We start from the raw sequence: 56771 nt of genomic DNA on the forward strand, positions 1-56771 counted from the left end.
CTGGCCGCTCGCCCTGCGGGTGCTCACCGGCGGCGCGTCCGTCGCGCTCAACGTCGGCAACTCCGTCCTCGACGGCGACTGGGTCGCTTGGCCGCGGTGCGCACCGGCCCGTTTCCGCTACGGGATCGTCAGTACGATCTTGCCGAACAGGTCCCCGCGCTCCATCCTCTCGAAGGCACGGCGAATGTCGCCGAGCGGGAAGACCGAGTCGACGACCGGCCGCACGTTCTTGGCGACACAGAAGTCCAGCAGGGCAGCGAGTTCCTTCCTGCTGCCCATCGTCGAGCCGATGACCCGCAGTTCGCGGTAGAAGATGTGCTGGAGTTCCCCCACCGGCGGATTGGGTCCGCTGGTGGCGCCCGAGATGACGAGGCGTCCGCCGTCCTTCAGGGAGCGGATCGAGTGCGACCAGGTGGCCGCGCCCACCGTCTCCAGGACCGCGTCCACCCGGTGCGGCAGCCGGGCACCCACCTCGAAGGCGGCCTCCGCGCCCAGGCCGAGGGCCCGCTTGCGCTTGACGTCGTCGCGGCTGGTGACGAACACCCGGAACCCGGCCGCCGAGCCGAGCACCACCGCCGCGGTCGCCACGCCACCGCCGGCCCCCTGCACCAGGACGCTGTCGCCGGGGCTGAGCCCGGCATTGGTGAACAACATCCGGTACGCGGTCAGCCACGCGCCGGGCAGGCACGCGGCCTCCTCGAAGGTGAGCGCGGCGGGCTTGGGCAGCAGGTTCCAGCGCGGTACGGCGATCCGCTCGGCGAACGTGCCGGGGTACTTCTCGGACAGCATCGAGCGCGGTTCGTCGGGCCCGACGCCGTGACCACTCTCACCGATGACGGAGTGGATGACCACCTCGTTGCCCTGCTCGTCCAGGCCGGCGCCGTCGCATCCGAGGATCAGTGGCAGGTCTTCCGCAGTGACGCCCACTCCGCGCAGCGACCACAGGTCGTGGTGGTTGAGTGTGGCGGCGCGCAGCCGCACCGTGGTCCAGCCGTGTGGCACCCCGGGCTCCGGCATCTCGCTCAACTCCAGTCCGTTCAATGGCTGTTGAGCGTCGATACGAGTGACATAGGCAGCGATCATGCGGCGAGGCTAGCCGCCGGGAACGCGAGAGCGGCTGCCCGGCGGGGGTCCCCCTTCGGCTGCGACGAAAGGGCACCGCCAACGGGTCTGTGCGCCGCCCGGACAGCGGGGGGAGTCTGGCACGGCAGTTCGGGGCACGGCACACACCCCGTGCAGAACAGGGACGAGCGGCCGATCCAGCGCCGCCGCCGGGCGGGATCCGCGCCACGGCGGCGCCGGGCGGAACCGGGCCCGAGTTGTCGGGCCACTCGTCCGCCCGCACTGGCCGCCGGCGCGGCGGACTCCTTCCGACCGCCGCCGGCGGCATACAGCCACCCGTTAGGCGCCGCACCGGCGGCGCCCGCCAGAGGAGAGTCCGACCTATGACGAAGGCTGCCAGTCCCACCGCCCACGGCGTGGGCATCCGGGCCATCGGGGGTTACGTGCCCGATCGCGTGGTGACCAACGCGGATCTCGAACAGCGCCTGGAGACGACGGACGCCTGGATCACCGAGCACATCGGCATCACCACCCGGCACTGGTCGGCCCCCGAGGAGCGCACCTCCGACCTCGGTGCCGCCGCGCTGCTCGACGCCTGCGAGCGGGCGGGCGTCAGTCCCGACTCCATCGACCTGATCATCTGCGGCACCTTCACCCCCGACCACATGCTGCCGGCCACGGCGGTGGCCATCGCCCGCAGGCTGGGCCTGTCCGACACCCCCGGCTTCGACGTCAACAGCGGCGGCTGCCCGGGCGGTACGTTCGCCCTGGACGTCGGCGCCAAGTACCTGATGTCGGGCCAGTACCGCCGTATCGCCGTCGTGCTCGCCGACACGACCAGCAAGACCCTCGACCCGGAAGACCGCACGGTCGGCGTGATCTTCGGGGACGCCGCCGCCTGCTACCTCCTCGAGCCATGCGCTCCGGGCACCGGCATGACGCCGGCCCTGCTGCGCAGCGACCCCAGCGCGTACGAGACCGCGTTCATCAAGCGGGAGCAGCGCACCTGGTCCACGGACGGCTCGGAGAAGCTCTCCGGCTTCGGCACCAACTTCATGCACATGCACGGCCGTTCGGTGCGCAACTTCGCTCTCGACACCATGCCGAACTTCGTCCTGGAGCTGCTGGAGCACCACGAGATGCAGGTCGACGACATCGACCTGATCATCTTCCACCAGGCCAACTACCACCTGATCCACCTCCTGATGGAGAAGATCGGGCTGCCTGCCGACCGCACACTCACCAATGTCCAGCGGCTGGGCAACACCTCCGGCGCGGGCGTCCCGCTGGTCCTGCGGGAGGCCGTCGACACCGGTCGAGTCAAGGCCGGGGACACCGTCGTACTGGCGTCGTTCGGCGCGGGCATGAGTCACGGCGGCACTGTCATCAAGTGGAATGCCGTCGAAGACTTCCTGGTGCCGGTCGGCTAGATGAACACCGAAGGAAAGGTCGCCCTCGTCGCCGGCGGCACCTCCGGTCTCGGCCTCGCCGTGGCCGGACGTCTGCTGGCGGCGGGCGCGGGTGTGGTGGTCATGGGCCGCGACGCGGAGCGCGGGCGGGCGGCGTTGGCGGAGCTCGGCGCCGGCGCCTCGTTCACCCCGGGTGACATCACCGACCACACCGACGTGGCCGCCGCGGTCGCCGAGGCCGTCCGCCGGGGCGGCCCGCACATCGTCGTCAACTGCGCGGGGGTCACGGGCGCGGGCCGGGTCGTGGGCCGCTCGGGTCCGTTGCCACTCGCCGAGTTCCGCCGCCAGGTCGAGGTGAACCTGATCGGCGCCTTCGACCTGGTGCGCACGGCGGCGGCACAGATGCTGCGCCGGCCCGAGGGCACCGGTCCCGACCCGGAGGAGCGGGGCGTCATCGTCTGCACCTCTTCCATCGCCGCGTACGACGGCCGGCGAGGCCAGGCCGCCTACGCGGCATCCAAGGCGGGTGTCGTCGGCATGACCCTGCCGCTCGCCCGCGACCTGGCCGAACACGCGGTTCGGGTGGTGACGGTCGCGCCCGGTCTGTTCGACACACCGATGTTCGCCGCGCTGCCCGACCCGGTGCGTGGCGCGCTGGCGGACAGCACCCCGTATCCGCGGCGGCTCGGCCGGCCCGAGGAGTTCGCGGCCCTGGTGCAGCACATCGTGGAGAACCCCATGATCAACGGCGAGGTGGTCCGGCTCGACGGGGCCTCCCGCCTGGCCACTACCTGAGGAACGGATGACATGGCCGACAGCACACAGTTCAGGACCTGGCTCGAGACCCGGCTCACGGAGGGCGGCGATGACGTATGGGCCGTCGGGAAGGCCACCGTCACCCGGCGCGAGCTGCGCGAACGCGTCTCCTTCGAGCGGGCGGCGCTGGCTTCGCGCAACATCACCGAGGGCAGCGCGGTGGCCGTGCAGATGATGCCGAGCTTCACCCTGATCTCGATTCTGTTCGCCCTCTGGTCGACCGGCGCCCAGGTGCAGCTGCTCGACCCGCGCCTGACGAAGCCGGAGACCACGCGGCTGCTGGAGCTGTGCGGGCCACAGTTCCACATCACCTCCGGCGACAACGGAGGTGTGTTCAGTTCGTTCCGTGACGAGACGCCGGTGGAGGTGCTCCGCCTCCCCTCGGGCCGGCCCGCCGAGTCGGACCATCCGCTGGTGCAGTTCAGCTCCGGCTCCACGGGCCTGGCGAAAGTGATCGGCCGTACCAGCCCCTCGCTCTGCGCGGAGATCGAGCGCTTCGCCCGGCTGCCCGAGATGCCACGGACCGGCGAACCGGTGCTGCTGCTCAGCTCGATCATGCACTCCTTCGGCCTTGTCGGCGGCATCCTGCACAGCCTCGACGTGGGTTCCCCGCTGCACTTCAGCAGCCGACCGCACGCCCGCGACCTGGTGCGGTTGCTGGCCGAGCGCGAGATCGCGGCCGTCTTCGGCGTACCGCTGCACTTCGGGCTGCTGGCCCGCGCACGGGACGTGCCCGAACTTCCGGCGCTGCGGCTCGCGGTGAGCGGCGGCGAGTTGCTCGACCCCGCGGTGTACCAGGACTTCAAGACCGGCTTCGGTGTCGCCGTCGGGCAGGCCTACGGCATGACCGAGACGGGGATCATCGCCACCGACCTGGACGGCCGCTACGGTCCGCCGACCGTCGGCGAGGTGGTGCCCGGGCTGCGGACCGAGGTCCGCGAGGACACCCTTCGGGTCCAGCTGCCGCAGACGCCGTACCTGTACGCGGACCGCGCCGACCGCTTCCGCGACGGCTGGCTCGACACCAAGGACCGCTGCACGGTGCGGGCGGGCAGCGGCGCACTGGAGATCTCCGGACGCGCGGACTCGCTGGTCGCGGTAGGCGGGCTCAAGGTCGACCTCACCGAGGTGGAGAAGGTTCTCGGTGAGCACCCGGGCGTCGAGGAGGCCGTGGTGGTATTCGGCGACGCCATCGAGGCCCATGTGGTCACCGTCGGCAAGGTGTCGCGCGGTGAACTCCTCGGCTGGTGCCGTGAACGGCTGGCGTCGTACAAGCTGCCGCGGTCCTTCCACTACGCGTCCCGGCTGCCGCGCACCTCGAACGGGAAGGTCGTGCGCAATCGTGAGCAACTGCACATCGCGCACGGCCGCCGTCCGACAACGCCCAGCCCCTGAGCCTGCAGCGACCAAGCGGAACATAAGCTTTTTACAAGGAGATCATTAAGTATCCCCTCGAACACCTTAAGTTAGGTGGACGTCTCAACTGTCTGCCCGCAGGCGGCGGATGTCATACGGGGGGAATCGGGTCATGAGATCGGCACGAAGTGATCAGGGGCGCGCCCACGGCGATGTTCCAGGGGAGCCGGGCGGCAACGCGGTGTTGGACGAACTCGCGCTCGAAGCCGAATCGGCGATCGCCCGGCTGCGGCGGTCCCTGGCCGCCCTACCGCACCCAGCCGTGACGGCCGAGGCCGAGGAGCAGCTGGACAGCGAGGAGCTGCGGGCACTGTTAGCCCAGGTGGCCGACACCAGCCCCGGGCCGGCGCTGGAGATGCGCCCGGGCGCGGGAACGCGTCCCGAGGCATTGCGGCGGATGCCCGCCCTGGAGTCGGAACTCTTCGCGCGGGGTGTCGAGCTGCAGGTGCTCTGCCAGCACGTCACACGCTTCGACCCCGATCTGCGCGAGGAGCTGCGACTGCTGGAGGAGCAGGGCGCCCTGGTCAGAACCATGGAGACGCTGCCGGACTGGTTCCTCGTGTTCGGCGACACGCTCGCCCTGGTGCCCGCCGGCGAAGGAGGCGTCCGTGCCGTCCGGGGTCCCGCGATGGTCTCGGTGCTGAGGGCCGTGTTCACGGACTACTGGCTCAGGGCCCGGCCGTTCTCCCAGGGCGGCTGGCGCGGGCCGCACATGGAGGAGGTCTCGCAGGAGGTCGACGCCGTCATCGTCCGCATGCTGTGTACGGGCGCCAAGGACGAGTTGGTGGCCCGGCGGCTGGGCATGTCCGTACGGACGCTGCGCCGCCGTATCGCCGACATGCTGACCGGGCTCGGTGCGGAGAGCCGCTTCCAGGCGGGGTTCGAGATCGGCCGATCCCTCGGGGACGATGCGATCTGCGATGCCGAGCGTCGCCTGGAGAACAGGTTCGGATCCTCGGCCTGAGCCGGGGTCTCGATGCATCACCTTGCTGCCAGGCAGCAACCTGAGGTTCCCAGAAGTGGATTGATCAGATTCCGTCGATCAGGATGGTCTCCGGAGCGTCCGAGTCCCGGCCGATGAAGTCCAGGTGTCATACCCGCGATAATCCGCAGCTCCGCAAAGCGCGAGTTGCGGATTATCTCGTGCAGCGCTCCGTCTCGTTTGATTCGATGAAGTGCTACAGGGGGTTGGCATGTCGAGTACGGTGCTGCTTGAAGAAACTCCGCTGCAGGACGAGAACAGGATGGCGAAAGGAGTACTCGTCGCCCTGTCCGGCGAAGTAATACGCTGGGGAATCTGCAACATGCTGGAGCGTCTCGATCCACCGCGGCACATCCAGCCGCACAGCGATGTGGTCACCGCTTCCCAGGTGCTGCGCGACGGGCAGTACTCCTTGGTGATCGTCGATGCCACCGACGGCGAGGACGACCTGCTGCGGCTCGCCGAGGAGGCCGCGGAGCTCGGGGTGAAGGTCCTGGTGCTGCTGGACCGTGCCGACGCCGGCACGGTGGAGCGGATCGCTTCCCTGCCCGCCGACGGCTTCCTGGTCCAGTCCGACCTCACTCTCGAGTGCATGAACGAGACTCTGGAACGCCTCGACCGCGGTGACCTGCCGATTCCGGCGACCATGGTGCGCCAGCTCATGGCCCGGGCCCGCAGCGGCGCCGCCCGCTCCTACCGGACGCAGGTGCGGCTGACCCCGCGTGAGCAGGACGTGCTGCGGCTGATGGGCGAGGGGATGAGCAACAAGCAGATCGCCCGGCGCTTCGGCATCTCGGTGCACGGGGTGAAGAGACACGTCACCAACGTCCTGGCCAAGCTGAACTGCCCCAACCGCACCCAGGCCGTGTCGATCGCGATCAAGCAGGGTTTGCTCGGCAATGCCTGATGCACCCGTCCTGCCGGCGGCGCCCGGCCCCACCGGCACCGTGGCCGTTCACCTCAGCCGCTTGGACGAGCCCGGTACCGACACCGCGGCCGAGGCGTACTCGGCCCTGCTCACGCCGGACGAGCGGGCGCGTGCCGGGCGGATGCCGCCCGCCGAGCAGGCGGTGTGGAGCCGGTCCCGGGTGCTGCTGAGGACCGTGGTGGCCCGGCAGCTGGGCTGTGCCGCCCGTGAGGTGCGGCTCGGCCGTGACCCGTACGGTCGGCCCGTGCTGCCGGACGCACCCACGCTGCACATCAGCCTGTCCCACACCACCGGCTGCTGTGCGGTGGCGGTCAGTACGCAGGGGCCGGTCGGCGTGGACGTGGAGTGGGTTCGGCCGGTGAGCGTGCCGGACGGACTGGCCCGGCGCATCCTCGGCTCAGCCGAGCTCCGCGACTGGGAACGGGTACCGGGACCGCACCGCACCCGGTGGCTGCTGCGCCGCTGGACCTGGAAGGAAGCGCTGCTCAAGGCCGAGGGCCTCGGCCTGCGCGGCGGGTTGCGCTCCTTCGCGGTCCGGCCGACGCCGGCCGGGCTGCGGGTGAGCGGCACCCGGCACCGGCCGGACGGCTGGCGCCTGTACGAGATCCCGGCCGGCTCGCGCCACGTCGCGGCGGTCGCACACGACCGGCGCGCCGCGGCGACGCACTGACGGCGGTCCCGCACCGCCGCCCGAAATCCACCGAACGCACGGAGTGCTGATTCGGCCTGGCCGAATTCCGTCCGTACGTCCGGAGAACAGAAGAGGTCCCCGTGGGAAATCCCGCCCACAACCGGAAAGGAAGATCCTGATGACGAGAGACGCCAAGGGGCGCGTTGCGCGGCCCGTGCAGGCGGTGCTGATAACTCGCCGTCGGGACGACGGAATTCAGGCGTCTCCCGTGTCGGCTCTGGCAATAGGCGAGGAGACGTTCCTCGTCACCTCCAGTGAGGTGACCGCCAAGACACGGAATATCAGACGAGATCCCCGAGTGGCGCTCTGTGTGGTTTCCGAAAGTTGGTACGGGCCCTGGAAGACAGTCGAGGGAAGGGCGGAAATCCGGTCCCTCCCCGAGGCGTTCGAGGACCTCAAGGAATTCCATCGCGTGCGCGACGGCGGACGCCTGTCCGTGACGCCGGAGACCGAGCGGCGGCTCCTTCACGCCTGGGAGGCCGAAGCGAAGGTGCTGATCGCCGTGCAGGCCGAGCGCATCGCGCGCGCCCCCTCGCTCGACGAGCTCGCCGCGGCCATCGCAGCCCGCCGCTAGACCCCAGATCCCTTCCCGCTCTCCCCAGGAGAAGAAATGAAACGCATCGCCCCGCTGGCGCTGGGTATGTTCGCCATCGGACTGGACGCCTTCGTGCTGTCCGGACTGCTGCCGGGCATGGCCGACTCCTTCGACGTGTCGCTGGCCGCCGTCGCCCAGGTCGTCACCGGCTTCACCTTCGCCTTCGCGCTCAGCGCACCTCTGCTGGCCGTGGCCACGGCCAAGATCGGCCGCAAGAAGCTGGCCCTTTACTCCCTCGCCATCTTCGCCGTGGCCAACGCGGCCAGCGCGCTCGCGCCCTCGCTGTGGATGATGGTGGTCGTGCGCGTCCTGGCCGGCGCCATCGGCGGCGTGTACTCGCCCGCGGCGATCGGCACGGCCGTCCAGCTCGTGCCTCCGGAGCAGCAGGGCCGGGCCCTGGGCACCGTGATGAGCGGTCTTTCCGTGTCCACGATCCTCGGCGTGCCGGTGGGTGTGCTCGTCGGCACGCAGGTCGGCTGGCGCGCCGCCCTGTGGGTCGTGGTCGGTGTCATCGTCGTCGCGATCGTCGCCATCGCTTCTCTGGTGCCCTCGGTCGGCGCCCTGCCCGCGCCCGGCCTCAGGGAGCGTTTCTCCGTGCTGGGCGACGGCCGCGTCCTGGTGCGGATGTTCGTCATGTTCCTGTACGGCGTGGCCCAGATGGGCCTCGTCTACACGTTCCTGCCCGCGATCCTGAAGGACAGCGCCGGCGTCTCCGAGAAGAGCCTGCCCGTCTATCTGCTGATCGCCGGTGTGGCCTCGTTCGTCGGCAACGCGCTGGCGGGGTCCCGGCTCGACAAGGGTGCCTCACCCAAGACGATGCTGGGCGCCGCTCTCGCGGCGGTGGCCGTCATCATCGCCGTGTTCCCCTACGGGGCGTTCAACGCCGTGGCCGCCGGACTCGTCATCCTCTTCTACGGATTCGCCGTGGCCCACGTGCAGTTGCCCCTCCAGTACCAGCTGATGCGGATCGTTCCGGAGCACACCAGCATCGTCATCTCGCTGCTCAACTCCGCCCTGTACCTGGGCACCGCGGCCGGTGCCGCCGTGGGCGGCGCCGTGCTGGCGGGCGCCTCGACGACGGCCCTCACCTGGACCGGTGCCGCCGTGGTGGCCCTGGCCCTGGCGATCAGCGCCGCCCTCAGGACGCAGGACGTCCCGCGGTCCGCCGCACCGGCACAGCCGACGTCCGCCAACACCCCGGCGGATGCCACCTCCTGACCCACCGCCACCAGGAGTCGCCCGACAAGAGCCCCGGGCCCGTCGCACACCTCGCGACGGGCCCGGGGCCCTCCTGCGTTCCGGGGCTCGGTGGACTACCTGGTCGGCTACCTCCGATGGCGTGTTCGCACGCCCCGCAGGACCTGTCCTTTCGAGGATTCCGCGCAGGCCGGAGCGCCGAAAGAATTCCCTCAGTGTTCCCGCCACTTGGGGGTAGATCGAAGATGGACACCTTGACCACCGGCCTGGACGTGAGGCTCGCCAGGCTCTCCCGGCATCGCGCCGGACGCTTCCTGTTCGTGCCCATGGACCACTCCGTGGCCGACGGCCCGATCACCACCGCCGCCGGGTTCAACGAACTGGTGCGCACCGTCGCGGACAACGGAGCCGACGCGATCGTCGTGCACAAGGGCCGCGCCCGCGCGGTCGATCCGCGGCTGCTGGCCGGCTGCGGGCTGATCGTGCACCTCAGCGCCAGCACCCCGCACGCACCCGACGGCGATGCCAAGATCCTCGTAGGGGACGTGGCGGAGGCGGTCCGGGCCGGGGCCGACGCGGTGAGCGTGCACGTGAACATCGGCTCCGACACCGAGGCCGCGCAACTCGCCGACCTCGGCACGGTGGCCCGCGCCTGCCAGGAGTGGAATCTGCCGCTGCTGGCCATGATCTACCCGCGCGGCCCGCGCATCTCCGACCCGCACGTGCCCGCGCTGCTCTCGCACGTCGTCAACATCGCCGCCGACCTGGGCGCGACGCTGGTCAAGACCACCTGGGCGACTCCGGCCGAGCGCATGGCGGAGGTCACCGAGAGCTGCCCCATCCCGGTGCTCGTGGCCGGCGGCCCGAGCGAGGCGGGTGGTCTCGCCGACTACGCGGCCACCGCCCTCGACGCCGGCTGCCGGGGCCTCGCCGTGGGCCGCCGTGTCTTCCACAGCGCCGACCCGGGCGCCGCCGTCCGCGAGGTCGCCGCCGTCGTACACGGCCGCCGCCCGGCGCTGACCACCGCGCTGCCGGCCTTCGCCGCTGTGTCCGGCCGGGCGACCGTGCCCGCCCAGCTCTGAGCCATCCCCACGTTCGTCAATCCCACGACCCGCCAAGGAAGCCGAAACCATGCAGGAAGAGATCCAGGACTTCGTCCTCGCCGTCATGCGCGATGTCATCAACATCCCCGTCCCCGAGGGTGCCGACGCCGACACCCCGCTCGGCCCCGATGGCCTGGAACTGGAGTCCCTGCCCATGATCGAGCTGCTGTTGCAGCTGGAGGGCGAGTACGGCATCGAGCTGCCCGAGGAGGACGTCGACCCCGAGACGGTCCGCACCCTCGGCCAGCTCGTCCAGGTGGTGGTCGACCGACGCTCGACGGTGGCAGGGGCCGCTCGGTGATCACCCGCAGCGACATTCAGCGGCTTCTGATCGACAGCGGAATCACACCCGAACCCGGCCCCGGTGAGCACGCCGAGTTCGTCGTCGACTCCCTCACTCTCGTCTGGATGCTGCACCTGCTCGACGAGCGGTACGACATCAGCTGGGAGCCCGAGGAGGACGAACTCGTCGAGTTCACCTCGGTGGGCGGCGCCCAGACGGTGCTGGCCCGCCGCTTCCCCGGCCTGGTGGAACAGGGAGAGGTAACCCATGGCAACTGACGTGGCCATCACCGGATACGGAGTCTTCACCGCGTACGGATTCGGCGCCCAGGCCCTGCGCGAAGGACTCTTCGCCGGCCGCGACGCCTTCACCCCCGTCACCCGGTTCGACTCGACGCCGTACTACGCCGACCGTGCGGCGACCTACGAGGGCGAGGGGCCGGAGATCCCCGGCACCCCGGTCAAGCCGGGCGTCACCCCCGGGCAGGCGGAGGTGCTGCGTGCCTGCGCGCTGGCCGCCCTCGCCATGGCAAGGCACGACGGAGCCGACGCGCCGGTCCTGCTCGGCACCGCCGGCGACCACTCCGCCAACCGCGGCTTCTGGGAGGACATCGCCGCCGGACGCACCCCGGTCGACCCCCGGGTGCTCGACAGCCTGCCCGCCCGGCTCGCCGAGCGGCTCGGTGAGGAGCTTGGCCTCGGACGGCAGAGGCTGGCGTTCGTCAACGCCTGCGTCGCCTCCACCAACGCCATCGCGCACGGCGCCGAACTCATCAGCCGAGGTGCCGCCGACATGGTCCTGGCCGGCGGCTCCTACCTCGTCACCGAGGACGTGTTCGCCAAGTTCGACTCCGGCAAGGCCCTGAGCCGTGAGGGTGTCGTGCGGCCGTTCGCCAAGGGCCGCGCGGGTCTGCTCCAGGGCGACGGCGCCGCCGTCCTCGTACTGGAGTCCGCGGCGCACGCACGGAAGCGGGGCGCCGACATCCTCGGCAAGGTGGCCGGCTGGGGCATGGCCGCCGACGCCCACCACGTCATCCAGCCGCACCCGCGCGGCGAGGGCATGGCCGCCGCGGCCGCCGCCGCCATCCGCCGGGCCGGCATCGCCCCCGAGCAGATCGGCTACGTCAACGCGCACGGCACCGGCACCCCGCTCAACGACGTCGCCGAGACGGCGGCCCTGCATCGCATCTTCGGCTCGCACGCACCCCGCGTCCCGGTCAGTTCCACCAAGAGCGGCACCGGCCACATGCTGGAGGCCACCGGTGCCGTCGAGGCGGTGATCACCCTGCTGGCGCTGCGCGACGGACTGCTGCCGCCCACGCTCAACCACCACGAGCCCGACCCGGCATGCGATCTGGACTACGTGCCGAACACCGCACGGGCCGCCGACATCACCCACGCGCTGTCGCTCAACGCCGCCTTCGGCGGCGTGAACGCCGCGCTGGTCCTGGAGCGCGCAATGGAGGACGCGACATGACCGCAACCGTGATCCCGGACTTCGTACGCCCCCGCGCTGTCGCGGGCGCCGCCTGTCTCGCGCCGTGGGGCGAGCGCGCCGCCGGCGTGCCGGGCGCCGCGGGCGAGGAACTGCCCAAGCTCGTCGGCTTCGTGCTGTCCCGGTTCAGCCCGATCGTCAACGCGGCCGTCGTCGAGTGCCTCGGCGACCCCAACTCCGACTTCAACCGCGTCGGCACCGCCGGCCCGCGCACCGCGATGGTGCTCACCACCATGTACGGCGACACCGTCACCGGCGACACCGCGACCGCCAGGATGGTCGAGGGCCAGGTGCACAGCCCGCTGCTGTTCTTCCAGTCGGTGACCACGTCGATCCTCGGAAACCTCACCAAGCGGTACGGCATCACGGGCCCGCTCACCTCCCTGTCCCACCTGACCGACCCGGCCGGCCAGGCGCTGCTGCTGGCCGACTCGCTGCTGGAGTCGGATGCCGTCGACCAGGTGGTGGTCGTGGGCGTGGAGACCGCCGCCAACGAACGGGCCCGTTCCGTACAGGACCGTATGACGGCCGCCGGTGAGTCTCCGGGCGCGCTGCCCGTCTCCGACGCCGCCGCCGTCGTCCTCCTGCGCAAGACCGGTCCCGGCACCGAGGAACTGTCGCTGCTCGAATCCTCCATCACCGAACCGGACGGGCCGGTGGCACCGGAGTACGGCTGGCTCAGCGGCCTGGTCGCCGCGGGCCGGGCTCGGACGGAGGACGCCGCATGAGCGCACCCGTGGACCTGTCGGCCACCGAACTCCCCGAGGAGCAGGCCGTCTTCGAGCCGCCCTTCGACCTGGAGACGCTGACCCGACCTGACCTGCTGACCACCAGCCTCGGCATCGTCGTGACGGACTGGAACCCGCAACGACTGACCGGCAGCCTGCCGCTGGACCGCAACCGCCAGTACTACGGCTTCCTGCACGGCGGCGCCAGCGCGGCCCTCGTCGAGACCCTCGGCTCCCTGGCCGCCGTCCTGGAGGCGGGCGTCGGCGGCATGGTCCTCGGCCAGGAACTGAACGTCACGCACCACCGGGCCGCCCGCGGCTCCGGCTCGGTCACCGGCATCTGCACCCCGCTGTTCGTGGGCACCTCGGTGGCGACGTACGAGGTCACGGTGCACGACCAGCGCGACCGGCGCATCGCCACCGGCCGCATCACCTGCCAATTGCGCCGCCGTCGCACCGTACGCGGCACCGAACTCGGGAACAAGGGGTAGCCAGCCATGGCCGACCAGTCAGCGGCGACGGGCCGCACGATCACGACGGACGTCTGCGTGGTGGGCGCGGGACCGGTGGGCCTGCTCGCCGCGCTCGCCCTGGGCCGCCAGGGCTGGCAGGTCACCCTGCTGGAGCGCCGTCCGCAGCCCGCACCCGACGCGAACCCCAAGGGCCCGGCCGTAGTGAACATCGTGCAGCCGGTCACCCTGCACCTTCTGGACCGGCTCGGTCTGCTCGAACAGCTCTCCGAACGTGCCGGGGTCATCCCGGGTGCGGAGATCTACTTCGGCGGCCACCTCGCCGCCCAGTACAGCTATGCCGAGCTGGCCGACTGCCCCGTACCGCACGCGTTGTCCATCCGCCCCTTCGACCTCGTACGGCTGCTTCTCTCCGAGGTCACCGACCTGCCGAACGTGACCGTGCTCTGGGAGGCGGACACCGAGGCACTGGTGTCCGGCCCGGACGGCGGCGAAACCCTCACCGTGCGCACCGGCGAGGAGAGCCTGACCGTGCGGGCGCGATTCGTGCTCGCCGCCGACGGTCGCGAGTCCACCGTCCGCGAACTGGCCGGCATCCCCACCGAGGTGATGCCCGCCGGCGGCTCCTACCTCGACGTCGTGGTGCCCAGCCCGCCCGACTGGGACGGCGCGGCCCGCGCCCACTTCGGTGCGCACGGCTACCTCCTGGAGACCCGGCGCGCCGAGGAGGGCCTGGTCCTGGTGTGGATCACCGACGCGGACACCGCCGGGAAGGTCGTCGAAGGCCCCGTCGAGGGCCTGGTCGAGATGCTGTCCGGGGTCGTCCCCCGGCTCGCCGACTGGATCGCCGAGCATGTCACCGACTGGGCGCAGGTCCGCCGCGTCCAGCACCACTTCGTCCGCACCAAGACCTGGAGCCAGGGCAACGTCGTCCTCATCGGCGACAGCGCCCACGGCATGCACGCCTTCGGCGGCCAGGGCCTCAACACCTCGCTCCAGGACGCCGCCTGCCTCGCCGAGGCCGTGGACAGCGCGCTGCGCGGCGACGCCGCGGCGGGCATCGAGAGCTACGAGGCCGTGCGCCGCCCGTTCATCGAGGCCTTCCAGTCCCTCCAGGTCAGCAACACCCAGCAGCCGCCGGCGCCCGCCGCCGGCGAGGAGGAACGCGCCCCCGAGTTCGAGGTACTCGCCCTCGGACAGCCCCGGATCCGCCCCCTGATCGCCGACGCCGCGCGCTTCCTCGCCGCGGACCTCGACCAACACCGGAGGTAGCCCCGTGTTCGACCTGAAGACGTACAGCCGGCGCATCGGCTACACCGGTCCCCTCACCCCCACCCCGGACGTGCTCCGCGAGCTGTGCCGGGCGCACGCCCTGAGCGTGCCGTTCGAGTCGCTGGACGCCATGGAGAGCCGACTGCTCCTCCAGGACGGCCCGCTCTACGACAAGATCGTCACCGACCGGCGCGGCGGCGCCTGCTTCGAGAACCACACGCTCTTCGCCCGCGTGCTGCGCGAGATCGGCTACGACGTCTCGATCCTCGGCGCCTACATGTGGCGCCCGCAGCACGGCGAGTACTCACGGATCTTCGCCCACATGCTGCTCAAGGTCCGCCTGGACGGCACCGACCGGCTCGTCGACGTGAGCTTCTCCCACGACACCTTCATCGAGCCCGTCCCCTATGTGCACGGCGAGTTCGAGCAGCGCGGCTGGACCTTCCACATCGCGCCCGCACCCGGCCTGCCCGGCGGCGAAGGCGTGGAGGGCGACTGCGACGTCGTCGAGCGGCGCGGCGCCGACGGGCAGTGGGTGCCGCTCTACAAGTTCGCCGACGAGCCGCAGGAGGTCGACCGGTTCCAGGAGTGCCTGGACTGGCTGTCCGGCCCTGACTCCCGCTCCCAGATCATGAACACGCTGATCTGCGCACGCACGCTGCCCGAGGGCAAGGTCACCGTCATCAACGACCTGCTCATCACCTCCCGCCCCGGCGAGGAGTCGGTGCGCAGGCTGCGCGACGCCGAGGAGGCCTCGGCCCAGCTCGGCCTCATCTTCGCGGACCACGCCCCGCTCGCGGACCGCGCCCGCCAGATCTGGCACGCGCGCTTCGGCGACGGGCCTGCGCCGGCGGAGGAGCCGACCGCCCCCGCGCAGACGCCGGCCGTGGCGGCCTCCGACTGGTGAACCCCGAACTCCCGAAGGACTGACGCACATGACAGCCGAAGCCGTATCTCCCGCACAGCCCCTCAGCTTCGGGGCCTTCCTTTCCCCCCTCCACCCGCTCGGCGAGGACCCGACGCTCACCATGTGGCGGGACCTCGACCTGATCACCTGGCTCGACCAACTGGGCTTCGAGGAGTTCTGGGTCGGCGAGCACCACTCCGCCGGCTGGGGCGTCATCCCCTCGCCGGAACTGTTCATCGCCGCCGCGGCCGAACGCACCCGGCACATCAGGCTGGGCACCGGTGTGATCAGCCTGCCCTACCACCACCCGTACATGGTGGCCGCACGTGCCACGCAGCTCGACCACCAGACCCGGGGCCGATTCATTCTGGGCGTCGGCGCGGGCTCGCTTCCCTCCGACATGCACCAGCTCGGCATCGCGCCCGCCGAGACCCGGCAGCGGACCGCCGAGGCGCTGGAGACGATCCTGCACCTGCTGCGCTCCGAGGAACCGCTCACGGTGGACCGGGGCTGGTACCGCCTCCAGGACGCCCGCCTCCAGCTGCGCCCGTGGTCCCGCGACGGCCTCCAGGTCGCCCTGTCCAGCGCCACCTCCCCGTTCAGCATGAGACTGGCCGGACAGCACGGCATCGCCCCGCTCTCCTTCGGCGCCCCCCGGCCCGGCAGCGGGCCCAGCGATCTGAAGGAACAGTGGGCCCACCTGGAGGCGTCCGCCGCCGAGCACGGGCGTGACGCCGACCGCTCCCTGTGGCGCATCACGCTGCCGCTGCACATAGCGGAGACCCGAGAGGAGGCCTTCGCCCAGGTCCTCGACGGCTGGCTGCGCTACCGCAACGAGTACTGGGCCGAGACCCTCGGCCTGCCGGTCGCGCTCTCCCGCGACGAAGCCCGCAAAGCGCTGGAGTCGACCGTCGACAACCTCGGCGCGGTCATCGGCTCCGTGGACGAGGCGATCACCGCGATCCGCGAGATCCAGGAGGTCACCGGCGGCTTCGGCCGGTTCCTGGTCAACGTTCAGGACTGGGCGTCCCACGAGCAGACGAAGCGCAGCTTCGAACTCCTCGCCCGGTACGTGGCCCCCCGGTTCACCGGTGCCCTGCGCGGTCTGGAAGCCTCTCAGCGCTGGACCGCCGAGCGCAGCCAGGAGTTCCTCGGCGCCGCCTTCGCGGCCCAGCAGACAGCCATCACGCAGAGCACGGTGGCGGGTGGCTGAGGATGGCCCAGGCTGCAGAGCCGGACTACGTCCAACTCCTCACTCCCGAAGGCCGGCGCATCGAGCACCCGGTGTACGGCCTCGACCTCGCCCAGGAGGAACTGCGCGGTCTGTACCGGGACATGGCGCTCACCCGCCGCTTCGACGCCGAGGCCACCTCCCTGCAGCGCCAGGGGGAACTGGGTCTGTGGCCGTCCTCGTCCGGGCAGGAGGCCGCCCAGATCGGCTCCGGCCGGGCCCTGCGGGACGAGGACCACGTCTTCCCGAGCTACCGTGAGCACGGGGTCGCCTGGTGCCGTGGGATCGATCCGACCCAGTTGCTCGGCCTGTTCCGCGGCGTCAGCCACGGCGGCTGGGACCCGGCCACCGCGAACTTCCACCTCTACACCCTCGTCATCGGCTCCCAGGCGCTGCACGCCACGGGCTACGCGATGGGCGTCGCCAAGGACGGCGCGGACAGCGCGGTGATCGCCTACTTCGGCGACGGCGCCTCCAGCCAGGGTGATGTGAGCGAGGCCTTCAACTTCGCGGCCGTCTACAACGCGCCGGTGGTGTTCTTCTGCCAGAACAACCAGTGGGCGATCTCGGTCCCGACCGAGAGACAGACCCGCGTCCCCCTCTACCAGCGCGCTCAGGGCTTCGGCTTCCCCGGCGTCCGCGTCGACGGCAACGACGTGCTGGCCTGCCTCGCGGTGACGAGACGGGCGCTGGAGCGGGCGCGCGCGGGCGAGGGCCCGACGTTGATCGAGGCGTACACGTACCGGATGGGCGCCCACACCACCTCCGACGATCCCACCCGCTACCGTGCCGAGTCGGAGGTGGAGAGCTGGCGTCACCGCGACCCGATCGACCGTCTCGCTGCCCACCTGATCAGCGAGGGTTGGGCGGACCGCGCCTACCTGGACGCGGTGGAGGAAGAGGCGGAAGGGCTCGGCCGGAGGGTACGTGAGGCGGTCCGTGCCATGCCGGACCCGGATCACTTCGCCATCTTCGAGAACGTGTACGCGGACGGCCATGCACTCGTGCGTGAAGAACGGGCCCAGTTCGCTGCCTACCAGGCGTCGTTCGCAGGAAGGGCCTGACCATGGCAACGGCAGAGATGGCTTTGGCCAAGGCGATCAACGAGTCCCTGCGCCGTGCCCTGGAGACGGACCCCAAGGTCCTCGTCATGGGCGAGGACGTCGGCAGGCTCGGTGGTGTGTTCCGGGTGACGGACGGTCTGCAGAAGGACTTCGGTGAGGGGCGGGTCATCGACACCCCGCTGGCGGAGTCGGGGATCGTGGGTACTGCGATCGGTTTGGCGTTGCGTGGTTACCGGCCGGTGGTGGAGATCCAGTTCGACGGTTTCGTCTTCCCGGCGTACGACCAGATCGTCACGCAGCTCGCGAAGATGCACGCCCGTTCGCTGGGCAAGGTGAGGCTCCCGGTCGTGGTGCGCATCCCCTACGGCGGTGGCATCGGCGCGGTCGAGCACCACTCGGAGTCGCCGGAGTCGTTGTTCGCGCACGTGGCGGGCCTGAAGGTGGTGACGCCCGCGAATGCGTCGGACGCGTACTGGATGATGCAGCAGGCCGTCCAGAGCGACGACCCGGTGATCTTCTTCGAGCCCAAGCGGCGTTACTGGGACAAGGCGGAGGTGAACACGGAGGCGGTCCCCGGTCCGCTGCACAGGCTCCAGGTCGTCCGTGAGGGCAGTGACCTGACGCTGGCCGCGTACGGTCCGATGGTGAAGACCTGCCTGGAGGCGGCCTCGGCGGCCGCCGAGGAGGGCAAGTCGCTGGAGGTCGTGGACCTGCGCTCGATCTCGCCGATGGACTTCGACGCCATTCAGGCGTCGGTGGAGAAGACCCGCCGACTGGTCGTGGTGCACGAGGCGCCGGTGTTCTTCGGTTCGGGTGCGGAGATCGCAGCCCGGATCACGGAGCGGTGCTTCTACCACCTGGAGGCCCCGGTGCTGCGGGTGGGCGGTTATCACGCGCCGTATCCGCCGGCGCGGCTGGAGGAGGAGTACCTGCCGGGTCTGGACCGGGTACTCGACGCCGTCGACCGCTCGCTGGCGTACTGAGGAGAGGGTCGTGACGACGATGACGGAAGCGTCCGTACGCGAGTTCAAGATGCCGGACGTGGGCGAGGGGCTCACCGAGGCGGAGATCCTCAAGTGGTACGTCCAGCCCGGTGACACGGTCACCGACGGGCAGGTGGTGTGCGAGGTGGAGACAGCCAAGGCGGCTGTCGAACTGCCCATCCCGTACGACGGTGTGGTGCGCGCGCTGCATTTCCCGGAGGGCTCCACGGTCGGCATGGGCACCGCGATCATCGCGGTGGACGTCGCGGGCGAGCCTGCCGCCGAGACGCAGGTCCCGGTCCCGGCCCCGGCCCCGGCCCCGGCCCCGGTCGCCGAGGAGGAGAAGAAGTCCGAGGGGCGTCGGCCGGTCCTCGTCGGCTACGGCGTCGCCGCGTCCTCCGCGAAGCGCCGTCCGCGCATGGGACCCACGGTTCCGGTGCAGGAGGCGTCGGCCGCGATCCAGGCCGTGCAGACCGAGCTGAACGGCCACGGTCCCGCGCCCGTGAGGGAGCGCCCGCTGGCCAAGCCGCCGGTGCGCAAGCTGGCCAAGGACCTCGGTGTGGACCTGGCGACGGTGGTTCCGTCCCGCCCGAACGGCCTCATCACGCGCGAGGACGTGCACGCGGCGGCGGTCCCGGCGCCCGAGCCGGTCGTGGAGGCGCCCGCGCCTGCCCCGACCCCGGCCCCGGTGGCGGTGTACGACACCTCCCGTGAGACGCGCATCCCGGTCAAGGGGGTGCGCAAGGCGACGGCCGCGGCCATGGTGGGCTCGGCGTTCACCGCGCCCCATGTCACGGAGTTCGTGACGGTCGACGTGACCCGCACGATGAACCTGGTCGAAGAGCTCAAGCAGGACAAGGCGATGCAGGGGCTGCGGGTCAACCCGCTGCTGCTGATCGCCAAGGCCCTGCTGGTGGCGATCAAGCGCAACCCGGACATCAACGCGTCCTGGGACGAGGCGAACCAGGAGATCGTCCTCAAGCGCTATGTGAACCTCGGCATCGCCGCGGCCACTCCGCGGGGTCTGATCGTGCCGAACATCAAGGACGCGCACGACAGGACCCTGCCCCAACTGGCCGAGGCTCTCGGCGAGTTGGTGTCGACCGCGCGGGACGGCAAGACCTCTCCCGCCGCCATGCAGGGTGGCACGGTGACCATCACCAACGTCGGTGTCTTCGGTGTGGACACCGGTACGCCCATCCTCAACCCCGGCGAGTCCGCGATCCTCGCGGTCGGCGCGATCAGGCTCCGGCCGTGGGTGCACAAGGGCAAGGTCAAGCCCCGCCAGGTCACGACGCTGGCGCTGTCCTTCGACCACCGCCTGGTGGACGGGGAGCGCGGCTCGAAGGCGCTGGCGGACGTGGCGGCGATCCTGGAGCAGCCCAAGCGCCTGATCACCTGGGCGTAGGCAGGAACGACGACCGCTGGAAACCGTCGGGCCCCTGTTTCGGTGTGTGGGGCTCAGGCCCGTACCGGCTCCCGGTCCTCGTCGCCGTGCGGTCGGCCGTCCGCCTCGGCGGCCGGCCGCCCGCGTGGGCTCTCGCCCTCCACGTCCCCGCGTATCAGGCCTGCGCGGCCTCCATCGAGCGCGCCACGGCCCGTTACTTCGACTCCGGGCCGCTGATCCCCGCCGTCATGGCCTCCTGCGCGGTGCCCGGCCTGTGGCCGCCGATGGTGATCGGCAAGGAACACTACGTCGACGGCGGCGTCGTGGAGACCGTCCCGGTCAGCCGCGCGGTCAGCTACGGCGCCACCACGGTCTACGTCCTGCGCCTGCGCCAGCGCGAGCCGCGCCTGGCCCCGCCGCGCTGGCCCTGGCAGCTGGGGTCCGCGGTGTACGAGGTCTCCCGCCGCTATCACCTCGGCCAAGTGCTGAACCACCGCCCCGACGGCGTCGTCATGCACATCAACAACGACGGCGTCATCACCCTGGACGAGCTCAACGAGGCGTTCCAGGACTACTTCACCAGCGACGACGCGGGAGCGGTGGGCAACATGATCTTCGGATGGGAGCCGTCAGAGGACCGGACCGTGTCCGCGACCGGTTCGAACTGCATGCAGTCCGCCCGCTGTCCCGGCGTGATGACCAGGGACAGCGGGCGGCGCTTGCCGCCGACCGCCAGATGGACCTTGGCGACAGCCGGTGGTTGCTCCCCGTTGATCACCGGCCGGTGGTCCCGGCATCGCCCGCAGCGGTTGTCGCTCCTCGGCAACAGAGGCTCCAGCACCAACCATTCGCCGTCCGTGAGGTCCACTCTGCTGAGCAGGATCACAACAACGCCCTGTCGATGGCCCCGGAAATACAGCTCTCACAAGAGAGTTCACATCCCGGCCAGCCCCGCAAGCGCCCTTCCCGGGCGGCAGGATCGACAAGGGCGCTCGTCGGTCAAGGAAGCGGATGTTGTGGGGCCGGGGCAGACTCCCTGCCGGGGCAAGGCCGTCCGTGCCCGCACGGCTCGTCCCGGTGCTGTGAGCGCCGGTTGAGGGCACGTTTCTCCTGGCCGCCGCTCTGCGCTGCGTTCTCCTCGCCGGTGTGTCGACTGCCTTGTTCACCCAGGTGTACGGAGGAGTCGAGCCAGTAGGCGCCGAGCAGTCGGGCCATGTGCGTGGTGTCGTTGGATCTGTCCATGATCGACACAACGACGACAGGGCGCGACTGGAACGGTGGAATACCCTGGCGTGGGGTGGCGGATGCCGGCATGTTCTCACCGGCTCAACTCACGCCCGTCGTAAGGGGAGTTCATGTCGGCACCCGGGAGGCGTGGCGTTTCAGGGGTGACCCGGGCGCATCGGTCAGCTGGTCCACCTGCGGCTCCCGCAAGGGTTTGCCCGGGATGCAATCCTCCCGGTGGGAAATGCTGCCGATCGACGTCCTGGGACCAATCGATCGGCGACGTGATCGGCCAGACTCTGCTGGAGCCAGCGGCCGGCAGCCGAGGGTCCCAAGGGGTCCGGTGTTCGCGAGAGCGGCTACGACGACCAGGCCGCCAGGCGGTACGCAAGGCATGGCGCCAGGCGTGGCCGGCGGGGCTGACGCTCGCATAGTTGTGCCGGGCGACCACGCGCAGGCCGTCGCAGCCCCGTCGGCAACGGCGGAATTCGGCTCCTGGCACACCTCAGACGGAAGGGGCCACGCGTGGAAGGACGGGGGCGCACTCATCTGTGGCTCGTGGCGCGGCCACCACACCCCTGACGACACCATCCCCAAGGTGGCCTTCGAACAGCCAGTCGGCGCTCATCGCCTGATTCACTCGTCCGATTGAGTCTGATCGCATGTGATTCCCATCCGACCGGCCAGCGGGTGACTCCGCACATTCGAACAGGCTCCTCATGCCCGAGTCCGGTGGCAATAATTTCCTGCGGCGGGCACTTCACGGGCCGTCCGACTTGTGGAATCTCCGCTGCGCACAGGCCATCTGATGCCTATTCGGATCCATGCTGTGTCTGACGCTCTGCCCAGCCTCAGACCACGACCCAGGATCAGGATCGGGACCAGTCATGACCGCCGAGACCACTCAGCCAAGCCCGCAGAGCCTCAGTACCTCCGCCGCGAGGAACCTCGCCGCCACCACCAAGACCGTGCCTCAGATGCTCGGGATCACCCCGCGCTACCTGCTGCGGGTGCTGCCCTGGGTGGAGCTGGAGGCGGGGGTCTACCGGGTCAACCGCCGCCGCGGCTTCATCATCGGTGACGGGCTGATCAGCACCAGCACCGGCGGCGACGGTCAGGCCCGGGTGATCGCCGAGGACCTGCGCGAGATCGGGTTCCTCAGCCAGCAGGACAGCCCGCTGCTCAGCACCCTGGCGCAGGGCTTCGTCCAGCACCAGGTGGCGCCCGGCGAGTTGATCGTGGACGCCGACGCCCCCGCCGGACACCTGTACGTCATCGCTGCCGGCCGTGCCGAGAAGCGCGCTGCTGGCGAGCTCGGACACGACGCCCTGGTGGCCGTCCTCGGCGACGGCGACTTCTTCGATCCCCACGCGTGGGCGACCGACTCGCCGATGCCGTACCGGGTCAAGGCCGTCACCGCGTGTACCGTGCTGAGCCTCGACCGCCGTATGCTCCTCGAACTCGCCAGCCGTGAGCCGGCGTTGCGTGCCCAGCTGGATGCCCTCAGCTTCGACGGGCCGGCCGATATCGAGCGTGAGCAGCCGATCGACCTCAGCGCCGGCCACACCGGCGAGCCCTATCTGCCGCAGACCTTCGTGGACTACGAAGACAGCCCCCGCGAGTACGAACTCGCGGTCGCCCAGACCGTCTTGAAGGTGCACACCCGGGTCTCGGACATCTACAACTCCTCGATCGACCAGGTGCAGGCCCAGCTGCGGCTGACCGCCGAGGCGCTGCGCGAGCGCCAGGAGTGGGAGATGATCAACCACCCCGAGTTCGGCCTGCTCAACAACATCGCACCCACCCAGCGCGTGCGCACCCGCAGGGGCGCGCCCACCCCGGACGACCTCGACGAGCTGCTCACCCGCGTGTGGAAGCAGCCCGCGTTCTTCCTCGCCCATCCCAGGGCCATCGCCGCCTTCGGCCGCGAGTGCACCCGGCGCGGGGTGCCGCCGCAGATCGTCGAGCTGTTCGGCAGCCCGTTCCTGACCTGGCGCGGCGTGCCGCTGCTGCCCTCCGACAAGCTCGACCTCAAGGGCTCCGCCAGCTCGGCACCCGGCACCACCAACATCCTGCTGATGCGGGTGGGCGAGGACAAGCAGGGTGTGGTGGGCCTGCGGCCTGCGAAGGTTCCGGACGAGGTCGAGCCCGGCCTGTCGGTGCGCCCGATGGGCGTCGACCTGCAGGCCATCACCTCGTACCTGATGACCAGCTACTTCTTGTCGGCGGCGCTGGTGGACGACGCCATCGGAGTGCTCCAGAACGTCGAGGTGTCGAACTACTATGACTACTCCTGACAGCCGCTGGGGCAGCTGGCCCGACTTCTTGCCGGCCGTGCCGTCCTTGCCGACTGGCGCGGCTTCGGCACCGGCGGGACATCCGGCCGGACCACCCGTGGCGTCGGTGTCGAAGCCAGAGCCGGCCGTCCCGGCCCCGCCGTCGACACCAGCCGCACCGATCGCCCCCACCGTGTCGCCGCGGTCGCCCGGTCGGCAACTTCCGTCCGGGGATTTCCCGCTCGCCTCGGAGCTCTCGCACGCGGTGACCGGCACCCGGTACTGGCTGCCGACGCAGTCCGCGCCGGCCACCTCGTCGGCTTCCGCACCGTCCTCCGGCGCTTTCGACGTCGAGGCGGTGCGGCGGGACTTCCCACAGCTGCACCGGGAGGTGAACGGCCACCCGTTGATCTGGCTGGACAACGGGGCCACCACCTTCAAGCCCCGCCAGGTCACCGAGGCGGTCGGCGAGCACTACGCGAGGGACGCTTCCAATGTGCACCGCGGCGCGCACACCCTTGCCAAACAGGCAACCCAGGTCTACGAGGAGGGCCGCGAGGAAGCTGCCAAGCTCCTCGGCACCCGGGACACCGGCGAGGTCGTCTTCGTCCGGGGCACCACCGAGGCCGTCAACCTGGTGGCCCAGAGCTGGGGCCGGGCCAACCTGGGCGTGGGCGACGAGATCCTGGTGTCGGCCGCCGAGCACCACTCCAACCTCGTGCCCTGGCAGTTGATCGCCAAGGAACGCCGAGCGCGGGTGGTGCCGATCCCGCTACTGCCCGATGGACAGCTGGACCAGGACGCCTACCGCGACCTGCTGAACAACAAGACCAAGCTGGTGGCACTCACCCATGCCTCCAACGTCCTGGGCACGGTCCCGCCAGTGGCGCAGATGACCGCACTCGCCCACCGGTGGGGCGCCAGGGTGCTGGTCGACGGGGCTCAGGCGGTGAGCCACTTCCCCGTGGATGTCACCGAGCTGGACGCGGACTTCTACGCCTTCTCCGGGCACAAGGTGTTCGCACCCACCGGGATCGGCGTGCTGTTCGGCAAGCGTGAGATCCTGGAGGCCATGCCGCCGTGGCAGGGAGGCGGCAACATGATCGACTCGGTGAGTTTCGAGAAGACCTCCTACGCCCCGCTGCCGCACCGGCTGGAGGCGGGCACCGGCCACATCGCCGGCGTCGCCGGCCTGCGGGCAGCACTGCGCTACCTCGGCACTCTGAACCGCAAGACCGCCACGGAGTACGAGGAACAGCTCACCGCCTACGCGACGAGCGCCCTGTCCACCGTGCCCGGGCTCCGACTGCTCGGCACGGCGCCGGGAAAGATCGGCGTGCTGACCTTCCTGCTGGCCGACGCCGAACCCACCCACCTGGCCGGCCTCCTCGACCAGCAGGGCATCGCAGTCCGCGCCGGACACCACTGCGCCCAGCCGGCGTTGGCGGCGTACGGGGTCACCAGCGCGGTCCGCGCCTCGCTCGCCATGTACAACACCGTGGAAGACGTCGACACCCTGGTGGCCGCGCTCCACGAGGCGGTCGATGCCTGAACCGTTCGGCGTTCGGGGCAGGTGGGGGAGAGTGGCGCAACAGCGCCCGACTGGCTACTGGAACACGATGACCCGGCTGACCAGCATGTAACCGACCCTGCGAGCAGCCCCATCGGACGGGAGCCGTGAAACCCTGGGCCCACCCGACGCGTCAGGTGGGCCATCAGCCTGGCTGTCACCACCCCGAACAGTCGAAACGGCCCGCCGAAGTACCGACGGACCGTCACGAAAGAGCGGCTGAGGGCAGGGAAACCTCACTGCGTGATGGCGGTGCGGTCCGCGTGCAAGGTCATGGTCCCCGAGCGCAGTCCCCTGAAGGACGACGGGGCGCCGGATGACGCGATGCGGGTTTCACATCTGCCGGGAACCGGGGTTGAAGCCGTCGGGCGCGCGCTCGTGTTCCTTGGGAATGGAGATGACGCTGTTGGTCCAGGTGGCGATCGTCCCGGCGAGTTCGGTGATCGCGTGCGCGGACCGGTCGCTCAGCAGGTGGGGCGGTGGCGTGTCGGCGCAGTTGATGGCTCCGGCCAGGCCGGCCATGGCCAGCGCGCCGCCGAACTGGACGCTGATGAGGGTGTAGGCGTCCAGGCCCGGTTGCTGCTTGCGGGCCAGGAAGCCGGCCTGGGCGGCTTCGACTTGGAAGTGGCCGCGCATCGCCTGGATGAAGCGGTCGCTTTCGGCGGGAGACGCCGACGACCGCAGGCAGGTCCGCAGATCGCGCAGGCTCATCCCGTAGCGGTCGTCTTCGTAGAGGGCTTCCTCGATGACCTCCCCGCAGCGGTGGATGCGTCCCATCGCCTCGGCGAGTTCTCCGGGACGGTCGCGCAGAGGGCCCTCGTCGCAGAGCTCGTCGTCGAAGCAGTAGATCCACATCGTGAAGTCGGAGAAGATCTGGCGCAGGTCGTCGCCGGCGCGGGGTGCCACCCGGACGGCGAGGCGCCCGACACCGATCATCGGGGCGCCGGCCCCAGCCGCCGTCGTCGTGCCGGCGCGGGCACAGTTGCGCGATGCTGTTGTTGACCGCGCGCTGGATGCGCTCGTCACGGGCGGCGCCCGGCGCCCGGTCCAAGGCGTCCAGGAGGTGGCAGACGACGCTTGACTCGCTGAAGATCCGGCCCAACTCGCCTCCCTCTCAGGGGACGACTGTCCGAGAAGCGTCTATTGCCGGTGGGGCCGGCGCGTTCGCATCGCTGCCGAAGAGGCCGAGCCTGTTGATCTGGTACTAGCTGACGGCCTCGACCGTCGCCACACGATGACTGACTGACTGCCGCTGTCGCAGTCCACGTGGCCCTCGCTCCGGCCCTGGGGTCATGAACTGGACGTCTCATCGTGTGCTCGGTCGCCGGCGATCGCGTCGGGCTGCGCCTCGACCAGGCTTCCTGCGCCGATCGCGAAGTACATGCCGTGCCAGTACTGTTCCATGATCAGTGCCGACATCGGTTCGCTGAAGGAGCGCTTGAAGTCGCTGCTGTGCCCGGCTCGCATGAACTGGGCGAAGTGCCGGCAGTAGGCGCGGTCCATGTGGGCCAGGAAGGCCGCGGGCGTGATCGTTCCTTCCCGCAGCAGCCACGGGACGACGAACTCGTATTCGACGAGGCCCATGGGAAGAGTGCCGCGCGCGACGGCGTCGCAGATCACCGTGTGCAGCCTGACGGTGCCGGTGTGCCGGATGCCGTCGATCTCGACGTCGAAGGGCAGCTCCCGCCTGGGGACGTCGATGCGCGGCGTGTCGACCGGTGTGGTGGGGGTGAGGTCTTCGGTGTAGCAGTCCGCGAGCTGGCCCGAGGCGTACAGGTCCCGCCGCTCGGCGATGTGGGACAGGTCTGCCGCCAGGGCGTAGTAGCGCCACGCGTCGTGTCGGTGGTTGGTGAGCAGCCATGGGGGGACGGCCATGACCGCGGTGCATGCCGCGTAGCGTTCGGGGCGGATTTCGCCGGTCTCGGTCCAGTGTGCGTTGACCATCCACACGGTCCGCTCGTACGCGTCGAGCAGGTCTTCCATGACGACCGAGCCGCGGGTCATGGCGAGAATCGAGTTGCCGCACTCCTGGAAGCGCAGGTCGGGGCCGATGTCGGCCCAGTCGGCGACTGCCCCGGTCAGCATCATGTCGTCACGGCCGGCGTGGTTGGGCAGGAACGACAGGTGGTAGGTGAAGTAGCCGCTGTCCGCCGCTTTCATGTCGCGCCAGGTGTCCCGGTCGCGGTAGACCCACGTGGCCAGGCCGCTGGTGACCGACTGGTGGGCGTCGGCCTCGTCGCGCCGCTTGACGTCGAAGAAGGCGAGGTCGGCCTCGACGTGTGCCCGTCGTGCCACCAGGTCCGCGGGCATGTCCGGCATGTCCCACAGGGAGAGGATCTCGTGCGTCAGGCTGTTGCCGCTCGTCTCCGCGTACGCGGTGTCGATGTTGTACTCGAGGTAGAAGCCGTAGATCAGCATGGCGACGTAGTCCTGGCGCCAGTCGTCGTAGACGGCCGGCATCATGCCGCCGCCCCAGGCACCCGACGCGAAGTTCGGGTACGCGCCCACGCCCTGGAACCCGAACTCGTCCATGAACGCGGCCCACTCCGGGGAACTGCACGTCGACAGATTCGACTTGGTGGACTGGCCCGCGTTCTCCCCCAGCCGGGCCCGGGCGAGCATCGCGCCCACCGGATCGGCGCCGACTTTGAGCGGGGCCAGCCCGACCTGGCCCGACGCGGTGAAACCGAAGCCCTTGCCGCGGACTTCACGGATCTGGCCGAGCAGGTCCCGCCCGTGTTCGACCATCTCGGCGCACTCCATCATCCAGGGCGTGAACTGCGCTCCCCAGGCGGTCGGGTCGCTCTTCATGGCCGCCAGGGTGGCCTCCGGGTCGTACACCCAGCCGCCCGGACGGTGTGATCCCGGGCTGTCGGCCAGGCGACGCCGTACCGCGTCGACATGAGCCGCCAGAGGCGAGCCGGCCACACGCTTACGGGTCCACAGCACATCCAGGCGGGGCGGCGCGGCAGGCTCGGCAGCCGCCGGCCTGAACATCCGCGCGGCGGACGTGCCCAGACCCGTCGGCCCGGCGTTGAAGCGGAATCCTTGCCGACTCTCGGCACAGGATCGTTCCGCAGCGTGGACGCGCTCGGCTAATGGCTTCTGGACGCCCAGATCACAGTCCACGTGATCGAGCAACCGGATCCCCGGCGCCTTCGGGTGGCGATCCGACAGGAACGAGCCGGTCCGACGGCTGTGGGCATCGGCCGAGTCGGTCGGATTCCATTCCATGTATCGCTTCATCTGGTCGGTCCTTTCGGAGAGATTCTCATCCGCGGTTGTCCCGGATCAGGATTCTTGGGTGCTCATCCCATGGCTGGGCCGGACGCGCCTGTGGCGAGGCAGTACCACCAGCAGAAGAGCAGGTAGGTGAGGTGGTCGGCCTTGACGTCGCGTAGGGCCACGACGCGGTACGCGGTCAGCCAGTTCAGGGCAGCCATCGCCGTCCCGAAGACCAGGCCGGCCGACGTCGGCCCGTGGGGCGCGAGGAGGACGAGGTGGACCACCACCGGCAGGGCGGTGAAACCCGCCGCCAGGAAGAGACGCGTCGGCCTCTCGCCGAAAGCGATGGGAAACGTGCGGCGTCCGATCCTGATGTCTCCGGCCGTGTCCCGGAGGTCCTGGAGCGGAATCAGCACGAAGACGACGCAGGAGATCGTGATGATCCAACGCCACCCGTCAGCCGGGACCGGCGCGACGATCTCCCACGCGGCGGCCAGCATGGACAGGGTGCCGAGAAACATGCCCAGGTCCTTGAGGACCCAGTGCCGCGAGAAGCGGAGACGGTCGTGCAGGAACGTGGTGACGATCCACAACAGGGCCCATTCGGTGACGTGGAGCCACCAGGCAACCCCCAGGTAGACCACCGTGAGCGTGCGAAGGTGCCACCGCGCCGACCGCATGCTCAGCTCACCCGTGACGATGGGCCGGTGCGGCTTGTTGACCCGGTCCTCCTCCACACCGGCGATCTCGTTCGAGAAGGCGAAGGAGAGGATGTAGCAGAGCATGTACAGCAGGATCTTGGCGATGACCTCGGGCAGCGCCGCCACGGGCAGCCGCATGTGGTACCAGGCGCTGACGGCGAACAGAGTGCCCGGGACGAGTGCGGCCGAGGCGTTGTCGAGCCGGATCACGTCCCACCAGATACGCGCCTCACGGAAGATCCATGACCGGTGAGCCGGGATCGGGCGACGCAGTTCGGCAATGCCCGGAGCCTTGGCACCCCTCACGTGGTCCTCGCCGTCGCGGCATGCGCCACGTCCCGAAGCGCGGCAGCCGCGGCGGGCGGAAGAGCAGAGCGGTCGACCACGTGCAGGGCCTGCTCCAGGCGTGCGGTGATGAGCTCCTCGACCGTGTCACGGGCGCCGGTGCTCACCAGTACGTCCCGGATCCAGGCGGCGCTGCTTTCGTCGAGATCCGGCGTGCCGAGCAGGTCGTGCAGGAGCCGCTGCTGTGCTTGACCGGCCCGTTGCAACGCGATCGACACGAGCACGGTGTGTTTCCCGTCGCGCAGGTCGTCCAGATCCGACTTCCCCGTCCGGGCGGGGGTCCCGAAGACGCCCAGCAGATCGTCACGGAGCTGGTACGCCTCCCCCACCGGCCGGGCGAACTCGGCCAGCGTGTCGTGCAACCCCGGTTCGGCACCTGCGAGGGCGGCCCCGATCCGCAGGGGCCACTCGATCGAGTACCGGGCGGTCTTGTAGCACGCGATCCTCAGCGCCCGCTCCGCATCCTCTGTGGGGCGGCCGGCCGCGATCATGTCGAGGTACTGGCCGTGCATGATCTCGGTACGCATGACGTCGGTCAGCGGCAGCACCTCGGCCAGCTGGTGCGGACGAAGGCCGGCAGTATGCACGAGTTCCATCGCCCAGGCATGGGCGAGATTGCCCACCAGGATCGCCAGCCCGGAACCGAGCCGGTCGGCTGCCGCCTGGTCGCGCCCGTCCTGGTGGAGCATGGCGGCGGCACGATGAACGGTGGACCGGCCGCGGCGGGTCTCCGAGGCGTCCATGACATCGTCATGGATGAGGGCGAAGCTGTGGAACATCTCCAACGACGCCGCCACCCGCACGACCGAAGCCGGAACCGCCTTCTTGCCCGCCGCATGCCAGCCCACCACACACAGCCCGGGCCTTAATCGTTTGCCACCCGCCGCCAGAAACGCCCGCAGGCTCTCGATGCCCTCGACGGGCAGGCCCCGCTCCGCGGCACCTCGTACCTGGCCCGCCAGGAAATCCTCCAGTACGGCATCAACCGCTCGGCCCGCCCCTTCCAGGTCCAGGCCGTCACTCGTCGCGGGCGAACTCATCACCATGTCTCCCTCACCCTTCATCTCCTGCCCTCGGTTTCCGCTGCACTGTCCCGCGCGCTCCGGGCCGGCGCTGTATGAGCGTGAACCACCCGTCCATCGAGGGGTGAGCCCAGGCCGCGTCCTGGCCTCACCCCCCAAGCTGGGCACGCACGCACCGGACCGGCTCCAGGGCACAGCCCTTGAACGGGCTGCCGACATCGGGCAGCTCTCGCTGCTCACAAGGCAGCTGCACGAGCGGCCGCCGGCTGGCAGCGGATCGTTTCGGCAGATGCTGTGCCCCGGCTCCTAGCGGTGGCGCCTGCGGGAGATCTGTACGTTCTCCAGCACGCCGAGCGCGTCGGGCACGAGGATCGCGGCGGAGTAGTAGGTGGTGACCAGGTACGAGATGATCGCCTGCTCGTTGATGCCCATGAAGCGCACCGACAGGCCCGGCTCGTACTCTTCCGGCAGACCGGTCTGGCGCAGGCCGATGACGCCCTGGTTGTCCTCGCCGGTACGCATGGCGAGGATCGAGCTGGTCTGCTCGTGGCTGATCGGGATCTTGTTGCAGGGCAGGATCGGGACCCCGCGCCAGGCCGGGACGGACTGGCCGCCGACGTCGACGTGGTCCGGGTAGAGCCCCCGGGAGTTGAACTCGCGCCCGATGGCCGCGATGGTCTTCGGGTGGGCGAAGAGGAACTTCGTACCGCGGCGGCGGCAGAGCAGTTCGTCGAGGTCGTCCGGGGTGGGCGGGCCCGAGTGGGTCTGGATCCGCTGCTTGAAGTCGGCGTTGTGGAGCAGACCGAACTCACGGTTGTTGATCAGCTCGTGCTCCTGGCGCTCGCGCAGCGCCTCGATGGTGAGCCGGAGCTGTTCCTCGGTCTGGTTCATCGGGCCGTTGTAGAGGTCGGCGACCCGGGTGTGGACCTTGAGGACCGTCTGGGCGACGGAGAGCTCGTACTCGCGCGGCTTGAGCTCGTAGTCCACGAAGGCGCCGGGGAGTTCGGCCTCGCCGACGTGACCGGCGGACATCGCGATCTCCGCCTCGCCGTGACGATTCTGCACCTGCCGGGGAATCGCACGGAACCGCTCCACATGCGCCCTCAGGACCGGCGCCGAATCCATCAGAGCGGCTAAGTCGGCGCGGGAGAGGGTGAGCAGGGTGCCGGGGGTCTCGGCGGTGGCGGTGTAGTCCCACGTAGCGTCGGCGTCCAGGAGGGCGTTCTCGCCGAACCGGTCGCCGTCGGCGAGGACCGCGACGGCGACCTCGTCGCCGTACTTGCCGACCGAGGTCTGGCTGATCCGGCCGTGGGCGATCAGGTGGATCTGGTCGGCGGCGGCGCCGCGCTCGACGATGACCTCTCCGGCGCGGAAGTCGCGCTGGACGCAGCGGTCGGCCAGGGCGCGCAGCACGTCCTCGTCGTCGAGGCCGCGCAGCAGGGCGAGTTCGCCGAGTTCCCGGGGGATGACCCGGACGTTCGCGCCGTCCTGCACGAACTCGATCACGCCGTCGCCGACGGTGTAGCTCAGCCGGCGGTTCACCCGGTAGGCGCCGCCCTTCGTCTCCACCCAGGGGAGCATCCGCAGCAGCCACCGGGAGGTGATCTCCTGCATCTGCGGGGCGGACTTGGCCGTCGAGGCCAGGTTCCGGGCAGCCGCAGTACTCAGACTGGACTGTGCACGGGGCTCCACTTGCGATTCAGAGCCGGTCTCCACACTCATCGGGCGAATCTCTCCTTCAGCAGAGTGACGGCCGGCGCACAGACGCCGGCCGGGCAAAGAAGTGAACGAGACGTAGCGAGAAGGGCAGGATGTGCACCTTCAGGCCGTCCGCCCCATTGCCCGGGAACCGTAACTTCCGATTCCCCCGACCCGCCCGTGAGGCCGTCGAGGTTAATCCGATGTGGTGATCTTGCTCCGTGCGGTTTATCCGACTTGGCGCACGCATTCGAACAACGTCGTCGCGGGCACGGCGGGCGTACGAATCAGCTGTCCACGGCCATCCCTCCGAGCCTGCGTCGACCGCCCGAGGACGAGCATGGCGTCGAGGTTCTGACCCGTTGCGATCGCGTTCCTGTCTTGCTTTATGGACGGGAAGCCGTATCGCTTCGCATGGTGATGCGTGGAGCTGGTGAGACTTTCCATGTCTGCGACGGAACTCGGTTCTTGGAGCCGGCGGGCGCATTTGGTTCGCTGTGTGGTTGTCCGGCGAGCCTGGCTGATCGCCGGGCGGCAGCCCAGGCAGGTCGCGGGCCGACGCCGGAGGTCCGAATCGACTTCCGGCTGGCGGACCTTCCCGAGCTGGGTGTGTTCGACCTCGTATCGGCTTCGTGGGAACTCGCTGCCGAGCTGCCCGCGTTGGCTACGGCCCTGGACGCGGCGGCTGTTCCGGTCGTGGGTGTTCGCGTCGTACCGGTGGGATCCCGAATTAAATAGGTGGTGCCGTGCCCCGGGGCGGGGCTATGGTTCTGCTCGTTCCAAGGCGCGGCTGTGTCGCTGCCCAGGGCGCGGTGTTGGTTCGTTGAGAAGAAGCAGGAGGTGAGGACATTGATGACTGTCACGGTGACGGGCGCTGCCCGCATTCAGGAGTTCATCGTTCCCACCCCTGTGGTCTCCGGCTGACACCCACTCCACTTCCGCGCGCGGTGCGCGCCGCCGGGGCCACCCTTCGAAGGGTTTCCCCTTGTTCCACGCTTCGCTCCACCCGTCTTCCTCCTCCGACGCGTCCTCCTCGTCCTCCTCCGCCGTGCGGCACCCGCTCGCCGCCTACGGCTGGGACGACGACTGGGCCGCCGCGTTCGCCCCGTACGCCGAGCAGGGTCTGCTGCCCGGGCGGGTCCTCCGCGTCGACCGGGGCCAGTGCGACGTGATCACGCCCGAGGGCGTCGTGCGCGCCGACACCACGTTCGTCGTGCCGCACGACCCGCTGCGGGTGATCTGCACCGGCGACTGGGCCGCCGTCGACCCGGACGGCGTCGGCGACCCGCGCTACGTACGGGCGTACCTGCCGCGCCGTACCACCTTCGCCCGCTCCACCTCGTCCAAGCGGTCCGAGGGCCAGGTCCTCGCCGCCAACGTCGACCACGCGATCATCACGGTGTCGCTCGCCGTCGAACTCGACCTCGGCCGGATCGAGCGCTTCCTCGCCCTCGCCTGGGAGTCCGGCGCGCAGCCGCTCGTCGTGCTCAGCAAAGCCGACCTGGTGCCGGACCCGGTGGGTCTTTCGTATCTCGTCGAGGACGTCGAGACGGTCGCCCCGGGGGTGCGGGTGCTGCCCGTCAGCTCCCACACCGGGGAAGGCGTCGACGACCTGCGGGCGATCGCGGCCGACGGCACGAGCGTGCTGCTCGGTGTCTCCGGCGCCGGCAAGTCGACCCTCGCCAACACGCTGCTCGGCGCCGACATCATGGACGTCCAGGCCGCGCGTGACGTCGACGGCAAGGGCCGTCACACCACGACCACCCGCAACCTGCTCGTCCTGCCCGGCGGCGGCGTCCTCATCGACACCCCCGGCCTGCGCGGCGTCGGCCTCTGGGACGCCGAGGCGGGCGTCGGGCAGGTCTTCGCCGAGATCGAGGACCTGGCGGCCGAGTGCCGCTTCCACGACTGCGCCCACGAGTCGGAGCCCGGCTGCGCCGTCACCGCCGCCATCGCCGACGGCACGCTCCCGGAGCGCCGCCTCGACAGCTACCGCAAGCTCCTCCGCGAGAACCAGCGCCTGGTCGCCAAGACGGACGCCCGCCTGCGGTCGGAGCTCCTGAAGGACTGGAAGCGCAAGGGCGCGGAGGGCCGCGCGGCGATGGAGGTGAAGCGGAGCGGTCGGATCCGCTGAGCGGGATCAGTGGGGTGGGGCCGGTCCCGCCCCACCCCACCCTCATGTCCGAAATCCGCCAGTCCGGGCCCTCCCGGTCCCGCACACTGGAGGGCATGACGGACACGGAGACCGGCACCACCAGCGGGGCGCGGCTGGACGAGGACACCCGTTACCAGGCGGTCAGCAGCCGGGACGCCCGCTTCGACGGGGTGTTCTTCTTCGCGGTGGCCACCACCGGGATCTACTGCCGGCCCAGCTGCCCGGCCGTCACGCCGAAGCGGCGCAACGTGAGCTTCTTCCCGACCGCCGCGGCCGCTCAGGGGCACGGATTCCGGGCCTGCCGTCGGTGCCGGCCGGACGCGGTGCCCGGGTCGGCCGAGTGGAACGTGCGGGCGGACGTCGTCGGGCGGGCCGTGCGGATGATCGGGGACGGGGTGGTGGACCGGGAGGGGGTGCCCGGGCTCGCGGGGCGGCTCGGGTACAGCGCACGGCAGGTGCAGCGGCAGCTCACCGCCGAACTCGGCGCAGGGCCGGTCGCCCTCGCCCGCGCCCAGCGGGCGCACACCGCACGGGTGCTGCTGCAGACCACGGGCCTGCCGGTCACCGAGATCGCGTTCGCGTCCGGGTTCGCGAGCGTGCGGCAGTTCAACGACACGATCCGCGCCGTCTACGCCCGCACCCCCAGCGAGCTGCGCGCCGAGACCCGCACCGGCGCGGGCCCGCGCACGGCACTCGCCGCCGGGGTGCCGCTGCGGCTCGCGCACCGGGGGCCGTACGCCGCGAGGGAGGTGTTCGACCTGCTCGCCGCCGAGGCGCTGCCGGGCATCGAGGAGGTCGTCGGCGCGCCCGGCACCCGCACCTACCGGCGCACCCTGCGCCTCCCGTACGGCACCGGCATCGTCTCCGTCGACGAGCGCGCCCCGGGCGGCGGCGGCCGCTGGCTGGAAGCCCGGATCCACCTCACCGAGCTGCGCGACCTCACCACCGCCGTACAGCGGCTGCGCCGCCTCTTCGACCTGGACGCCGACCCGTACGCGGTCGCCGAGCGCCTCGGCGCCGACCCCGAGCTCGCCGCCGAGGTCGCCGCCCGCCCCGGCGTGCGCTCCCCGGGCGCGGCCGAGCCGGAGGAGTTCGCGGTACGGACGGTGGTCGGCCCGGACGAGGCCGCGCGGCTCGTCGAGCGGTACGGGACGCCCCTGGAGACCCCGTGCGGCGGGCTCACCCACCTCTTCCCGGCCCCGGCGGCCCTGACCGCCCACCCCGTGGCCGGCCCCCTGGCCGCCGCCCTCGCCGACGGCACCGTACGGCTCGACCCGGGCGCCGACCGCGACGCCTCCGCCGCGGCCCTGGCCGCCGTCCCGGGGGTCGGCCCCGAGGCCGTCGCCGCCGTCCGCACCCGCGCCCTGGGCGACCCGGACGTCCCCGCGCCCGGCCTCCCGGACCACCCGCACCGGCGCCCCTGGCGCTCGTACGCCGCCCGCTATCTCGCCACGAGCGCCGTGAGCACGCCCTAACCGCCCCAGAACACCGCCCCCGCCCACGCCCCCACGATCAGCAGGCACGAGAACAGCTCCACGAGCACGCTCGTGCCCGCCGCCCGCATCACCGCGCGGGTGGACGCGCCGGCCTGGCCGTGGCCGCCGAGGCGGAGGCGTTCGGAGAGGTAGACGCCGCCGACGAAGCCGGGGATCGCGCCGAGCACCGGGACCAGGAAGAAGCCCAGGAACGCGCCGACCCCCGCGTACGCCACCATCCTCCGGGTGATCCCGACGCCCCGGAAGCGGCGCGGCGGCAGCTGCCAGACGACGACCTGGGTGAGCAGCAGCAGTCCGGTCGAGGAGACCAGCAGGATCCAGGCGAGGCCGTTCCGCTCGTGCAGCGCCCACCACAGCATCGCCGCCCACACCAGCCACGTGCCCGGCACGCCGGGCGTCAGGACCCCGAACAGGCCGAGCAGCATCACCATCGCCGTCAGCAGGAGCTGCCACACACCCATTTGCCCAGGGTGCAGGACCGTGGGTGTTCGCGCAGGTCAAGCCTTACGGACGGAGGACGTGAACGTCAGCGGGTCACGGGGATCGCCGCGGCGACGAGATGCCGCTCCTTGCGGCTGATGAGCGGGAAGATCAGCTTCAGCCGCGTCTCGCTGTACGGGGAGGACAGCACGAACGAGGAGTTCAGGATCCGCTCCTTGATCTCCGAGCGGAACAGGCCCTCCCGCTGGATCGTCATCGTGTGCTCCACCGGCTTCGCGAACGTCGGGTCCGCCCGGAAGACGAAGAGCCGGCGGTCGGTCATCGCCAGGTAGTGCGGCACCGGCGTCGGGATCACCGTCACCGTCCCGCCGCTCGCGATCGCCGACGCGATGCCGAAGGCCGCCGTCCGGCGCACGGACACCGTGCTCAGGCCCACGATCGTCGTCACCTCCACCCGCTCCCCGGGTTCGAGGACCGGGGTGACGGTGGCCAGCAGGGCGCGACGGCGCCTTCCGTTCATGGGTGGTACTCCAGAGGGGTGACGTGAGGGGCCGGCGTGCTCACCGGCCGGGCGCTCACCCTGCCATACGCCCTCGGCCCACCGGCGGCCCGCCCACCCGTTCACGCACCGCGCCTCGGCAACGGTCCCCGCGCCTCACCGACGCGCCACCCACCCCTTCTCGTACGCGTGCCAGCCGAGCTGCAGCCGTGTCGTCACCCCGCTCAGCTCCATCAGCCCCTTCACCCGCCGCTGCACCGTCCGCAGCCCCAGGTCCAGCTGCTTCGCCACGCTCGCGTCCGTCATCCCGGCGAGCAGCAGGCTCAGGATCTCCAGGTCCGTCCGGTCCGGGCCCGGCACCTCGTCCTCGGTGATCTGCGCGCCCGCGCCGAGCCGCAGCGGCAGCGCGTCCCGCCAGACCGACTCGAAAAGACCCATCAGCGATTCGAGCAGCCCGCTCGCGTGCACCACCAGCGCGGCCGGTTCGACGCCGCGGCCGGTGAGCGGGACCATCGCCAGCTGGCGGTCCGCCACGACCAGCTTGGTCGGCACCCGGTCCACGACCCGGATCTGCTCGTTCCGGCCGAGGGCCGCCGACAGCTCGATCAGACCGGTCGGCAGCGTGAGCACCTCCCGCTCGATCACCACCCGGTAGCGCACGCCCCGCTCGGCGGCCAGCGCCTCCGCGTCGTTCTCCATGCCCGAGACGGCGATGGGCTTGCCGGTGACCAGTGCGCACACCTCGTCCGCGGCGCCGAGCTGGAGCTGGAGGAAGCGGTGGGTCACCGCGCCCGCGCCCGTCACCACCTCGACCAGGTCGTGCACGGCCGGCTGGGTGGCCTCCGCCCGGTACTCCTGGGCGAGCAGCGCCGCCGCCAGCTCGGCCTGCTCCAGCTCGTGCCGCTGCTGGGTGAGCAGCGCGCCCAGCGCGACCCCGGGCGGGGCCGCGACCCAGCGCCCCATGCGCGCCGAGGACTGGGCGGCCAGCCCCTGAGACTCCAGGCGGCGCAGCGCCCGCTCGGTGTCGTGCTCCGGCAGCGCGAGCCGGTGGGCCAGGTCGGAGACCTCGGCCGCACCCAGCGCGACCAGTGCGCGGTAGGCGGACTCCTGTCGTTCGTCGAGCCCTATCGCTGCCAGCATCGCTGTCCCACCCCTCGCGCGGACGTCCCGGGACGGCCGGAATTCTCCGGAGGTCCACCGGACGTGTTCGTTCCGTTGGCGCTGGCGGGAATCGGCCACGGCGCATTCCCGCCGCGCCCATCCTGCCTGTACCACCCTCACCTCTGCCAATGTGGCGCCACCGCAGCACCAACAGCCTCCGGACATGGGCGGCTTATGCCCTTATGCGCTGAAGCCCACATGTCCGGATTCAGATGGGGAGAGCGATGCGCCCGATTTCGCGTACGACCCTGGGGGCGGCGACCGCCGGCACCACCTGGACCGAGGCGCGGGGCACCCTGACGACCGAACGGACGGACGCCGACGGCGACTCCGTCACCCGGACCGTGGTTCGCGCTGACGACGTGCGCTGACCACGCCGGTCCGCCGGACGTCCTTCCCGTGGGGGGTGGGGACGTCCGGCGGACCACTCTTTCGGCTCAGTCCTTTTCGCGATGTCCCGTTTTCTGACGCCCTGTGCGGTGGACAATAAGGGCATGACTCAGCAGGGGGACACCAACTGGTGGGACAAGCTGTACGACGAGGACGCGCAGGACACCGCGCCCGCGCCCACGCCGGACAGCCTCGACGAGCGCTACGACTCCGCCGCGGCGACCACGGCCGGACACCTGGCCGCGCCGCCCGCGCCGCCCGCGCCGCGCACGGCACCGGCCGCGCCGCGCACGGCACCCGCCGACGAGGCCCCGGACACGGAGCCGACCGTACGCATCCCGGTCGTCGCGGCGCCCGCCGCCGATCCGCCCGTCGCCGAGCCCGAGCCGCCGCAACCGCCCGTCGCCCCGCCCCCGCCCCTGCCCCCGGCCCCGCCCGTCGAGACGCCGACCGTGCAGGTCCCCGCGCCCCGGCCCCGTACCGGACACGTCGGCAGCCGGCCGCCCACCTACGAGCCCGAGCCCACCCATCTGCCCGCCGCCCGCCCCGGCGAGCTCGACGCGCTCGTCGCCGACACCGTCCTCGACGGCGCCCGCTACGGCGCGTACACCCTGCGGGCCGTCTCCGTCCGCGGCGACTCCGCCCGCTTCCGCGGCGAACCCCGCCGCGACGCCCTGCTCACCGCCCGCTTCGGGCACGACGAGGCCGCGCTGGTCCTGGTCGCGGTCGCCGCCGGGCGGCGCGGCTCCGAGCACACCCACCTCGCCGCCACCGACGCCTGCCGCTGGATCGCCGAGTCCGTCGGCCGCAGCCACGCCCGGCTCTCCGAGGACATCCGGGCCGGCCGCCGCGGCGACCTCAAGTCCGGACTGCACCGGCTCACCGACCGCACCTACGGCAAACTCCGCTCCCGCGCCGCCGAACGCGGCCTCGACCCCGACGAGTACACCGCGGGCCTGCGCTGTCTGCTGCTCTCCGCCGACCCCGAGTGCCGCACCCGGGTCTTCTTCGGCATCGGCGCCGGCGGCCTGTTCCGGCTCCGCGACGGCTCCTGGCAGGACATCGAGCCGCTGCTTCCCGAGCCCGCGGCGACCGCCGGCGGGCCCGTCGTCGGCTTCGGCTCCCGGCCGGCCCAGCTCGCCAGGGCCATCCTCGGCGAGGACGAGCCGGCCGGCCTCGCCGACCCGGCCGCGTACGACGTCCCCGAGGCCGGTGCGGACGGCGACCGGCACACCATGCGGCTCGGCGTCACCGACGCCCCCCGCCGCCCCTTCGTCGAGGACCCCCTGCCCGCGGCCGAACCGTTCCGCTTCCGGGCCTCCGTCGCCCGCCCCGGCGACACCCTGCTGCTTGCCTCCCACGGCCTCGCCGAGCCGATGCGCGGCGAACCCGCGCTCGCCCACGAGCTCGCCGCCCGCTGGTCGGGCGCCGAACCGCCCGGCCTCGCCGCCTTCCTCGCCGACACCCAGCTGCGCGTCACCGGCTACGCCGACGACCGCACGGGCGTGGCCGTCTGGGAGGCGTAACCCCGCAGGCGCAACCCCCGCGCCCATGGGTTGATGGACCCATGGGCAAACAGAACGTCGCAGAACAGTTCGTCGACATCCTCGTCCGCGCGGGCGTCCAGCGCCTGTACGGCGTGGTCGGCGACAGCCTGAACCCGGTCGTCGACGCGATCCGCCGCAACGGCGCCATCGACTGGATCCAGGTGCGGCACGAGGAGGCCGCCGCGTTCGCGGCCGGCGCCGAGGCCCAGATCACCGGCCGGCTCGCCGCCTGCGCCGGCTCCTGCGGCCCCGGCAACCTCCATCTGATCAACGGCCTGTACGACGCGCACCGCTCCATGGCCCCGGTGCTCGCCCTCGCCTCGCACATCCCGTCCAGCGAGATCGGCCTCGGCTACTTCCAGGAGACCCATCCCGACCAGCTGTTCCGTGAGTGCAGCCACTACAGCGAGCTGATCTCCAACCCGCGCCAGATGCCCCGGCTGCTGAACACCGCCATCCAGCACGCCGTCGGCCAGGGCGGCGTCAGCGTCGTCTCGCTGCCCGGCGACATCGCCGCCCAGGCCGCGCCCGAGAAGGCGGCCGAGACCGCCCTCGTCACCACCCGGCCGACCGTCCGCCCCGGCGACGCCGAGATCGACGACCTCGTGAAGATGATCGACTCGGCCAGCCGGGTGACCCTGTTCTGCGGCAGCGGCACGGCCGGGGCGCACGCCGAGGTCATGCAGTTCGCCGAGCGGGTGAAGGCGCCCGTCGGGCACGCGCTGCGCGGCAAGGAATGGATCCAGTACGCCAACCCGTACGACGTCGGCATGAGCGGACTCCTCGGCTACGGTGCCGCCTACGAGGCCACCCACGAGTGCGACCTGCTGATCCTGCTCGGCACCGACTTCCCGTACAACGCCTTCCTGCCCGACGACGTGAAGATCGTCCAGATCGACGTACGGCCCGAGCGGCTCGGCCGGCGCTCCCGGCTCGACCTCGCCGTCTGGGGCGACGTCCGCGAGACCCTGCGCTGTCTCATCCCGCGGGTGCGCGCCAAGACCGACCGGCGCTTCCTCGACAAGATGCTGAAGAAGCACGCCGAGGCCCTGGAGGGCGTGGTCAAGGCGTACACCCGCAAGGTCGAGAAGCACGTGCCGATCCACCCCGAGTTCGTGGCCTCGATGGTCGACGAACTCGCCGACGACGACGCCGTGTTCACCGTCGACACCGGCATGTGCAACGTGTGGGCCGCCCGCTATCTCACCCCCAACGGGCGCCGCCGGATCATCGGATCCTTCAGCCACGGCTCCATGGCCAACGCGCTGCCGCAGGCCATCGGCGCCCAGTTCACCGACCGCGGCCGGCAGGTCGTGTCGATGTCCGGCGACGGCGGATTCACCATGCTCATGGGCGATTTCCTCACCCTGGTGCAGTACGACCTGCCGGTGAAGGTCATCGTCTTCAACAACTCCTCCCTGAGCATGGTGGAGTTGGAGATGCTGGTGGCAGGACTTCCCGCGTACGGGACGACGAACAAGAACCCAGACTTCGCCGCCATCGCGCGGGCGGCCGGCGCCTACGGCGTGCGGGTCGAGAAGCCGAAGCAGCTCGCGAGCTCGCTCAGGGACGCCTTCAAGCACAAGGGCCCGGCGCTGGTGGACGTCGTCACCGACCCCAACGCGCTGTCCATCCCGCCCCGGATCAGCGCCGAGATGGTCACCGGCTTCGCCCTCTCCGCCAGCAAGATGGTGCTCGACGGGGGAGTGGGCCGGATGCTCCAGATGGCCCGGTCGAACCTGCGGAACGTGCCCCGCCCCTGACGGTCCGTGCACGCCGATGAATGCCGCCTTCCCGGCGGGGCATGCATCCCCGTGAGCCTGTTCGATGAGACGACGGGGTGGGGGTTATGGCCGGGGAGGCGACACAGCCGACTCAACAACTGCTCAGAAGGGTGGGATGCGCGGATCTCACCGCCGTACCGGAGGTGCGACATGCCTTGCGCGCGATGCTGGGAACGTGGGGCGGGCCGGGCGCCACCGACGTCGCCGAACTCCTCGCCAGCGAACTGGTGACCAACGCGCTCATCCACACCGACCACGGCGCGGTCGTCACCGCCACCGTGGTCCCCGACCGACTGCGCGTCGAGGTACGGGACTTCACCGCAGGATTCGGCCACCCGTGCGTACCGCACGCCGACGACGGTACGCACGGGCGCGGACTGGTCCTCGTCCAGGCCCTCGCCGACTCCTGGGGGGTGGAGAACCACGGCGTGGGCAAGGTCGTCTGGTTCGAACTGGACGGCGGGGCCGCCTGAGGATCCCCTCGGGCGGCCCCGCCGTCGTGTGCTCTTGCCTTGCCGTGATGTGTCCTGCCGTGCCGGGTCTCGCCGGTCAGCCGAACTGCTGCTCCAGGTCCGCGAGTTTGCGTTCCAGGGAGTCGAGACGCGGCAGCGCCTGGGTGTCGTCCTCGGCGGTGAGGTCCACCGTCCGGGACTCGCCCGAGCGCGACTCAGCGCCCTTCACGGCTTGCAGGGAGGGTCGGGAGCGAAGCGGCAGCTGTCCGGGGTCCGCTATGGCGGGCTCCGCGACGGCGGCCGGCACCGGCCCCGCCGCGGAGCCCTGCTGGGCGGCGGCACCGAGCGCCGCCATCTCGACCTGCCGGCCGCCGCGCCCGAACGCGCGGTGCTGCCGGTTCAGCGCCTTCAGACGCGCCCGGTCCAGCTTGGCCTGCTCCCGCCGGCGGATGCGGTCCTGCGCCCGCTCCCGCCGGTCCTCGCGCACCTCGTCCACGGCCTCGTCCAGGGTCCGTACGCCTTCCAGGAGCATCAGCGACCAGGCGCCGAAGGTCTCCCGGGGCGCCCGCAGCCAGCGCACCATCCGGATCTGCGGCAGCGGCCTCGGGATCAGGCCCTGCTCGCGCAGCGCCGCCCGCCGGGTCTGCTTCAGGGCCCGGTCGAAGAGGACCGCCGCCGACAGGGACATCCCCGCGAAGAACTGCGGGGCGCCCGCGTGGTCGATGCCGCGCGGCGCGTGCACCCAGTTGAACCAGGCCGCGGCCCCCGCGAACATCCACACGAGCATGCGCGAGCCGAGCGCCGCGTCACCGTGGCTGGCCTCGCGTACGGCGAGCACCGAACAGAACATCGCGGCGCCGTCGAGGCCGAACGGGACCAGGTACTCCCAGCCCCCGGTGAGGTTGAGGTTCTGCCGGCCGAAGCCGACCAGTCCGTGGAAGGAGAGCGCCGCCGCGACCGCGGCGCAGCAGAAGAGCAGGACGTAGGACGCGGTGCCGTAGACGGCCTCCTTGCGTCTGCGGCGCTCCTCGCTGCGCTCCCAGGAGTCTTCGGCCGCGGCCTGGTCACCGGCGCGCTTCCCGCGCGCGAGCACCGCCACCGCCGTCACGACTCCCGCCACCATCACGCCGCCCGGAAGCAGCCAGTCCAGCGATATGTCGGTCAGTCTCATGCGGTGTCCCTTTGCCTCGCAGTAGGGCGATACGGCCGCCCATACTGGCCGACCCGGAGGGGCGGTCACCGGGTTTCGGAACAAGTGCACGCCATCGGGGTCGTACGGCATACGAATAGGTGTGATCTGGTCGAACTGTCGCGCGAGAACACCGAGTTGCGTTCGAATATCACTACCCCTGGGGGTGGCGTAACCCGCAGGGGCGGCAGAGGGACGGCAGAAGGGCGCCGGCGAGTCAGGCGGTGGCCGCGAGCCGGCGGACCCGCTCCGGGTCCGCGGTGCGCGGGCAGGTCAGACAGGTGTCCTCGGGGCGCACCGTGTAGAAGAGACAGCACGTGGCCCGGTCCCGGGTGGCGCGCGCCGCCCCGCCGCAGCCCTCCGCCGAACCCGGCAGCTCACGGAAGCCCGCCGCCCCCACGTACGGCCGGGCCGTGCCCGGCATCAGCCGTTCGAGCTCCGCGAGCGCCCGGTCCTCCTCGCCGAGCAGCGCCCCGACGTACCAGAGGCTCTCGACGATCTCGTCCGTCACCATGCCCCACAGGGCCCGCCGGCCCCGCCGCATCCGGGGCCCGAAGCCGCCGAGCACCTCCTCGAAGTGCTCGGCGAGCGCTTCCCGCGCCGCCGCCCGCAGCGCCTCCTCGTCCGCCACCACGCGGGCCCCGGGCAGCGCCGCCGCCGGATCCCCCGGCAGGCACGCGAACTCCTCCACCCGTACCGCGACCCGGCCGAGCGCCCGCCGGAAGGCCACGTTCCGCGCGGGGACGCGTGGCACCCGGCGCTCCAGGAACCAGGGGAGCGTCACCAGGAGGCACACCGGCCACGCGTACCGGTGCAGTCCGAAGCTCGCCACCACGTCGGGGCGGGCGACGCGCTTGTAGTCCCGCCGCACCTGCGCCTCGTCCCAGGCGAGGAAGGTGTCCAGACCGTCCCCGCCGGCGCCCAGCTCGTCCGCCCGCACCCAGCCCGTACCGCACGGAAGGACCCCGTCCCCGGCGGTCTCGGCCACGCTCAGACCCGCGGCGACCCCGGCCAGGCGGGCGTAGGAGGCCGCGACGGGCGAGGCGGGGGGTGACGGCAGCAGAGCGGGCACGGCCATGCGGGACCACCGAATCACGATCGTTGGCAGGTTAGGCTTACCTTACCCGATCGATGCGGTGTTTGAACTGCGACGCCGTCCGCCTATCGTGCACGGGGGACCCCGGCACCGCGAGCCGGGCCCGGTACGACGGCGCAGGAGGACCCGGGTGGAGCAGGGCAGCACGCGCGGGCGGACGACCGGCCGGCCCGCGTACGAGAACGACGGCGGGTACGAGGCCGGTGCCCGCGGCTACGGGGAGGCCCCGGGCCACGGCGCACCCGGGGCCGCCGCCCGCGTCCCCGAACAGGCCCGCGGCGAGCACACCCACAGCGAGCCCCCGGGCCCTGATGTCGACCTCGGCTCCGGCCCGCGGACCGTGCGCCGCCACTCCGTCCGCGGCCAGATCCTCCAGGCCCTGCGCACCGCCCTCGTCGGCGGCGAGCTCGTCCCCGGCGAGGTCTACTCCGCCCCCGCCCTCGGCGAACGCTTCGGCGTCTCCGCCACCCCCGTCCGCGAGGCCATGCAGCAGCTCGCCACCGAGGGTGCCGTCGAGGTCGTCCCCAACCGCGGCTTCCGGGTCACCGAACGCACCCCCCGCGAACTCGCCGAACTCGCCGAGGTCCGCGCCCTCATCGAGGTCCCCGTCATGCTCCGGCTCGCCCGCACCGTCCCGGCCGGCCGCTGGGCCGAGCTCCGCCCGCTCGCCGAGGCCACCGCCACCGCAGCCGCCCGCGGCGACCGCGCCCACTACGCCGACGCCGACCGCGCCTTCCACCGCGCCGTCCTCGCCCTCGCCGGCAACGAACAGCTCCTGCACATCGCCGACGACCTCCACCGCCGCTCCCAGTGGCCCCTCGTCAGCGCGCCCGTCACCCGCCACGGCGAACTCGTCGCCGACGCCGCCGAGCACACGGCTCTCCTCGACGCCCTGATCGCCCAGGATCTCGCGGTCGTGTCGGCGCTCGTACGGGAGCACTTCACCGGAGCGCAGCACTGACGACTAAGGTCGACAGTGTCAGCCTGTTACTCCGTTCGCAGCATGCCGACCGAGAGGTGTTCATGCCGTCCGTCCGCGCGGAGCGCCCCGGGGCCGCGGCCCTGCTCGGCTGGCTCACCGACCCCGACGCGCCCCGCCTCTGCCTCGTCACCGGCGCCCCCGGGCTGCTCGGCTGGCTCGCCGCGCACGGCCCCCGGGCCGCAGGGCGGCACCGTAGCGCCCGCGCGCTCGTCCCGCTGACCGGGCGCACCGCGCTCGGCACCGCCTGGGCCGTCGCCGACCACCTCGGGGTCGTCGCCACCTCGCCCGGCGACCTCGTCCGCGCGCTCGCCACCAGCGAGACCGGCCGCGCCGCCCGCACCGTCCTGCTGCTCCCGGCCCTGCACGCCGCCGCCGAGCCGGAGGCCGTCGCCGCGCTCGTCGCGGACCTCGCCCGGCTGGGCCGGGTCCGGCTGGTGGTCGAGGCCCGCCCCGGCACCCCGGAGTACGCGCTGCTCGCGCAGGGCCGGGTGACGGTCGTCGACGGCGCCCCCGACGCCGAAGAGGCGGAGGAACCGGCACCGGAGACCGCGAGGGCCCTTTTCCCCCGCACCGACCTCTCCGACCCGTCCGCCGTCTGCGCCGCCGACCCCTTCGCCGTCACCACCAGTTACGAACGGGACCCCGGCGACACCCACGGCGGTCTCCGCACCGCCTGGCTGCGCGCCGGGCAGGCGCTCTGCGCGGCCCGCACCCCCGCCGACCGGGCTCTCGCGCTGCTCGGCGTCCTCGGCGACGCCGCCGACCCGCGGCTGCGGCCCGCCCTCGCGGAGCTCGCCGCGCCCGCACCCTGGCGGGTGCGGTGGAACCGGGTCGCCGGGGACGTCGCCCCGCCCTGGCCCGGACCGGCGGCCGCGCTCGCCGCGCAGGGCGGCACCCTGCTCGTCGCCGACCTCGGCGGCACCGTACGCCTCCTCGCCGCGGCCGACGCCCGGCCGCTGGGGCGGCTCGACCACCCGGTCACCGGACGGGTCACCGCGCTCGCGCCCGCACCCGACGGGACCGTGCTGCTGCTCGACGAGCGCGGCCGGCTGCACACCGTACGGGGCCGGGAGCCGCGCGCGCCGTATCTGCACCGCCTCACCGAGGCCGTCTCCACCACCCTCAGCCGGCACCCGGGCACGGCGCTCGCCGCGATCGGCGGGTCCGTGGTGGTGGGGGACCGGCTCGGGTCCGTGCACGCCTTCGGGCTCACCGGACTGCACCAGGCAGCCCTGCACAGCGGGCGGGTCACGGCGGTCGCCGCGGTCGAGTCCGCGACCCCCTTCGTGTGCAGCGGCGGCACCGACGGCGCGGTGCGCCGCTGGACCCCCGGCAAGGACGCCGACCCGGCGCCGCTGGCCGAGCGGCGCGCCCCGGTGGTCTCGCTGGCCGCGACCGAGACCCCGTACGGCCCGGTGCTCGCCGCCGCGTGGGCCGACGGCACGGTCGAACTCCACGACGTCGACCGCCGCACCCGCCTCGCCTTCCGCCCGGGTCCACCGGTCCGCTCGGTCGCGGTCACGGACGACGGCGCGCTGATCGTGGGCCTGGACGAGGCGCTGATACGCCTCGAACGCCCGCACTGACCCCACCCCCCCCATGGCGCCCGCAGGCGGCCAGCCCTCTCCCCCCGGGCGTGGACGGCCTGCCCCCCCCCCCACCCACCCCTCCGCGCCAGGCGGGGCCGAGCTGCGGGGCGCTGGGGACCCGCAGGGACCGCGTTCGGGACGTAAAGCGTGATGTGTGGCGCGGGGTGCAGGGCGTTCAGGTCCTGTTGGAGCCGGCCGCGCCGTACATCATGCAGTCCCGAACGCGGTCACCGGAGCGGCACCCGGGCCCCCCACCCACGGCCCCAGCCACGTCGGTACGCCCCCCAGGAGGCGGAACAGCCGCCCCGCCTCGGCGCGCAGGCGGCCCGCCTCCGGTTCGGTCTCCGTGTCGGCGAGGGAGGCGAGGGCCGGGGCCGTACCGACCAGGTAGCCCAACTCCTCGCGGATCCGCAGGGATTCGGCGAAGCCGTGCCGCGCCTCCGCCAACTCGCCCTCACGCAGGGCCAGTCCGGCCAGGTGCCGCCAGGTCGACGACAGCAGCAGCTCGTCGTCGTGGGCGGTGGCGCCCGCGTGGGCGCGGCGGTACGCGGCGCGGGCCGCCTGCGGGGAGTCCCCGAGGTTCTGGGCGATCAGGCCGCGCCGGTAGTCGAGCAGCGCGCGGCCCCGGGTGTCCGGCCCGAGGAGCGCCGCCGCCCGGCCGAGGGCCGCGCGGGCCTCGTCGGCCCGGTCCCGTACGCCGAGCAGGGTGGACGCGTAGGCGAGGTACCCGCGTTCGCAGGCCGCCGCCCCGCGCTCCTCGTCGGTACGGGCGAGCGCCTCGGCCGCGCGCAGCGCCTCCTCGGCCTCGGCCCAGCCCTGCTCGGTGTAGAGGCAGCGCTCGATCAGCAGGGCCGCCCGTTCCAAGGCGGCGGCGGGTTCCGTCGCGCGGGGGGTGAGGAGTTCGGCGGCGTCCGTCCAGCAGCCGCGGGAGCGGAGTCTCCAGACCGCGGCCTCCAATGGGGTTCCCCGCCCGTACGCCACATTGCCCTCCCCGAGCACGCCATCGAGCTGTGAGTAGGACGGCATCTCAGCACGAACCGCGGGGGGCGGCCAAGGGGTCGGGTGAAACTTTTCACAAACCGGTGGGGCCCGGAAACACGGGACGACGGGGGACGGGACGGCCCTTGACTGCCGCCCCGTCAGTTCCCTTGATCACCCGATGAGATGAACCCTGCGGCGGAACCACAGGTTCACCTGTTCAGCTCATCCGGCTCATCCGGTTCAGCTCATCCGGTTCAGCTCATCCGGTTCAGCTCATCCGGAGCGCCAGGAAGAAGTCCAGCTTGTCCTCCAGGCGGGACAGGTCCCGGCCGGTGAGCTGTTCGATCCGGCCCACCCGGTAGCGCAGCGTGTTCACGTGCAGGTGGAGGCGGGTCGCGCAGCGCGTCCAGGAGCCGTCGGAGTCCAGGAAGGCCTCCAGGGTCGGGATGAGCTCGGCCCGGTGGCGCCGGTCGTAGTCGCGCAGCGGGTCGAGGAGCCGCGCAGTGAAGGCGCGGCGGACGTCGTCCGGCACGAAGGGCAGGAGCAGCACGTGCGAGGCCAGCTCGTGGTGGCCGGCGGCGCAGACCCGGCCCGGGCGGGCGGCGGCGACCCGGCGGGCGTGCCGGGCCTCCTCCAGGGCGCCGCGCAGCCCCTCGGCGGAGTGCACGGCGGCGCTGACGCCCAGGGTGAGCCGGCCGTCGTCGGCGAGGCCGGCGGAGAGCGGGTCGCGGACGGCGGTGAGCAGCACGTCGGCGTGCAGTCCGAGGGCGGCCGGCGGCGCGTCGTCCTCGCTCTCCGGCAGCGGTGCGGTGGCCAGCGGGACGAGCGCGATGGCCTCGTCGCCGCTGTGCGCGACGGCGATCCGGTCGGCGGTGTCGGCCCCGGTGGCGGACGGGTCGACCAGGATCTCCTCCAGGAGCGCCTGGGTGACGGGGCCGCTCTCCACGGCGTTCTGCCCGGGCTCCTGGTCCCACTCGACGCGGGCGACCACGACCTGCCAGTGCGGGGCGGTGCCCAGGCCCGGCAGCAGCACGGGCGCGGCGACCCGGAGGCGGGCGGCGATCTCGGCGGGCGCGGCGCCCGTCTGGACCAGCTCCAGGACCTCCTGGGCGAGCCGGCGGCGTACCGTCCGGGCGGCGTCGCGGCGGTCCCGCTCGACGGCGATCAGCTGGGTGACGCCCTGGAGCAGGTCGAGCCGGGCGGCCGGCCAGTCACCCGCGTCGGCCTCGACGGCGAGCAGCCAGTCGGAGAGCACCGTCTCGCGGACGTCGCGGGAGGCGGGCTGGGCGGCGGCGCCGCGGCCGGTGTTGCGGATCGGGAACAGCGAGTAGGAGGTTCCGCCGACGGAGACCCGGTGCGGGCCGCGCCGGCCGGTGCGGGTGGCGGCCAGGTGCTCGCCCGCCAGGGTGGCGGCGAGCGCGGGCTCCAGGGGCTCCCCGGCGCTCGCGATCCGGCGGCCGGTGGGGGAGAGCACCCAGGCCCTGAGGTCCAGGTCGGAGCCCAGGAGGTCGAGGACGGCCTCGGGCCCGCCACCGGCCGGTCCGGAGGTCATCAGACGCCGGTGGCGGTCCACGACGGCGGCCAGGTCGCCGGCCCGCTCACCGGAGACCTGTCGAACAACATGCTCGGTGATCGTCGCGAACGCAACGGACTCGTTCACCCCGAACAGCGGAAGCCGATGGCGTGAACACGCCTGTACGAGTTCCTCCGGGACGTCGCCGAGCTCGGCCTCGCCGGCCGCCAGCGCGGCCACCCCGGCCCCCGCCAGGATCCGTACGAAGGGCTCGGCGTCGGCAGGCTCGCGCATCCAGGCGAGACCGGTGAGGACCAGCTCACCGCCCGAAAGGTAGCGGCTCGGGTCCTTGAGGTCCGTCGTCATCACGCCACGGACGGTGCGGTCCAGCTCGTCCTCGCCGCCGAGCAGGCGCAGCCCCAGCGCGTCGTTCTCCAGCAGTGCGCGCAGCCGCATGATGTCGCCGCCGTTCCTTTGTCGATGAGTCGATGGGTCGATGAGTGGGTCGATGAGTGTCGCGTAGTGACCGGTGGCGTGGTGCCACCGTTTCCAGGGGGAAACGGTGGGGTTACTGTTCCCCGCCTTTCGTTCGAATCTACAAGACGAGAGTGGCAGCCAGCCAACTGCTTCATGTGTTCGGTGGCTGCCCATGGGGCACGCGGGCTTGTGTACTAGGCCACACACCACGCGTTAACAGCACATGAAGACATCGTTTGTCGAGGGCCGGCCGTCCCCTTTGGCCCGTACGAACGACCCCCACCCGAAGCACAAGAAGAGAGCCACCATGGACTTCCTTCGCCCCGCCAGCTGGGAGGAGGCGCTCGCCGCCAAGGCAGAGCACCCCACGGCCGTCCCCATCGCAGGCGGTACGGACATCATGGTCGAGATCAACTTCGACCATCGGCGTCCCGAGTACCTCCTGGACCTCAACCGCATCGAGCTGCTCGGCGAGTGGGAGGTCGGCGAGGAGGACGTCAGGCTCGGCGCCTCCGTCCCGTACAGCCGGATCATGGAGAACCTGCGGGCCGAGCTGCCCGGTCTGGCGCTCGCCTCGCACACGGTCGCCTCCCCGCAGATCCGCAACCGCGGCGGCGTCGGCGGCAACCTGGGCACCGCGTCCCCGGCCGGCGACGCCCACCCCGCGCTGCTCGCGGCGGGCGCCCAGGTCGAGGTCGAGTCGGTGCGCGGCACCCGGCTCATCCCGATCGACGCGTTCTACAAGGGCGTGAAGCGCAACGCGCTGGAGCCCGACGAGCTCATCAAGACCGTCCACATCAAGAAGGCGGACGGCCCCCAGCAGTACTCCAAGGTCGGTACCCGCAACGCGATGGTCATCGCCGTCTGCGCCTTCGGCCTGGCCCTCCACCCGGAGACCCGGACCGTGCGGACCGGCATCGGCTCCGCCGCCCCGACCCCGGTCCGGGCCACCGCGGCCGAGGAGTTCCTGAACGCGGCGCTCGAAGAGGGCGGCTTCTGGGACAACGGCCGGATCATCACCCCGTCGATCGCCAAGCAGTTCGCGGAGCTCGCCTCCGGCGCCTGCAACCCGATCGACGACGTCCGCGGCACCGCCCGGTACCGCCGGCACGCCGTGGGCATCATGGCCCGCCGCACGCTCGGCTGGACCTGGGAGCAGTACCGCGCCGGCAACGGGCGCACCCTCGAAGGAGCTGCATAACCATGCGCGTCAATTTCACGGTCAACGGGCGTCCGCAGGAGGCCGACGACGTCTGGGAGGGCGAGTCGCTCCTCTACGTCCTGCGCGAGCGCCTGGGGCTGCCCGGCTCCAAGAACGCCTGCGAGCAGGGCGAGTGCGGTTCCTGCACGGTCCGCCTCGACGGCGTGCCGGTCTGCTCCTGTCTGGTCGCGGCTGGCCAGGTCGAGGGCCGCGAGGTCGTCACCGTAGAGGGCCTGGCGGAGTACGCCAAGGAGCGCGAGGCGCACGGCGGTTGCGCGAGCGGCGCCTGCGGCGGCACCTCGATCGACGAGGCCAAGCGCTGGGAGGCCAGGCCGGCCCAGGACTCGCAGACCGGCGAAGGTGTCGAACTGTCCCCGATCCAGCAGGCGTTCATCGACGCCGGCGCCGTCCAGTGCGGCTTCTGCACCCCCGGTCTGCTGGTCGCCGCCGACGAGATGCTGGAGCGCAACCCGTCCCCGACGGACGCGGACATCCGCGAGGCGCTCTCCGGCAACCTCTGCCGCTGCACCGGCTACGAGAAGATCCTCGACGCGGTCCGCCTCGCGGCCGCCCGCCAGGGAGAGGCGGTCTGACCATGGCACGCACCACCACCACGGGCATCCCCCGCGACGTCACCCAGGGCTCCCACACCAAGGGCGGCGTCGGCGAGTCCACGCTCCGCCCCGACGGCACCCTCAAGGTCACCGGCGAGTTCGCGTACTCCTCGGACATGTGGCACGAGGAGATGCTCTGGGGCCAGATCCTGCGCTCCACCGTCGCCCACGCCGAGATCGTCTCCATCGACACCTCCGAGGCCCTGGCCCTGTCCGGCGTGTACGCCGTTCTCACGGCCGACGACCTGCCGGCCGCCAGGAACTACGGCATGGAGTTCCAGGACACCCCGGTCCTGGCGTACGGCAAGGTCCGCCACCACGGCGAGCCGGTGGCCCTCGTGGCCGCCGACCACCCGGAGACCGCGCGCCGCGCCGCCGCCAAGATCAAGGTCGAGTACCGCGAGCTGCCCGTCATCACCGACGAGGCCTCCGCGACCGCGCCCGACGCCGTCCTCGTGCACGAGAACCGCGACGACCACCACTCCGGCCACGTCCCGCACCCCAACATCGTGCACCGCCAGCCGATCGTGCGCGGCGACGTGGCGGCGGCCCGGGAGCGGGCCGATGTGATCGTCACCGGCGAGTACACCTTCGGCATGCAGGACCAGGCCTTCCTCGGCCCCGAGTCCGGCCTCGCCGTACCCGCCGAGGACGGCGGCGTCGACCTCTACGTCGCCACCCAGTGGCTGCACTCGGACCTCAAGCAGATCGCCCCGTGCCTGGGCCTGCCCGAGGACAAGGTCCGGATGACCATGGCCGGCGTCGGCGGCGCCTTCGGCGGCCGCGAGGACATCTCGATGCAGATCCTCGCCTCCGTGCTCGCGCTGCGCACCGGCAAGCCGGTCAAGATGGTCTACAACCGCTACGAGTCCTTCTTCGGGCACGTCCACCGGCACCCCGCCAAGCTCCACTACGAGCACGGCGCCACCAAGGACGGCAAGCTCACGCACCTGAAGTGCAAGATCGTGCTCGACGGCGGCGCGTACGCCTCGTCCACGGCCTCCGTCGTCGGCAACGCGGCCTCGCTCTCCGTCGGCCCGTACGTCGTCGACGACGTCGAGATCGAGGCGATCGGCCTCTACACCAACAACCCGCCCTGCGGCGCCATGCGCGGCTTCGGCGCGGTCCAGGCCTGCTTCGCGTACGAGGCGCAGATGGACAAGCTCGCCGCGAAGCTGGGCATGGACCCGGTGGAGTTCCGCCGGATCAACGCCATGGAGCAGGGCACGATCATGCCCACCGGGCAGGTCGTGGACTCGCCGGCCCCGGTCGCCGAACTCCTGCGCCGGGTCAAGGCCCGCCCGATGCCGCCGGAGCGCCAGTGGGAGACGGCCGGCGAGGGCGCGGACGTCCGCGCGCTGCCGGGCGGCCTGTCCAACACCACCCACGGCGAGGGCGTGGTACGGGGTGTCGGCTACGCCGTCGGCATCAAGAACGTCGGCTTCTCCGAGGGCTTCGACGACTACTCGACCGCGAAGATCCGCATGGAGGTCATCAACGGCGAGCCCGTCGCGACCGTCCACACCGCCGCGGCCGAGGTCGGCCAGGGCGGCGTCACCATCCACGCGCAGATCGCCCGCACCGAGCTCGGCGTCCAGCAGGTCACCATCCACCCCGCCGACACCCAGGTGGGCTCGGCCGGTTCGACCTCCGCGGGCCGCCAGACGTACATGACCGGCGGCGCCATCAAGAACTCCTGCGAGCTCGTCCGCGAGAAGGTCCTGGAGATCGGCCGGCGCAAGTTCGGCTCGTACCACCCGGCCTGGGCGAACGCCGAACTCCTCCTGGAGGGCGGCAAGGTCGTCACCGACGACGGCGAGACCCTCGCCTCCCTCGTCGACGTCCTGGAGGACGAGGCCGTGGAGATCGAGGAGGTGTGGCGGCACCGCCCCACCCAGGCCTTCGACCTCGTCACCGGCCAGGGCAACGGCCATGTGCAGTACGCCTTCGCCGCGCACCGCGCGGTCGTCGAGGTCGACACCGAGCTCGGCCTGGTGAAGGTGATCGAGCTGGCCTGCGCCCAGGACGTCGGCAAGGCGGTCAACCCGCTCTCCGTGGTCGGCCAGATCCAGGGCGGCACCACCCAGGGCCTGGGCGTCGCGGTGATGGAGGAGATCATCGTCGACCCGAAGACCGCGAAGGTGCGCAACCCCTCCTTCACGGACTACCTCATCCCCACCATCCTCGACACGCCGACCATCCCGGTCGACTACCTCGAACTGGCCGACCCGCACGCGCCGTACGGCGTGCGCGGCATCGGCGAGGCCCCGACCCTGTCGTCCACCCCGGCCGTCCTCGCGGCGATCCGGAACGCGACGGGCCTGGAGCTCAACCGGACGCCGGTCCGCCCCGAGCATCTGACCGGCACCCTGTAGGACCTCTGGACGGTGCGTGCCTCCCCGCGTGCACCGTCCAGGAACCCCCCACCGCATTACCAGCAGGAACCGCAGTACCGATCCACCCGTTCGTCTCGGGCCGTCCCCCGGGTCGTGCAGCCAACTGCATATCCCAAATCCCGCAATCCCCAACGCTTTCTGCGGGTGCCCCTTTGAACCTTGGGAGTAGGCCCCATGACCCAGTCGTCAGTGGAGCCCAGAACCACGGCCGAGGACGCGGGCAACGGCTCGCGCAACCCCGCCGGCAGGTCCTGGCTCGACCGGTACTTTCACATCTCGGAGAGAGGATCCACCGTCGCGACGGAGATCCGCGGCGGCGTCACCACCTTCATGGCGATGGCGTACATTCTCCTGCTCAACCCCCTGATCCTCTCCGGCAAGGATGTCGACGGCAACGTCCTCTCCCAGCCCGCGCTGATCACCGCCACCGCGCTGTGCGCGGCGGCCACCACCCTCCTGATGGGCTTCTGGGGCAAGGTCCCCCTGGCCCTCGCCGCCGGGCTCAGCGTCTCCGGCGTGATGGCCTCGCAGGTCGTCCCGGTCATGACCTGGCCGCAGGCGATGGCCATGTCGATCGCGTACGGCGCCGTGATCTGTCTCCTGGTCGTCACCGGCCTGCGCGAGATGATCATGAACGCGATACCGCTCGCGCTCAAGCACGCCATCACCATCGGCATCGGCCTCTTCATCGCCATCATCGGCTTCGTGAAGGCCGGCTTCGTCCACGAGAACCCCGTCCCCGGCGGCGGTCCCGTCTCGCTCGGCCCGGCCGGAGAGCTGCAGGGCTGGCCGGTCCTCATCTTCGCCTTCACACTGCTGCTGATCTTCGCGCTGCAGTCCCGCAACATCCCCGGCGCCATCCTCATCGGCATCGTCACCGGCACCGGCGTCGCGGCCCTGCTCAACGCGGTCGCCGACATCCCGGCCAAGGCCTGGTTCTCCGGCGCCCCCGAGCTGCACGGCAGTGCCGTCTCCGCCCCGGACTTCTCGCTCATCGGGAACGTGGACTTCACGGGCTGGGGCGACGTCGGCTACCTCACGATCACCATGATCGTCTTCACCCTGGTGCTCGCCGGCTTCTTCGACGCCATGGCGACCATCCTGGGCGTCGGCACCGAGGCCAAGCTCGCCGACAGCAAGGGCCGGATGCCCGGCCTGTCGAAGGCCCTGTTCATCGACGGCGCCGGCGGCATCCTCGGCGGCGCGGGCGGTGCCTCGGGCCAGACGGTCTTCGTCGAGTCCGCCACCGGCGTCGGCGAGGGCGCCCGCACCGGTCTGGCCTCCGTGGTCACCGGCGCCTTCTTCGCCCTGTGCCTGTTCTTCACCCCGCTCACCGCGATCGTGCCGCAGGAGGTCGCCGCCGCGGCCCTGGTCGTCATCGGCTCGATGATGATGCAGAACGCCAAGCACGTGGACTGGAGCGACCGCTCCGTCGCGATCCCGGTGTTCCTCACCGTGGTCCTGATGCCCTTCACGTACACCATCACCACCGGTGTCGCGGCCGGCGTGATCTCCTACGCGGTGATCAAGTCCGCCCAGGGCAAGGCACGCGAGGTCGGCGGCTTCATGTGGGCACTGAGCGTGGTCTTCGTCGTCTACTTCGCCATCCATCCGATCGAGAGCTGGCTGGGCGTCGGCTGACGGGGCACGAGCCCTGTGTGACGTCGCCCTCCCCACCCCATCCCCTAGTCCCCAGGAGTTCGAGATGCTGGACATCGCCGAGGAGCTGCACCGGTGGGTCGAGCAGGGACGTGTCTTCGCCGTCGCCACCGTGGTGGCGGTCGGCGGCAGCGCGCCCCGGCAGCCGGGTGCCGCGCTCGCCGTCGACACCGACGGCACGGCGATCGGGTCGGTCTCCGGCGGGTGTGTGGAGGGCGCCGTCTACGACCTGTGCCAACAAGCCCTTGAGGACGGCAGGACCGTCGTCGAGCGCTTCGGCTACAGCGACGAGGACGCCTTCGCGGTCGGTCTGACCTGCGGCGGCATCATCGACATCCTCGTCACCCCGGTACGCGGCGGGGTCTACCCCGCCGCCCTGGCCGCCGCCGTCTCGGGGGAGGCGGCGGCCCTGGCCCGGATCGTCTCCGGGCCGGAGGACCTGCTGGGGCAGGCCCTCCTGGTCCGCCCCGACGGCTCGTACGAGGGCGGGCTCGGCGGCCACCCCGAGCTCGACCGCACCGCCGCCGGCGAGGCCCGCGCGATGCTGGACGGCGGCCGCACCGGCACCGTGGAGATCGGCGCCGACGGCAGCCGCTGCGGACAGCCCCTCACCCTCCTCGTCGAGTCCTCCGTCCCCGCGCCCCGCATGATCGTCTTCGGCGCGATCGACTTCGCGTCCGCGCTCGTCAGGGTCGGCAAGTTCCTCGGCTACCACGTCACCGTCTGCGACGCCCGGCCCGTCTTCGCCACCAGGCTCCGCTTCCCCGACGCCGACGAGATCGTCGTCGAGTGGCCCCATCGCTACCTGGAGTCCACCGAGGTCGACGGCCGCACGGTGCTGTGCGTGCTCACCCATGACGCCAAGTTCGACGTGCCCCTGCTCCAGGCCGCGCTCAGGCTTCCCGTCGCGTACATCGGCGCGATGGGCTCCCGCCGCACCCACGAGGACCGCAACCGGCGCCTGCGCGAGGTCGGTGTCACCGAGCTCGAACTCGCGCGCCTGCGCTCCCCGATCGGCCTCGACCTCGGAGCCCGTACGCCCGAGGAGACCGCCCTGTCCATCGGCGCCG

The 56771-nt window shown here is 71.5% G+C and carries 50 protein-coding genes (1 of these 50 running past the window's edge); 37 read left to right on the plus strand and 13 right to left on the minus strand.

Translation table 11 applies throughout. From position 1 onward, the window contains the following. Window positions 1–117 precede the first annotated feature (117 nt). Window positions 118–1083, minus strand: coding sequence for a zinc-binding dehydrogenase (locus tag AB0C73_RS32510; protein WP_362536991.1), 966 nt, complete (start codon window positions 1081–1083; stop codon window positions 118–120). 362 nt (window positions 1084–1445) lie between these two features. Between AB0C73_RS32510 and AB0C73_RS32515 the strand changes: the two genes are divergently transcribed. From AB0C73_RS32515 to AB0C73_RS32625, 23 genes are all read left to right on the plus strand, one after another. Then, a complete protein-coding gene (locus tag AB0C73_RS32515) occupies window positions 1446–2492 on the plus strand; it encodes a ketoacyl-ACP synthase III (protein WP_362536992.1) in 1047 nt (348 codons plus the stop codon). Then, window positions 2493–3266: an SDR family NAD(P)-dependent oxidoreductase gene (locus AB0C73_RS32520; RefSeq protein WP_362536993.1), complete on the plus strand. Its 774-nt coding sequence runs from the start codon at window positions 2493–2495 to the stop codon at window positions 3264–3266. 12 nt (window positions 3267–3278) lie between these two features. Continuing rightward, window positions 3279–4682, plus strand: a complete 1404-nt coding sequence (locus AB0C73_RS32525) for a class I adenylate-forming enzyme family protein (RefSeq protein ID WP_362536994.1) — start codon at window positions 3279–3281, stop codon at window positions 4680–4682. 133 nt (window positions 4683–4815) lie between these two features. Further along, a complete protein-coding gene (locus tag AB0C73_RS32530) occupies window positions 4816–5667 on the plus strand; it encodes a hypothetical protein (RefSeq protein WP_362536995.1) in 852 nt (283 codons plus the stop codon). Window positions 5668–5947: 280 nt separating this feature from the next. Beyond that, complete coding sequence (locus AB0C73_RS32535) at window positions 5948–6592, plus strand: response regulator transcription factor (RefSeq protein ID WP_362536996.1); 645 nt, start codon at window positions 5948–5950, stop codon at window positions 6590–6592. Further along, on the plus strand, window positions 6585–7283 hold the full coding sequence (locus AB0C73_RS32540) for a 4'-phosphopantetheinyl transferase superfamily protein (RefSeq protein WP_362536997.1): 699 nt from the start codon (window positions 6585–6587) through the stop codon (window positions 7281–7283). Before AB0C73_RS32535 ends, AB0C73_RS32540 begins: the two co-directional genes overlap by 8 nt. Before the next feature lie 139 nt (window positions 7284–7422). Further along, window positions 7423–7878, plus strand: a complete 456-nt coding sequence (locus AB0C73_RS32545; protein ID WP_362536998.1) for a pyridoxamine 5'-phosphate oxidase family protein — start codon at window positions 7423–7425, stop codon at window positions 7876–7878. A gap of 36 nt (window positions 7879–7914) precedes the next feature. Then, on the plus strand, window positions 7915–9117 hold the full coding sequence (locus AB0C73_RS32550; protein WP_362536999.1) for an MFS transporter: 1203 nt from the start codon (window positions 7915–7917) through the stop codon (window positions 9115–9117). A gap of 224 nt (window positions 9118–9341) precedes the next feature. Next, complete coding sequence (locus tag AB0C73_RS32555) at window positions 9342–10178, plus strand: 2-amino-3,7-dideoxy-D-threo-hept-6-ulosonate synthase (RefSeq protein ID WP_362537000.1); 837 nt, start codon at window positions 9342–9344, stop codon at window positions 10176–10178. 49 nt (window positions 10179–10227) lie between these two features. Continuing rightward, on the plus strand, window positions 10228–10500 hold the full coding sequence (locus AB0C73_RS32560; RefSeq protein ID WP_362537001.1) for a phosphopantetheine-binding protein: 273 nt from the start codon (window positions 10228–10230) through the stop codon (window positions 10498–10500). After that, on the plus strand, window positions 10497–10760 hold the full coding sequence (locus AB0C73_RS32565) for a hypothetical protein (protein WP_362537002.1): 264 nt from the start codon (window positions 10497–10499) through the stop codon (window positions 10758–10760). The genes AB0C73_RS32560 and AB0C73_RS32565 overlap by 4 nt, the downstream gene beginning before the upstream one ends. Further along, window positions 10750–11958, plus strand: a complete 1209-nt coding sequence (locus AB0C73_RS32570) for a beta-ketoacyl-[acyl-carrier-protein] synthase family protein (RefSeq protein WP_362537003.1) — start codon at window positions 10750–10752, stop codon at window positions 11956–11958. The genes AB0C73_RS32565 and AB0C73_RS32570 overlap by 11 nt, the downstream gene beginning before the upstream one ends. Next, window positions 11955–12704: a ketosynthase gene (locus tag AB0C73_RS32575; protein WP_362537004.1), complete on the plus strand. Its 750-nt coding sequence runs from the start codon at window positions 11955–11957 to the stop codon at window positions 12702–12704. Before AB0C73_RS32570 ends, AB0C73_RS32575 begins: the two co-directional genes overlap by 4 nt. Beyond that, window positions 12701–13195: a hotdog fold thioesterase gene (locus AB0C73_RS32580; protein ID WP_362537005.1), complete on the plus strand. Its 495-nt coding sequence runs from the start codon at window positions 12701–12703 to the stop codon at window positions 13193–13195. Before AB0C73_RS32575 ends, AB0C73_RS32580 begins: the two co-directional genes overlap by 4 nt. Window positions 13196–13201: 6 nt before the next feature. Continuing rightward, entirely contained in the window at window positions 13202–14446 is a 1245-nt protein-coding gene (locus AB0C73_RS32585; RefSeq protein WP_362537006.1) for an NAD(P)/FAD-dependent oxidoreductase, read from the plus strand. Window positions 14447–14450: 4 nt separating this feature from the next. Next, window positions 14451–15353, plus strand: a complete 903-nt coding sequence (locus AB0C73_RS32590; RefSeq protein ID WP_362537007.1) for an arylamine N-acetyltransferase — start codon at window positions 14451–14453, stop codon at window positions 15351–15353. A gap of 28 nt (window positions 15354–15381) precedes the next feature. Further along, window positions 15382–16566 carry an LLM class flavin-dependent oxidoreductase gene (locus AB0C73_RS32595; RefSeq protein ID WP_362537008.1) on the plus strand — a complete coding sequence of 395 codons (1185 nt, stop codon included), beginning with the start codon at window positions 15382–15384 and terminating at the stop codon, window positions 16564–16566. Further along, window positions 16563–17648 carry a pyruvate dehydrogenase (acetyl-transferring) E1 component subunit alpha gene (gene pdhA, locus AB0C73_RS32600; RefSeq protein ID WP_362537045.1) on the plus strand — a complete coding sequence of 362 codons (1086 nt, stop codon included), beginning with the start codon at window positions 16563–16565 and terminating at the stop codon, window positions 17646–17648. Before AB0C73_RS32595 ends, pdhA begins: the two co-directional genes overlap by 4 nt. Before the next feature lie 2 nt (window positions 17649–17650). Then, window positions 17651–18631 (plus strand): alpha-ketoacid dehydrogenase subunit beta, encoded by a 981-nt coding sequence (locus AB0C73_RS32605; protein WP_362537009.1) that lies wholly within the window; start codon window positions 17651–17653, stop codon window positions 18629–18631. A gap of 10 nt (window positions 18632–18641) precedes the next feature. Beyond that, the gene (locus AB0C73_RS32610; protein ID WP_362537010.1) at window positions 18642–20039 is read left to right on the plus strand and encodes a dihydrolipoamide acetyltransferase family protein; all 1398 of its coding nucleotides are present in this window, start codon (window positions 18642–18644) and stop codon (window positions 20037–20039) included. A gap of 44 nt (window positions 20040–20083) precedes the next feature. Beyond that, entirely contained in the window at window positions 20084–21115 is a 1032-nt protein-coding gene (locus tag AB0C73_RS32615) for a patatin-like phospholipase family protein (RefSeq protein WP_362537011.1), read from the plus strand. Between the two features lie 1014 nt (window positions 21116–22129). Further along, window positions 22130–23539, plus strand: a complete 1410-nt coding sequence (locus AB0C73_RS32620; protein ID WP_362537012.1) for a family 2B encapsulin nanocompartment shell protein — start codon at window positions 22130–22132, stop codon at window positions 23537–23539. A gap of 244 nt (window positions 23540–23783) precedes the next feature. Beyond that, window positions 23784–25070, plus strand: a complete 1287-nt coding sequence (locus AB0C73_RS32625) for a SufS family cysteine desulfurase (RefSeq protein WP_362537013.1) — start codon at window positions 23784–23786, stop codon at window positions 25068–25070. Window positions 25071–25421: 351 nt separating this feature from the next. Here AB0C73_RS32625 and AB0C73_RS32630 read toward each other — a convergent pair whose 3' ends face one another. The 5 genes from AB0C73_RS32630 to AB0C73_RS32650 all read right to left on the minus strand — a co-directional run bounded on the left by AB0C73_RS32630 (window position 25422) and on the right by AB0C73_RS32650 (window position 32103). Then, entirely contained in the window at window positions 25422–26024 is a 603-nt protein-coding gene (locus AB0C73_RS32630; RefSeq protein ID WP_362537014.1) for a hypothetical protein, read from the minus strand. A gap of 354 nt (window positions 26025–26378) precedes the next feature. Next, on the minus strand, window positions 26379–28334 hold the full coding sequence (locus tag AB0C73_RS32635; RefSeq protein WP_362537015.1) for a hypothetical protein: 1956 nt from the start codon (window positions 28332–28334) through the stop codon (window positions 26379–26381). Between the two features lie 62 nt (window positions 28335–28396). Beyond that, a complete protein-coding gene (locus tag AB0C73_RS32640) occupies window positions 28397–29224 on the minus strand; it encodes a UbiA family prenyltransferase (RefSeq protein WP_362537016.1) in 828 nt (275 codons plus the stop codon). 92 nt (window positions 29225–29316) lie between these two features. Beyond that, on the minus strand, window positions 29317–30399 hold the full coding sequence (locus tag AB0C73_RS32645; RefSeq protein ID WP_362537017.1) for a polyprenyl synthetase family protein: 1083 nt from the start codon (window positions 30397–30399) through the stop codon (window positions 29317–29319). Between the two features lie 288 nt (window positions 30400–30687). Continuing rightward, entirely contained in the window at window positions 30688–32103 is a 1416-nt protein-coding gene (locus AB0C73_RS32650) for a family 2B encapsulin nanocompartment shell protein (RefSeq protein WP_362537018.1), read from the minus strand. 156 nt (window positions 32104–32259) lie between these two features. Here AB0C73_RS32650 and AB0C73_RS32655 point away from each other — a divergent pair, with 156 nt between their 5' ends. The 3 genes from AB0C73_RS32655 (at window position 32260) to AB0C73_RS32665 (ending at window position 35709) form a co-directional block, all read left to right on the plus strand. Further along, window positions 32260–32817, plus strand: a complete 558-nt coding sequence (locus AB0C73_RS32655; protein ID WP_362537019.1) for a hypothetical protein — start codon at window positions 32260–32262, stop codon at window positions 32815–32817. A 247-nt stretch (window positions 32818–33064) separates the two neighbouring features. Further along, window positions 33065–34213 carry a ribosome small subunit-dependent GTPase A gene (gene rsgA / locus AB0C73_RS32660; RefSeq protein WP_362537020.1) on the plus strand — a complete coding sequence of 383 codons (1149 nt, stop codon included), beginning with the start codon at window positions 33065–33067 and terminating at the stop codon, window positions 34211–34213. Window positions 34214–34308: 95 nt separating this feature from the next. Further along, window positions 34309–35709 (plus strand): AlkA N-terminal domain-containing protein, encoded by a 1401-nt coding sequence (locus AB0C73_RS32665; protein ID WP_362537021.1) that lies wholly within the window; start codon window positions 34309–34311, stop codon window positions 35707–35709. Here AB0C73_RS32665 and AB0C73_RS32670 read toward each other — a convergent pair. From AB0C73_RS32670 to AB0C73_RS32680, 3 genes are all read right to left on the minus strand, one after another. Next, on the minus strand, window positions 35706–36191 hold the full coding sequence (locus tag AB0C73_RS32670; RefSeq protein WP_362537022.1) for a DUF456 domain-containing protein: 486 nt from the start codon (window positions 36189–36191) through the stop codon (window positions 35706–35708). The genes AB0C73_RS32665 and AB0C73_RS32670 overlap by 4 nt on opposite strands. Before the next feature lie 65 nt (window positions 36192–36256). Continuing rightward, on the minus strand, window positions 36257–36691 hold the full coding sequence (locus AB0C73_RS32675; RefSeq protein WP_362537023.1) for a hypothetical protein: 435 nt from the start codon (window positions 36689–36691) through the stop codon (window positions 36257–36259). A 135-nt stretch (window positions 36692–36826) separates the two neighbouring features. Beyond that, window positions 36827–37810: a helix-turn-helix domain-containing protein gene (locus tag AB0C73_RS32680; RefSeq protein ID WP_362537024.1), complete on the minus strand. Its 984-nt coding sequence runs from the start codon at window positions 37808–37810 to the stop codon at window positions 36827–36829. A 245-nt stretch (window positions 37811–38055) separates the two neighbouring features. Here AB0C73_RS32680 and AB0C73_RS32685 point away from each other — a divergent pair, with 245 nt between their 5' ends. The 4 genes from AB0C73_RS32685 (at window position 38056) to AB0C73_RS32700 (ending at window position 42025) form a co-directional block, all read left to right on the plus strand. Continuing rightward, window positions 38056–38202, plus strand: coding sequence for a hypothetical protein (locus AB0C73_RS32685; protein WP_362537025.1), 147 nt, complete (start codon window positions 38056–38058; stop codon window positions 38200–38202). A gap of 123 nt (window positions 38203–38325) precedes the next feature. Next, a complete protein-coding gene (locus AB0C73_RS32690; RefSeq protein ID WP_362537026.1) occupies window positions 38326–39747 on the plus strand; it encodes a protein phosphatase 2C domain-containing protein in 1422 nt (473 codons plus the stop codon). 41 nt (window positions 39748–39788) lie between these two features. Further along, window positions 39789–41531 carry a pyruvate dehydrogenase gene (locus AB0C73_RS32695; RefSeq protein WP_362537027.1) on the plus strand — a complete coding sequence of 581 codons (1743 nt, stop codon included), beginning with the start codon at window positions 39789–39791 and terminating at the stop codon, window positions 41529–41531. Window positions 41532–41617: 86 nt separating this feature from the next. Next, on the plus strand, window positions 41618–42025 hold the full coding sequence (locus AB0C73_RS32700; protein WP_362537028.1) for an ATP-binding protein: 408 nt from the start codon (window positions 41618–41620) through the stop codon (window positions 42023–42025). A gap of 76 nt (window positions 42026–42101) precedes the next feature. On the opposite strand, the gene AB0C73_RS32705 is transcribed toward AB0C73_RS32700, so the two are convergent. Both AB0C73_RS32705 and AB0C73_RS32710 read right to left on the minus strand, forming a co-directional pair. Continuing rightward, entirely contained in the window at window positions 42102–43175 is a 1074-nt protein-coding gene (locus AB0C73_RS32705; RefSeq protein ID WP_362537029.1) for a DUF2637 domain-containing protein, read from the minus strand. 235 nt (window positions 43176–43410) lie between these two features. Continuing rightward, window positions 43411–44271: a (2Fe-2S)-binding protein gene (locus AB0C73_RS32710; RefSeq protein ID WP_362537030.1), complete on the minus strand. Its 861-nt coding sequence runs from the start codon at window positions 44269–44271 to the stop codon at window positions 43411–43413. 148 nt (window positions 44272–44419) lie between these two features. Between AB0C73_RS32710 and AB0C73_RS32715 the strand changes: the two genes are divergently transcribed. Together AB0C73_RS32715 and AB0C73_RS32720 are read left to right on the plus strand one after the other, a co-directional pair. Then, window positions 44420–45250, plus strand: coding sequence for a GntR family transcriptional regulator (locus AB0C73_RS32715; protein ID WP_362537031.1), 831 nt, complete (start codon window positions 44420–44422; stop codon window positions 45248–45250). Window positions 45251–45312: 62 nt separating this feature from the next. Continuing rightward, entirely contained in the window at window positions 45313–46857 is a 1545-nt protein-coding gene (locus AB0C73_RS32720; RefSeq protein ID WP_362537032.1) for a hypothetical protein, read from the plus strand. Window positions 46858–47067: 210 nt separating this feature from the next. Here AB0C73_RS32720 and AB0C73_RS32725 read toward each other — a convergent pair whose 3' ends face one another. Further along, window positions 47068–47859 (minus strand): hypothetical protein, encoded by a 792-nt coding sequence (locus tag AB0C73_RS32725; protein WP_362537046.1) that lies wholly within the window; start codon window positions 47857–47859, stop codon window positions 47068–47070. Between the two features lie 250 nt (window positions 47860–48109). Next, on the minus strand, window positions 48110–49810 hold the full coding sequence (locus AB0C73_RS32730; RefSeq protein WP_362537033.1) for a PucR family transcriptional regulator ligand-binding domain-containing protein: 1701 nt from the start codon (window positions 49808–49810) through the stop codon (window positions 48110–48112). 328 nt (window positions 49811–50138) lie between these two features. Between AB0C73_RS32730 and AB0C73_RS32735 the strand changes: the two genes are divergently transcribed. The 5 genes from AB0C73_RS32735 to AB0C73_RS32755 form a co-directional block, all read left to right on the plus strand. Further along, a complete protein-coding gene (locus AB0C73_RS32735) occupies window positions 50139–51032 on the plus strand; it encodes a xanthine dehydrogenase family protein subunit M (RefSeq protein WP_362537034.1) in 894 nt (297 codons plus the stop codon). Window positions 51033–51034: 2 nt separating this feature from the next. Then, on the plus strand, window positions 51035–51625 hold the full coding sequence (locus tag AB0C73_RS32740) for a (2Fe-2S)-binding protein (RefSeq protein ID WP_362537035.1): 591 nt from the start codon (window positions 51035–51037) through the stop codon (window positions 51623–51625). A gap of 2 nt (window positions 51626–51627) precedes the next feature. Beyond that, the gene (locus AB0C73_RS32745; protein WP_362537036.1) at window positions 51628–54021 is read left to right on the plus strand and encodes a molybdopterin cofactor-binding domain-containing protein; all 2394 of its coding nucleotides are present in this window, start codon (window positions 51628–51630) and stop codon (window positions 54019–54021) included. A 195-nt stretch (window positions 54022–54216) separates the two neighbouring features. Beyond that, entirely contained in the window at window positions 54217–55683 is a 1467-nt protein-coding gene (locus tag AB0C73_RS32750) for an NCS2 family permease (protein ID WP_362537037.1), read from the plus strand. A gap of 64 nt (window positions 55684–55747) precedes the next feature. Further along, window positions 55748–56771 carry the 5' portion of an XdhC/CoxI family protein gene (locus AB0C73_RS32755; RefSeq protein WP_362537038.1) on the plus strand. The gene runs 125 nt beyond the window's last position, so the window shows 1024 of its 1149 coding nt (coding positions 1–1024); the start codon lies at window positions 55748–55750; its stop codon lies beyond the right edge, outside the window.

Source organism: Streptomyces sp. NPDC048623, from assembly GCF_040650755.1.
GTDB lineage: Bacteria > Actinomycetota > Actinomycetes > Streptomycetales > Streptomycetaceae > Streptomyces.

What these genes read in the sequence shown, in the direction of transcription:
- AB0C73_RS32570 (WP_362537003.1), top strand. Translation starts at nt 10,750, where the DNA reads ATGGCAACTGACGTGGCCATCACCGGATACGGAGTCTTCACCGCGTAC.
- AB0C73_RS32580 (WP_362537005.1), top strand. Translation starts at nt 12,701, where the DNA reads ATGAGCGCACCCGTGGACCTGTCGGCCACCGAACTCCCCGAGGAGCAG.
- AB0C73_RS32630 (WP_362537014.1), bottom strand. Translation starts at nt 26,024, where the DNA reads ATGATCGGTGTCGGGCGCCTCGCCGTCCGGGTGGCACCCCGCGCCGGC.
- AB0C73_RS32720 (WP_362537032.1), top strand. Translation starts at nt 45,313, where the DNA reads ATGCCGTCCGTCCGCGCGGAGCGCCCCGGGGCCGCGGCCCTGCTCGGC.
- AB0C73_RS32575 (WP_362537004.1), top strand. Translation starts at nt 11,955, where the DNA reads ATGACCGCAACCGTGATCCCGGACTTCGTACGCCCCCGCGCTGTCGCG.
- AB0C73_RS32525 (WP_362536994.1), top strand. Translation starts at nt 3,279, where the DNA reads ATGGCCGACAGCACACAGTTCAGGACCTGGCTCGAGACCCGGCTCACG.
- AB0C73_RS32560 (WP_362537001.1), top strand. Translation starts at nt 10,228, where the DNA reads ATGCAGGAAGAGATCCAGGACTTCGTCCTCGCCGTCATGCGCGATGTC.
- AB0C73_RS32705 (WP_362537029.1), bottom strand. Translation starts at nt 43,175, where the DNA reads ATGAGACTGACCGACATATCGCTGGACTGGCTGCTTCCGGGCGGCGTG.
- AB0C73_RS32515 (WP_362536992.1), top strand. Translation starts at nt 1,446, where the DNA reads ATGACGAAGGCTGCCAGTCCCACCGCCCACGGCGTGGGCATCCGGGCC.
- AB0C73_RS32645 (WP_362537017.1), bottom strand. Translation starts at nt 30,399, where the DNA reads ATGAGTTCGCCCGCGACGAGTGACGGCCTGGACCTGGAAGGGGCGGGC.
- AB0C73_RS32675 (WP_362537023.1), bottom strand. Translation starts at nt 36,691, where the DNA reads ATGAACGGAAGGCGCCGTCGCGCCCTGCTGGCCACCGTCACCCCGGTC.
- AB0C73_RS32730 (WP_362537033.1), bottom strand. Translation starts at nt 49,810, where the DNA reads ATGCGGCTGCGCGCACTGCTGGAGAACGACGCGCTGGGGCTGCGCCTG.
- AB0C73_RS32680 (WP_362537024.1), bottom strand. Translation starts at nt 37,810, where the DNA reads ATGCTGGCAGCGATAGGGCTCGACGAACGACAGGAGTCCGCCTACCGC.
- AB0C73_RS32520 (WP_362536993.1), top strand. Translation starts at nt 2,493, where the DNA reads ATGAACACCGAAGGAAAGGTCGCCCTCGTCGCCGGCGGCACCTCCGGT.
- AB0C73_RS32550 (WP_362536999.1), top strand. Translation starts at nt 7,915, where the DNA reads ATGAAACGCATCGCCCCGCTGGCGCTGGGTATGTTCGCCATCGGACTG.
- AB0C73_RS32555 (WP_362537000.1), top strand. Translation starts at nt 9,342, where the DNA reads ATGGACACCTTGACCACCGGCCTGGACGTGAGGCTCGCCAGGCTCTCC.
- AB0C73_RS32620 (WP_362537012.1), top strand. Translation starts at nt 22,130, where the DNA reads ATGACCGCCGAGACCACTCAGCCAAGCCCGCAGAGCCTCAGTACCTCC.
- AB0C73_RS32605 (WP_362537009.1), top strand. Translation starts at nt 17,651, where the DNA reads ATGGCAACGGCAGAGATGGCTTTGGCCAAGGCGATCAACGAGTCCCTG.
- AB0C73_RS32635 (WP_362537015.1), bottom strand. Translation starts at nt 28,334, where the DNA reads ATGAAGCGATACATGGAATGGAATCCGACCGACTCGGCCGATGCCCAC.
- AB0C73_RS32665 (WP_362537021.1), top strand. Translation starts at nt 34,309, where the DNA reads ATGACGGACACGGAGACCGGCACCACCAGCGGGGCGCGGCTGGACGAG.
- AB0C73_RS32695 (WP_362537027.1), top strand. Translation starts at nt 39,789, where the DNA reads ATGGGCAAACAGAACGTCGCAGAACAGTTCGTCGACATCCTCGTCCGC.
- AB0C73_RS32750 (WP_362537037.1), top strand. Translation starts at nt 54,217, where the DNA reads ATGACCCAGTCGTCAGTGGAGCCCAGAACCACGGCCGAGGACGCGGGC.
- AB0C73_RS32700 (WP_362537028.1), top strand. Translation starts at nt 41,618, where the DNA reads ATGGCCGGGGAGGCGACACAGCCGACTCAACAACTGCTCAGAAGGGTG.
- AB0C73_RS32585 (WP_362537006.1), top strand. Translation starts at nt 13,202, where the DNA reads ATGGCCGACCAGTCAGCGGCGACGGGCCGCACGATCACGACGGACGTC.
- AB0C73_RS32685 (WP_362537025.1), top strand. Translation starts at nt 38,056, where the DNA reads ATGCGCCCGATTTCGCGTACGACCCTGGGGGCGGCGACCGCCGGCACC.
- AB0C73_RS32540 (WP_362536997.1), top strand. Translation starts at nt 6,585, where the DNA reads ATGCCTGATGCACCCGTCCTGCCGGCGGCGCCCGGCCCCACCGGCACC.
- AB0C73_RS32530 (WP_362536995.1), top strand. Translation starts at nt 4,816, where the DNA reads ATGAGATCGGCACGAAGTGATCAGGGGCGCGCCCACGGCGATGTTCCA.
- AB0C73_RS32710 (WP_362537030.1), bottom strand. Translation starts at nt 44,271, where the DNA reads ATGGCCGTGCCCGCTCTGCTGCCGTCACCCCCCGCCTCGCCCGTCGCG.
- AB0C73_RS32510 (WP_362536991.1), bottom strand. Translation starts at nt 1,083, where the DNA reads ATGATCGCTGCCTATGTCACTCGTATCGACGCTCAACAGCCATTGAAC.
- AB0C73_RS32650 (WP_362537018.1), bottom strand. Translation starts at nt 32,103, where the DNA reads ATGAGTGTGGAGACCGGCTCTGAATCGCAAGTGGAGCCCCGTGCACAG.
- AB0C73_RS32735 (WP_362537034.1), top strand. Translation starts at nt 50,139, where the DNA reads ATGGACTTCCTTCGCCCCGCCAGCTGGGAGGAGGCGCTCGCCGCCAAG.
- AB0C73_RS32670 (WP_362537022.1), bottom strand. Translation starts at nt 36,191, where the DNA reads ATGGGTGTGTGGCAGCTCCTGCTGACGGCGATGGTGATGCTGCTCGGC.
- AB0C73_RS32535 (WP_362536996.1), top strand. Translation starts at nt 5,948, where the DNA reads ATGGCGAAAGGAGTACTCGTCGCCCTGTCCGGCGAAGTAATACGCTGG.
- AB0C73_RS32595 (WP_362537008.1), top strand. Translation starts at nt 15,382, where the DNA reads ATGACAGCCGAAGCCGTATCTCCCGCACAGCCCCTCAGCTTCGGGGCC.
- AB0C73_RS32745 (WP_362537036.1), top strand. Translation starts at nt 51,628, where the DNA reads ATGGCACGCACCACCACCACGGGCATCCCCCGCGACGTCACCCAGGGC.
- AB0C73_RS32545 (WP_362536998.1), top strand. Translation starts at nt 7,423, where the DNA reads ATGACGAGAGACGCCAAGGGGCGCGTTGCGCGGCCCGTGCAGGCGGTG.
- AB0C73_RS32690 (WP_362537026.1), top strand. Translation starts at nt 38,326, where the DNA reads ATGACTCAGCAGGGGGACACCAACTGGTGGGACAAGCTGTACGACGAG.
- AB0C73_RS32740 (WP_362537035.1), top strand. Translation starts at nt 51,035, where the DNA reads ATGCGCGTCAATTTCACGGTCAACGGGCGTCCGCAGGAGGCCGACGAC.